The sequence below is a fragment of the Sphingomonas prati genome (genome assembly GCF_014643515.1).
GTDB classification, from domain to species: Bacteria; Pseudomonadota; Alphaproteobacteria; order Sphingomonadales; family Sphingomonadaceae; genus Sphingomonas_R; species Sphingomonas_R prati.
In genome coordinates this window covers 1,018,742-1,074,549 of sequence record NZ_BMJP01000001.1, presented here as the reverse complement: position 1 = coordinate 1,074,549, position 55,808 = coordinate 1,018,742, and the positions used below count along the sequence as shown (strand labels likewise).

Sequence of the window (55,808 nt, the reverse complement as noted above, 5' to 3'; positions counted from 1 at the left end):
GCGGGCGACGCGCCGAACGTGACGCCGGCCTGCACCACGCCCGAGGCGTTAAAGAGCGTCACGGCATCGCCGCCGGTAGACAGGCCGACGCCGCCGCCGGTGTAGGTGCCGAACTGAAGCCCGGCCGGTGCGGTGCCGGCGAACCAGGTGTCGATGAAACTCTGCACCGTCGTGGCGGCGGTCGCGGTTTCGAGGAAGATGACCGATTCACCCGCGGCGATGCTGGTGACGCCGCTCAACGCGACGGCGTTTGCAAAGGCGCGGCTGCTGTCGTCGAATTTCCAGCCTGTGATGTTAACCGCGGCGGTGCCGGTGTTGGTCACTTCGAACCAGTCGGCCTGGACCGGGCTGTTGCCGCTGGACCATGGGGCAACTTCGGTGACGCGCAGCTGGCCGGTCGTGTCGGCGGTCAGATCGAGCGAGAAACGCACGCTGGCGTCCGGCGTCGTGCCGACCGTGACGTCGTCGACATTGACGGTGACGTCGTAACGCGCCTTCACATTGGCATCGAGGTCCTGGCCGGCCTTGAGATAGAGGCCGGTCGCGTCGACTTCGAATGCACCGGCATCGGCGCCGGACAGCGTCAGGCCGTTGGTGCCGAGGCCGTCGTCCGTGACGATGACGGAGGCGATCTTGACGCGGGCGTCGGTGCTCGTCGTGTCGGGCAGGGTGGTGATCTCACCCGTCAGGCCGATCGCGCTGGGTGCGCGGTTGACCGGCGCCGCGACGCCGCCGATCGTGCCGGGCGAACCGGTTTCGGTGGCGTCCCCGGGCGCGACGAACGCGCCGTTGGTGCCCGCGGTGGCGAAGGTCGAGATCGTCGCATGGTTGACCAGCGACGTGCTGTTGACCTGCGCCGCATTGTCGAAAGTGGCGTAGGGGCCGCTGGGCGAGGCGCCGAACGTCACGCTGGCTTTCAGCGTGCCGGCCGCGTCGAACACGTTGGCGGCGTCGCCACCGTTCGACAGGCCGACACCCGCGCCGGTGTAGGTTCCGATCTGGACGCCGGCGGGCACGGTGCCGCCGAACCAGATGTTGGCGAACGTCGCGACCTGCGCGGCGCCACCTTCTAGGAAGATGGCGGATTCGCCGGCGGCGATGGTGGTGACGCCCGACAGTGCGACGGCATTGGTCGAGGAGTAGCTGTTGTCGTCGAACTTCCAGCCGGTGACGTCGATCGCGGTGGAGCCGGTGTTGGTCAGTTCGAACCAGTCCGCGCCGGAGCGGCTGCTGCTGGCCCAGGGTGCGACCTCGGTGATGGCCACGGTGCCGGCGGCGGCCTCGTTGACGACGTTGGTGACGTTCAGCGTGTAGGCGACACTCGCGTCCGGTGTAGCGCCGACCGTCGTGTCGTCGACGTTCACGGCGACCGAGAAGCTGGCCTTCGTCTCGAAATCGAGCGTGGTGCCGCCCTTCAGATACAGCGCGTTGCCGGACAGTTCGAACGCGGCGGCGTCGGCACCGGTGACGGTGAGCTGGTTCGTGCCCTGACCATCGTCGGCGACCGCGATATCGGCGACCTTGATGCGGTCCGCGGTGTTGCTGTTTTCAAGCAGCGCAGCGGTCGGGTTGCTGAGCGTCACGCCGGTGGGGGCGAGGTTCGCGCCGCCGGTCGAGTTGGGCGCGTAGACCCAGAGCTGCGGGTGATCGATGTCGCCGCCGCCTTCTTCGCTGACCAGGTAGATGCGGCCGGCGCTGTCGACGGTGATGCCTTCGACCGTCATGGCGGCAAGGTCGATGCCGCTGGGCGTCGCGGGTGCGACGAGCTGGAGCGAGCTGTAGACGGTGCCGTCGCGTCCGACCTCGACGATCCGGCCCGATTCCTGGCTCAGGACGAGCAGGCGGCTTTCGTCCGCGGTGCCGACGGCGGCGGCATAGTTGGACAGCGCATAGATGTCCGACAGGTCGGTCGTGCCGATGCGGGCCGGATCGAACAGGTTGGTCGAGTTGACCGTGGTCGCCGAGCCGTTGGTTGCGGTGCCGGCCGCGAAGTCGATATTGGTCTGGAAGATGCCGAGCGCATCCTTTTCCTTCACCACGATGTAGCCGCCGGTAAGCGGATCGTAGCTGAGCCCCTCGAGCCCGACATTGCCGATGTCGGTGCCGAGATCGACGGTGCGTGCCGCTTCGCGCGTCAGCGTGGTGCCGGGGGCGTAGGTGAATTCGACGACCTGGCGGGTGCGTTCCTCGGTAAAGACGAACTTGCCGCCGCCGATATAGGTGATGCCTTCGCTGTCGTAGAAGGTCGTGCCTTGCGGGCTGCTGCCCTGTGCGAGGGTCATGGTGTCGATGAACTGGCCGGTCAGGCTGACCTGCGTGACGGAGGTGCCGCCGTCGCCGACGATGAACAGCGTGTTGGTGTCGCGGTTATAGGCGACGCCAGAAGCCTCCTGCGCCAGCAGGTTGCCGGTCGGGGCGGTCGTCCGCGTGGGTTCCGGCAGGTCGTAAGTGGCGACGCGCGTATAGTTTGAAAGGTCCATGGCCACTCATCCCCTGAAGCCCGAGCCCGAGCCCGAACGGGACGCGACCACCACAATGGGGACGACGACGGTCGATCCGTCGGGCCAGCCAGGGCGCGTTTCCAGTTGCGGGATCGGATCGTTTTCTTACCGAACGCAGGGCTAACGCGGCATTGTGAAGACTATGTGACAAAATCGTAATGGTTTTTGCCGGGCTGTTCTTCCGGGCAACGTTACTATTGTCGGACGCGAATGGCTATTACGTTGTCCTATGCCGTGGCCCGGACCGGTCAGCGCATAGCAGTTTCGATGCTGGTGGGCCCGGCAGGATTCGAACCCGCAACCTAGCCGTTATGAGCGGCCGGCTCTACCATTGAGCTACAGGCCCCAGGACACGGCAAATAGCGGAGCGGCCGCCCGTTAGGCAAGCCCGGTTGGCCTTAGATCAATGGAACAACCCGACGGCCCACCCAAGGGCGAGCCAGACCGGGGACGAGACCAGCCCAGCAAACAGGATCGCCATCGGGATCGGGACGGAATCGCGTGCGGCTTGGGGACCAACGTCAGTCTTGAGGATGCCTGTCGTCACTGCAGCCTTCTCCATTTCATTTTTCTGTCTTGGTTCTGTAACGTCTCGGCCTTGCCGAAGGCTTCACGGGTTCGGTAAAAAATTTGCCGGCGGTGGCGGTCAGAGTGTGGACCTTATGGCCGGATGACGGATCGCGGCGACCGCGTTAAGGTGGGCGATGCCGAACAGACAGTCGCCGGGCCTCCCGAACCGCCAGCAAATCCTCGATTTCATCGCGAGCAGCGATACACCCGCGGGCAAGCGCGAGATAGCGCGTGCCTTCGGCCTGCATGCGCAGGACAAGATCCTGCTGAAGGCGCTCCTGAAGGACATGGCGGACGAGGGGCTGATCGACAGCGCCCCGGGCCGCGCGTTCCACAAGATGGGCGGCGTGCCGAAGGTGACGGTGCTGCGGATCGTCGACGTCACCGAGGAAGGTGTGCCGATCGCGGTGCCCGAGAATTGGGACAGCGACCAGCCGCCGCCGCGGTTGCGCGTGGTGGTGCGCGGCAAGCGCGATCCGCTGGGGCCGGGCGACCGCATCCTGTCGCGGACCGAAGAGGCGGGCTCCGGCTGGCTGGCGCACCCGATGAAGAAGCTGGCGCGCGGCGAGGAGCTGGTGCTGGGCGTGTTGCGCCGTGAGGGTGACCGGTTGTGGCTGAAGCCCGTCGACAAGCGCGAGAAGCGCGACTGGTTGGTGTCGGACGCGGGCGAGGCGGATGTCGGCGACCTGGTGCTGGCGGAAAAGGCCGGGCGGCCGCCGCGCATGACCGTGCGCGTGACCGAGCGGCTGGGCGATCCGTTCGCGCCGCGCAGTTTCAGCCTGGTCGCGATCCACAAGTTCGGCATTCCGGATGTCTTCTCGGAAGAGGTGCTGGCCGAGGCGACCGCGGCGGCGAAGCTGCCGCTGGGTGAGGGGCGCGAGGACCTGACGCATCTGCCGATCGTGGCGATCGACCCCAGCGATGCGCGCGACCATGACGATGCGGTGTGGGCGACGCCCGATGAGGACACGGGCAATGCCGGCGGGTACCGTGCGATCGTCGCGATCGCCGACGTGGCCTATTACGTGCGGGCCGGGTCGGAGCTCGACCGGTCGGCGCGCAAGCGTGGCAACAGCGTGTATTTTCCCGACCGGGTGGTGCCGATGCTGCCCGAGATCCTGTCGGCGGATGTCTGTTCGTTGAAGGAGGGCGTCGATCGCGCGGCGTTGGCGTGCCACCTGCGCGTCGGGGCGGACGGGACGTTGAAGGGGTGGCATTTCACGCGCGCCACCGTGCGGATCGCGGCGAACATCGCGTACGAGGATGCGCAGGCGGCGATCGACGGCGAGGCGGGGCGGGTGCCGGCGGAACTGGTCGAGGAAGCGCTGAAGCCGCTCTGGGCGTGCTGGCGGTTGTTCGCGGGGGCGCGGGAACGGCGCGGGCCGCTTGACCTCGACATGCCGGAGCGGCGGGTGGAGCTGGACGAGACGGGGCGGATCGCGTCGGTCGCGCCGCGCGAACGGCTCGATTCGATGCGATTGATCGAGGAATATATGATCGCCGCCAATGTCGCGGCGGCCAAGGCGCTCGAATCGAAGAAGCAGCCGGTGATGTATCGCGATCACGAGCCGCCGAGCCGCGAGAAGCTGGTCGCGTTGAAAGAGTATCTCGAGACGTGCGGCGTGTCGTTCGCGCTGGGGCAGGTGGTGCGACCCGAGACGTTCAACCATCTGCTGGCGCGCGTCGAGGATGCGGCAATGCGACCGCAGATCATGGAGCAGATCCTGCGGTCGCAGACGCAGGCTTATTATGCGCCGGCGAACACCGGGCATTTCGGACTGGCGCTGGGCAGTTATGCGCATTTCACCAGCCCGATCCGGCGTTATGCCGATCTGCTGGTCCATCGGTCGCTGGTCGGGGCGTTCGGGCTGGCGCCGGCGGTCGAACAGACGCGGTTGCCGGCGGCGGATGCCGAGCGGATGCCGGCGCTGGGTGAGGCGATCAGCCGGACCGAGCGGCGCGCGATGGAGGCGGAGCGCGAGACGATCGACCGTTATGTCGCGGCGTATCTGACGCGGTTCGTGGGCGAGGTGGTCGATACGCGCATCACCGGGGTGCGCGCGTTCGGGTTCTTCGCGACGGTGCAGGAGATCGGTGGCGACGGGCTGGTGCCGGTGTCGACGCTGGGGGCGGAGCGGTTCACGTTCGACGAGGCGGCGCAGGCGCTGGTCGGGGACGAGAGCGGCGACCGTTATGTCAGCGGGCAGTTGCTGAAACTGCGGCTGGTGGAGGCGGATCCGATCAGCGGGGCGCTTAGGTTCGAGCCGGTCGAGGGAGCGAACCATCTGCCGCATCGGCGACATGATTCGCGCGATCGGCCGCGGACTGGGAAGCCCGGCCGACCGCGCAATATCCGCCATCACGGGGGGCGCTGAGCCCCCCACAAACGGTCGAGTTCAAGTTCGAAATCGCACCCCGTTCCGGTCCGGAGCGGGGTGTTTTTCGTTGTGTCTCACGTCGCTCAAAATGACCTATTTACAGCAATACACAAAAGCGTAGCCTCATTGTCATCAAGACGTAACATAAAGAGAGGTTGCTATGATTCGTTTGCTCGGTGGAGCCCTTCTGCTCTCCATATCCACGCTCGCATCCGCCGATCCGGTGGCGTTCAAGGCCATTTCGACCGGGGACCTGACCAAGGCCGAACGGACGCTCGCGTCGCAGGTCGCGGCCGGTTCGACCGAGCCGGGCGTGCTGCTGAACCTGGCGCATGTCTATCGCACCACCGCGCGGGCGGCACAGGCGCAGGCGCTGTACCGTCAGGTGCTGGCCGAACCGAACGTCCAGATGGGCAAGCCCGACGGATCGCCGGCCTGGTCGCATGACCTGGCGACGGCGGGACTCGCCCGCGCTTCGCAGTTCGCCGCGCGCTGAGACCCGGCGGGCGCATTCGGGGCATGGGCGCGTCCCATGCTACGAATTGTTAAGCGACGCCCGGCCATGACGGACTCTCCTAATGGTCGGGGTCGCGATGCGCTGGTCCAGTTTCCTGTTCGTGGTCGCTTCATTGCATGCCGTCAGCGTGCGTGCCGAAGTGACCGGCGAGACGGTGGGCGAATGTGTGCCGTTCGCGCGGTTGATGTCGGGCATCCAGCTGTACGGCAATGCCTGGACATGGTGGGCGCAGGCCGACGGGCGCTATGCCCGCGGAACGACGCCGAAGACGGGCGCGGTGCTGGTGTTCCGCCCGTCCGGCGCGATGAAGCTGGGCCATGTCGCGGTGGTGAGTCAGGTGATCGGCCCGCGCGTGGTGATGGTGACGCACAGCAACTGGTCGCGGATCGGCGGCACGCGCGGCCAGGTCGAGCGTGACGTGACGATGACCGACGTGTCGCCTCGTGGTGACTGGAGCCGGGTGCGGGTGTGGTATCACCAGAATGAGGCGCTCGGCGGGTCGAGCTATCCGACCTATGGCTTCATCTATGGTGCGCCGCTAGCGGACGGGATGAAGACCGCGCTGCCGTCGAAGCGGTTGAGCGGGCCTTCGCCGGATATCATCGGGGCGGTGATCGATTCGATTGGGTAGGGTGCTCGATCGCCGGACGTTATATTTGCTTTAGTCTGGGAGGTCAGGCCCCAGCGGGTCGGTCCCGCGTCCTGGATCCCGGATCAAGTCCGGGATGACGGTGAAGAGGTTTGCGCTTCTACTGGCGAAGCCCAACCCTACGTTTTGCGATTAATCGACGCCCAGCCCTATCCGGCTCCACTGGATCGTGGTCCACCAGCTCTTCGGTGACGTCAGACGGGCCGAGCGGTCGGTGGACCAGGGCAGGATCGTGGCGCGGCCGAGGAGGCGGTCCGTGGGAACCATACCGAGGCCGCCGGCGTCCGGGTCGATGCGGCTGTCTATGCTGTCGTCGCGGTTGTCGCCGAGTAGGAAGAGCGTGGCGGGCGGGACGGTGCGGGCGGTGAAGTCGTCCGAGGGGCCGGGGGCGCTGTCGAAGACGGCGTGGCTGGTGCCGTCGGGCATGGTTTCGGTGAAGCGGCGGTAGCGGCATTCGCGGCCTTCGTGCCGGACAACTCGGCAGGGGGTGCCGGGGCGGATCGGGATCAGGACGTCGCCGATCCGGATGCGCGGTAGCGGGCGGCCGTCGAGCGTGACGGTGCCGGCGCGCATCGCGACGCGGTCGCCGGGCAGGCCAATGACGCGCATCACCACGTTGCGACTGCCGTTCGGGCGGACGTCCCGGATCATGACGACATCGCCGCGCACCGGATCGCGCGACCACCAGCGGCCCTTGAACAGCGGCGCACCGCCGATCAGGCCGTAACGCGACCAGCCATAGGGCCATTTCGCGACAAGCAGCGCGTCGCCGGGACGGAGTTGCGGCAGCATCGCGCCGTCGTGGATCCCCATTCCGCCGACCGCGAAGCTGCGCACCAGCCAGCCCGCGACGAACAGGATCGCCACCAGCCGCAGCGTCGCAAAGCGGGAACGGGCGGGGGTGGCGGGCATGTCGGTGGGATGGCGGGTCCGGCCGGTCGGCGTCAAGCGCGGACGGGGTGACGGAGGCCGACCGCGGGAGTAAGACGCCGCCGACAACAGGCGCAGGATTTTGATCATGAACGACGCCACCTCCTCCGGGCCCTGGGACGCCTTGCGCGCGATGCCGGTGCCGACGCTGACCACTTTGTTCGCCGACGAGCCGGATCGGCTGTCGCGGATGGTGATCGAGGAAGCCGGGCTGCGGTTCGATTTCTGCAAGACGCATCTGAACGCGGCGATGCTAGATGCGCTGGCGGAGTTGGCCGAGGCGCAGGGGTTCGCAGCGCGGCGCGACGCGCTGTTTGCCGGCGATGTGGTGAACGAAAGCGAGGGGCGGGCGGCGGAGCATGTCGCGGAGCGCGGGCAGGGCGCGCCCGATGCGGTGGCGGCGGCCCGGATGCTGCATGCCCGGATGCGCGGGCTGATCGACGTGATCGAGGCGGAGGCGGTCGGGCCGTTCCGCCATATCCTGCACATCGGCATCGGCGGGTCGGCGCTGGGGCCGAACCTGCTGATCGACGCGCTGGGCGACGATGCCGAGCGGTACGACGTGGCGGTGGTGTCCAACGTCGACGGGATGGCGCTGGACCGCGTGTTCCGGCGGTTCGATCCGGCGGCGACGCTGATCGTCGTCGCGTCCAAGACGTTCACGACCGCCGAGACGATGCTGAACGCGGAAAGCGCGCTGTCCTGGCTGGCGGGGAACGGGGTCGCCGATCCTTATGGGCAGGTCGTGGCGCTGACCGCTGCGCCCGACCGCGCGGTGGAGTGGGGCGTGGACGAGACGCGGATCCTGCCGTTCGCGGAGAGTGTCGGCGGGCGTTATTCGCTGTGGTCGTCGATCGGGTTTCCGGTCGCGCTGGCGCTCGGCTGGGATGCGTTCGAGACGTTGCTGGAGGGCGCGGCCGCGATGGACCGCCATTTCCGGCTGGCCGCGCCGTTGCAGAATGCGCCGCTGATGGCGGCGTTCGTCGATTGTTATTATGCGGTGGTGCGCGGGGCCGAGACGCGCGCGGTGTTCGCCTATGACGAGCGACTGGCGTTGCTGCCGCCCTATCTCCAGCAGCTTGAGATGGAGTCGAACGGGAAGCGTGTGGGCGTCGATGGCGCCGCGCTGGCGGTGCCGAGCGCGCCGATCACCTGGGGCGGGGTGGGGACGGATGCGCAGCATGCGGTGTTCCAGCTGCTGCACCAGGGGACGCACCTGGTGCCGGTCGAGTTCGTGGCGGTGATCGAACCGGGCGATGCGCTGGACGAGGCGCATCATGAGGCGTTGCTGATCAACTGTTTCGCTCAAGGGGCGGCGCTGATGGCGGGGCAGCCGAACGACGATCCGCAACGTGCCTATCCGGGGGATCGGCCGTCGATGACGATCCTGATCGACCGGCTCGATCCGGCGCGGCTGGGGGCGTTGCTGGCGTTCTACGAACAGCGGACCTTTGCCAATGCGGTGCTGCTCGGGATCAACCCGTTCGATCAGTGGGGGGTGGAGCTGGGCAAGACCATCGCTCGATCGATCGTCGAGGAGGGGACCGAGCGGTTCGATGCTTCAACTAGGGCGTTGATAGCGCGGGTGCGCGGCTGATGCTTTATTAGCCCCTCTCCTTCAGGGGAGGGGTTGGGGTGGGGCCGACCTCTCCCCACTTTGAATGTTCGATATTGGGGAGCTGTAGCCCCCACCCCAACCCAGTTTGCCCATTTGTAAGGTGAAACAGGCCCCCGGCCTGTTTCAGGGATTGCCGGGGGCAATCCCGACCTGACAAATGGGCAAACTCCTGAAGGAGAGGGGCTTTTGCTTAATTTTGGAGTACCGCATGTCCGATTATGACTATGACCTGTTCGTCATCGGCGGCGGTTCCGGGGGCGTGCGGGCGGCGCGGGTTTCGGCGGCGCATGGCGCGCGGGTCGCGCTGGCCGAGGAGTTTCGCGTCGGCGGGACCTGCGTTATCCGCGGGTGCGTGCCGAAGAAGCTGCTGATCTACGGCGCGCATTTCGCCGAGGATCTGGCCGATGCGCGCCATTTCGGGTGGGACGTGCCGGAGACGTCGTTTGACTGGATCCGGTTGCGCGATGCTGTGCTGGCCGATGTCACGCGGCTGGAGGGGCTGTACACCAACACGCTGGAGAATAACGGCGTCACGCTGTTCCACGAGCGTGCGACGGTGACCGGGCCGCATAGCGTGAAGCTGGCGACGGGGCGGGAGATCAGCGTTGGGCATATCCTGATCGCGACGGGTGCGTGGCCCGATACGCCGGAGTTTCCGGGCGCGAAGCATGGCATCACGTCGAACGAGGTGTTCCACCTGGATTCCATCCCGAAGCGGATGGTGATCGCGGGGGCGGGCTATATCGCCAACGAGTTCGCAGGGATCTTCCACCAGTTCGGGTCGCATGTGACGCTGGTGAACCGGTCGGACGTCATCCTGCGCGGTTACGATGCGCAGATCCGCGACCGGCTGCTGCAGATCTCGACCGTGAAGGGCATCGATTTCAAGTTCCACGCGGCGTTCGAGAAGGTGGAGAAGCAGGCGGACGGGTCGCTGCTGATCTTCACTGCGAACCATGATCCGATCGAGGCGGACCTGCTGATGTTCGCGACGGGTCGCCGGCCGAACACGGACGGGCTGGGGCTTGAGGCGGCGGGTGTCACGCTGGGCGGGCGCGGGGCGATCATCGTTGACGAGGACAATCGGTCGAACGTGCCGAGCATCTATGCGGTCGGCGATGTGACCGACCGGGTGCAGCTGACCCCGATCGCAATCCGCGAGGGGCAGGCGTTCGCGGACACGGTGTTCGGCGGCAAGCCGCACCGTGTGGATTATACCAACATCCCGAGCGCGGTGTTCAGCCACCCGCCGATCGCCGCGGTCGGCATGACCGAGGCGGAGGTGCGCAACCGGTACGGTGCGGCGAAGGTCTATACGTCCGATTTCCGCCCGATGAAGAACGTGCTGGCGCAGCGCAACGAGCGGGCGCTGTACAAGATGGTGTGCCATCCGGAGACGCATGTCGTGCTGGGGCTGCACATGATCGGGCCGGATGCGCCGGAGATCCTGCAGGCAGCCGCGGTGGCGGTGAAGGCGGGGCTGAGCAAGGAGGCGTTCGACGACACGGTGGCGCTGCATCCGTCGATGGCCGAGGAACTGGTGCTGTTCAAGTAAGGCGCTTGGCGTTTTGCCCGCGGCCGGACTAGTTGGGCCGACACGATGAAGAGCCCCGCACCGGCGGGATGACGGGGAGCGGCGGCCATGGGCAAGTTTCAGCGGGTCGCAGGTCTGGCCGCTCTTTTAAGCTTCGGACCCGTGCCGGTCGCCGCGGCGGTGCCATCGCCGACGATGGGGTGGGGGAAGCTGACCGGGCGGCCGCATCCGCGTGGGGCAATCCGGATACCGTACGGGGTCGATCCTTTGCAGGTCGGCGACCTGTGGTTGCCGCGTGGGAAGGAGCGCGGGCCGCGGCCGGTGGTGCTGATGATCCATGGTGGTTGCTGGCAGAGTGCGATCGCGAACCGGACGTTGATGGACTGGGCGGCGGCGGACCTTGCGAAGCAGGGCATCGCGGTTTGGAACATCGAATATCGCGGTGCGGATCGGCCGGGTGGCGGGTATCCGGGGACGTTCCAGGATGTGGCGCAGGCGGCAGACATGCTGCGCACGCTGGGGCCGCAATATGGGCTGCGCACCGATCGGATCGTGGCGGTGGGCCATTCGGCGGGCGGGCATCTGGCGCTGTGGCTGGCGGGCCGCGGGCGGTTGCCGCTCAACAGCGCGTTGTGGACCGCCGATCCCATCCGGCTGCATGCCGCGATCGGGCTGGGGGCGCTGCCCGATCTGGAGGCGGCGCGGACCTTGCCGGGGAATGACTGCGGCGTGACGGGCGTGCCGTTGCTGGTCGGCAGTGCAACGCCGGAGCGGCCGAACGTGTTGGGCGATACGTCGGTGACGTCGCTGCTGCCGCTCGGGACCGAGCAGACGCTGGTGACCGGGGTGCATGACCGGATCGCGCCGCCGGTACTGGCGTCGGCCTATGCGGTGAAGGCGCGCGGGGCGGGGGACACGGTCGGGCATGTGTCGATCCCGGAGGCGGGACATGTCGAGCTGATCGCGCCGGGGACGAATGCGTGGCGGATCGAGGTCGGGTTAATCCGGCGCGCACTGGGTTTGGCACGATGAGCCTGCCGCGGAGTCTTGCCGAGGCGGTGGCGGCCGATGCGGCGAGCCCGCTGCAGCCGTTCCGTGCGCGGTTCGCGTTGCCGGAGGGGGTGATCTATCTCGACGGCAATTCGCTGGGTGCCTTGCCGGAGCAGACCGTGGCGCGGACGGCCGATGTCGTGACGCGCGAGTGGGGCGAGCGGCTGATCCGGTCATGGAACGAGGCGGACTGGATCGGTGCGCCGCAGCGCATCGGGGCGAAGATCGCCGATATCGTCGGCGCCGCGCCGGGGTCGGTGATCGTGGCGGACTCGACGTCGGTGAACCTGTTCAAGCTGATCGTCGCGGGGATGCGGGCGCAGCCGGGGCGGACGGAGATCCTGACTGAGCCGGGGAATTTCCCGACCGACCTGCATATCGCCGAGGGGGTGGCTTCGCTCCTGCCCGGGGTCACCGTGCGGACCGTGGAGGCGGGCGAGATTGCCGGGGCGATCGGGCCGCAAACCGCGATCGTGCTGCTGACCCATGTCCATTACAAGCATGGCGCGCGGCATGACATGGCGGCGCTGTCGGCCGCGGCACGGGCGGCGGGGGCGTTGTCGCTGTGGGATCTGAGCCATTCGGTGGGGGCGGTGCCGGTGGCGCTGGACGCCGATGGCGCGGACATGGCGGTCGGGTGCGGGTATAAATATCTGAACGGCGGGCCGGGGGCGCCGGCGTTCCTGTATGTGCGCGAGGCGTTGCAGCGGCGGCTGGACTCGCCGATCACGGGGTGGATGGGGCATGCCGATCCGTTCGCGTTCGGCGATGGCTATGCGCCGGCGGCTGGCGTGTCGCGGTTCCTGGCCGGGACGCCGTCGGTGATCGCGATGCTGGCGTTGGAGAGTGGGGTGGACCTGTTCCTGGACGCGCCGCGCGAGGCGCTGTTCGCGCGTGGGGCGGCGTTGTTCAATCTGTTCGTGGCGCGGATGGCGATGCTGTTGCCGGAGCTGGTGTGCGTGACGCCGCGGGCGGCGGGGGCGCGCGGGAGCCATGTCTCGTTCCGGCATGCGGATGCATTTCCGATCATGCAGGCGCTGATCGAACGGGGGGTGATCGGGGATTACCGCGCGCCCGATATCCTGCGGTTCGGGCTGACGCCGCTTTATGTGGGGCTGGCAGATGTCTGGCGGGCGGTGGACGTGCTGGCCGAGGTTGTTGGAAGCGGGGTTTGGCGGGAGCCGCGGTTCTCTGTCCGGGGGGTGGTGACTTAACGCGCTGCCCGTGGCGTAGCGCGTTCAGAGCGCGCTGTTGCGTCTAGGCCCCGGCCTTCGCCGGGGAACGGGCTGGCGTTGTTGGGTGTGACGCGTCCTTACGCGCCGCGGCGGCGGGGTTTGGGGCGGCCGGTGGTCATGTTGTCGGGCTTGGTGGGGCGGACCCAGCCGGGGGGTGGTTGCATGCGTTGCTGGCTGGTGCCGAGGCCCATGGCGCCGGGCTGCTGTTCGCGCAGGCCGTCGGTTTCGAGCGCGGCGAGTGCGTTGCGGAGCCGCTGCGCTTCCTCGAAATCGAGTGCCGCGGCGGCGGCGTCCATGCGGCGGCGCAGGTCGGCGATGGTGTCGGTCATCGTCCTCTAGCGTTCGTCGCGGAGGAATGGTTCCGCGTCCTCCGGGTCGTCGCGCGGCAGCGGGGTGTCGAACCGGCGGTCCTCCCGTTCGAGCGGTTCACGGTCGCGGTTACGGTCCGGGCCGACGTCGCGGCGCGCGTCCGGATCACCCGAGGGGGCGACCGTCAGGCCGTCGCGGTCGACGCCGATCGTAACGTCGCCGACGGTGATCGGCGGGATGTCGACGTCGAGGCCGGGCAGCACCTCGTCCAGGCGCGGCGCGGCGGGGCGTTTGGCGGCGGCGGGGACGCGCGGTGCGCTGCCGATCGCGCTGGCCATGAAATCGCGCCAGATGCGCGCGGGCAGGCCGCCGCCGGCGACGCCCTTCAGCGGGGTGTTGTCGTCGTTGCCGACCCAGACGCCCGTCACGATATCGCCCGCGAAGCCGATGAAGATCGCATCGCGGTTGTTCTGCGTCGTGCCGGTCTTGCCGAACACCTGCGTACGGAGCGCGGCGTTGCGGCCGGTGCCCTGGTTCACGGTGGCGGACAGCAGGTCGAGCAGCGCGTCGTGGCGCGCCCGGCCGAAGCTGCTCTGCCGGTCCCAGACCTTGTCGAACCAGCTGCGTTCCTCCGCGGGCAGGCCGTGCGGCTTGACCGGATAGGCGTCGTCCGCGACCGCGGCGAAGGCGGAGGTGAGTTCGAGCAGGGTCATGCCCGACGTGCCGAGCGCAAGGCTGGGATCGGAGCGCATCGGGCTGGTGACGCCCAGGTCACGGGCGGCGCGGATCACCTTGTCGCGGCCGACCTGTTCCTGGAGGCGCACGGCGGCGACGTTGCTCGACACGGCGAACGCTTGGCGCAGCGTGATGTCACCGCGATATTTGCGGTCGCTGTTGGCGGGGGACCAGCCCTCCACGGTTATCGGGCGGTCGGACACCATGTCGGACGGCGACATGCCGGCGCGGAGGGCGGCGAGGTAGACGAACAGCTTGAACGTCGATCCCGGCTGGCGGCGGGCCTGCGTCGCGCGGTTGAAGCTGCTGCCCTTGTAGTCGCGGCCGCCGATCATCGCGACGACTTCGCCGTTCGGGCGCATCGCGACGAGGGCGACCTGTGCGCCGCCGAGTGCCGCGCGGTTGACGGCGCGGACGGCGGCCTGCTGCATCCGATCGTCGAGCGTGGTGGCGACCGATTGTTCCGCATAGAGCGTGCCGGCCCGGTCGCGGGCCTGCGGCATCGCCCAGTCGGCGAAGTAGGTGCCGGTGGGGAGCGAGCCGACGGTGCGGACGTGGAGCCGGGCGGGGCGGACGCGGGCGGCGGTGGCGGCGTCGATGAACTTGGCGTCCTCCATCGCGGCGACGACGAGCTTCTGTCGTGCTCGGGCGCCGGCGAGGTTGGAGGTGGGGGCGAGCCGCGAGGGGGCCTTCATCAGGCCGGCGAGCATGGCCGATTCGCCGATGTTGAGCTGTTCCGGACGCTTATCGAAATAGTGGCGGGCGGCGGCGCGCAGGCCGTACACGTTGTCGCCGAAATAGACGTTCGAGAGGTAGCGCGAGAGGATGTCGTCCTTCGTCAGCCAGGCTTCGAGCCAGAAGGCGATCATGACCTCGCGCAGCTTGCGGCCAGCGGTGCGGTCCGAATCGAGGAACGCGACCTTGGCGAGCTGTTGCGTGATCGTGCTGCCGCCTTCGCGGACGCCGCCGGCGCGGACATTGGCCCAGGCCGCGCGGGCGATCCCCTGCGGATCGATGCCGAGATGCGAGCGGAAGCGGCGGTCCTCGATCGCCATGAACGCCTCGCCGACATGGTCGGGGAGTTTTGTCACGTCGACGGGCTTGTCGATCACCGCGCCGCGCCGGGCGATCGCGCGGCCGCCGGCGGAGAGGAGGGTGACGCTGGGCGGGGCGATCGGGCGGAGCGACTTGGACAGCGGCGCGGTGATCGCGAGCCAGGCGATCATGACGAGGAACAGCAGGAAGCCGCCGCCGACGATGCGCCGCCAGCCGAGCCAGCGCGGCCAGCGACGGCGGCGCGGCAGGATGGGCGTCAGGACATGGGTGGTGGGATCGTAGCTCGGATGCTGCCCGCCGCTCTGCGCGCCCGAATGCGGACCGGGGCTGCCGTGCCAGCCGGTGCCGGGGCCAGAGCCGGGGCGGGGGGCATCATCGGGATCGAGCGGGGTCAGGTCCATCCCGGTGTCCTATATGGACAGGACGCCGGCGATGCGAGGGGCTTTGTCGTGCCCCGGACCGAAGTCCGGGGCTGATCGGGTCAGCGAACGCGCGGGCCGCCGAACGGCAACGGTGGCGGCGGGCGGCGATCGCGACGCGGCAACTGCGCCTGGTAGGCGACCGAGCAATGGTCGAGGCAATAGGGGAAACCCGGGTTGATCGGCTTGCCGCAGAAGTGGAAGTCCGGCTCGCCCGGGTGGCCGATCGGCCATTTGCAGATCTTGTCGCTGAGATCGAGCAGCCCGGTCTTGCCGGCGATGTCGGACGACGGCTTGGCGGGCACGAGGCGGCGCGGCGGGGCAGGCGTGGCGGGCGGCTGCTGATCGCCGGGGCCCTGGCGCAGGAAGCCGCCCGGGCCGACCGAGCGGATCACCGGCTGCGGTGCGGCGACCGGCATGGTGGAGATCGCGGTTTCGATCTCGCGCACCGTCGACCGGACGGGTGCTGCGTCGGTGTCCGTCTCGGTGTCCGCGTCATCCTCGTCGAACGGCGCGGGTTCGTCGGCGGGCTTGGCGGCGGCCGGGGTCGGCGCGGCGGGGGTCGGTGCGACCGCCGGTGCGGCGCGAACCGGAGCTGCGACCGGGGCCGGTGCGGCCGGGGGCGCGACCGGTGCAGCAACCGGGGCCGGTGCGACGGGGGCTGCAGCGGCCGGGGCGGCGGGTGCGGCCGAGCTGGCGGCACCGGCGGAACGCACGGGCGACGGGCGCGACTGGAGACCCAGGCGATGCGCCTTGCCGATCACGGCGTTGCGGCTGACCCCGCCCAGTTCCTCGGCGATCTGGCTGGCGGTGTTGCCGGCTTCCCACAGCTTTCGGAGCTGCTCGATGCGCTCGTCGGTCCAGCTCATGGTCGTACGCTCCTTGCGGGGGGCCTGGTCCGGCGCTAGGCAACAGCCCATGACACCGACGACCGAACAGCCCCCAAAGATGACTTTGTCCCCACCGGGCGTGCCCGTGATCCCGTTCGTCAACTGGGGGGGAATGACAGCGCTCTATGTGAAGGAGGTGCGCCGTTTCTTCAAGGTGCAACTGCAGACCATCTGGGCGCCGGCGATCACGACATTGTTGTTCCTGGTGATTTTCACGGTCGCGCTCGGCGGTGGGGAGCGCACCGTGCTCGGCCGGCCGTTCGCGACGTTCGTGGCGCCGGGCCTGATCGTGATGGGCATGATGCAGAATGCGTTCGCCAATGCGAGCTTCTCGCTGCTGGTCGGCAAGATGCAGGGGACGATCGTTGACTATCTGATGCCGCCGCTGTCGACGGGTGAGCTGGTGGCCGGGCTGGTCGGGGCGGCGGTGACGCGCGCGATCCTGGTCGGGTTTGCGGTCTGGCTGGCGATGGCGTTCTGGCCGGGCGTGCAGATCGTGCCGCATCACCCGCTGGCGGTGATCTGGTTCGGGTTGCTCGGTGCGTCGATGCTGGGGTTCCTGGGGCTGCTGACGTCGATCTGGGCGGACAAGTTCGATCATGCCGCGGCGGTGACCAATTTCGTGGTGGCGCCGCTGTCGCTCCTGTCGGGGACATTCTACTCGATCGAGAGCCTGCACGGCGTGTTCCAGACGCTGAGCCATTTGAACCCGTTCTTCTACGTCATTTCCGGCTTCCGCTACGGCTTCATCGGAACGACCGATTCGCCGGTGCTGCTCGGCGGGCTGGTGCTGCTGGGCGTGAACGTCGCGCTGGGTGCGCTGTGTTACACGCTCATCCGCAAGGGGTGGCGGCTGAAGAGCTGACCGGGGCTCGCGTCGAACGAGCGGGCCGGCCTTCGGATCGTTCCGAGCATTCCAGGCCGGATCGACATCCGAATGAATATGCCGGTTCCTCCACCTGCGCGGGGGGAATGGCGACGTCACATTAGCGGTCGGATGATGGACGTCGATCCTTGTGAGTGGCGCATGCCGGCGATGGACGGTGGCTAAATAATGACTTTGTTTCGGGGCTAATGTGCGCCAATCTATGACCGAATAAGTTCGAGGTCATGGCATGCCGATCGGACGTATCGCGACTCTGGTCCTTGGTTGCACCGCGTGGCTGGCTCCCGCGGCCTCGGGGCTTTGCCAGACGCCGGTCCCGCCCCGCGCCGGGCCCATGACGGATACGTCGCCGATCATCGTCACCGCACCTGAGCGGTCAGCGCCTCTGGAAAAGGCGAGTGCGTGGCAGAAGGCCGAGAGCGACAACGTCATCGTCTATTCCGATGGCGACACGAAACAGTTGGCGCGGGTCACGCGGAACCTCGAAAAGCTCCACACCCTGCTCGCCAGGCTTTATCGTTCGCCCGGTCGTGCCGAAGAGCCCGCCCCCTTGGTCGTCGTGTTGTTCGGTTCGAGCGGCGCAATGCGGGACCTGGGCCTTCGTACCGTCGACTATGGTGACGGACCCTATGGGCGGTCGTTCATGTCGCAGCGATATTATGATCCGCGTCCGGACGGCAGCATCCTGGCGCTGAGCCGGGCCGATCAGATCATCGAGATGAACACGAACAAGGCACGAAGCGCCGATTGCGAAGATTTTGCCCATCTCGGCGCGGACTGCGTCGGTATGAAGCCGGTCTACCACCCATCGCTGGTTCGATCGTGGGAGGCGCTGCTCTATGGTGCCTATGCGCAGCATCTGCTTCTGAATTACGCGCCGGGCGCTTATCCAAGATGGTATATGGACGGGATCGGGGCGCTCTTTTCGACCGTCGTCTTCAGAAGCGATGGATCGATCGACTATGGCCGCCCACCCCCGGGGGGTTACGGTCTGGTCTTTCGATCCTATGGTCTGCTCGACACAGCAAATGTGCTGAACGGGGATTACCTGCACAACGCATCCAAGCGCATGACCTGGACCCCGTACCATGCGGCGTTCCTGACGCATTATTTCGTCCTGGCTGACATCAAGGCCGAGGTGCGCGCGCAGTTCGCAGCGTATATGGCTGCGGTCGCCCGGGGGGAGCCGCTGGCAAAGGCGGTGGAAGCCTTCGGGACGATGACGAAACTCCGTTACGACGTCCTGAGCTATATCGGGCGCAACAAGCCTTATGCGAGAACGGCAACGGGCAAAGCCGAACCGGCGCCGGTGATAACGCCGCTTTCCGAAGCGTCGGCGGCGGCCTTGATGGCGCGGCTTGTCTCGACCCCCGCACCACGCATGGATCGGTGAGGCCCGACCGGCGGCCGGCGATGCTCGTCTGAGACTGCAAGCCGGACGGGTACTCCCACCGAACCCGCTTCCACCCGTCGCTCTGCCCCGTTATAGCGATTCGCAGGCGGCCGCGTCATCGGCCGCCTTTTTGCGTTTCCGGAGCCGTTTCCAGTACCGACAGGAGTTGCCGTCATGCCGATCACCCCGCTGATGCCCGTCTACCCACGGTGCGGCGTGCGACCGGTGCGCGGCGAAGGCTGCTACCTGATCGGCGAGGACGGCACGCGCTATCTCGATTTCGCGAGCGGGATCGCGGTGAACCTTCTGGGGCATGGCCATCCGCATCTGACCGCCAAGCTGCAGGAGCAGGTCGCGACGCTGATGCACGTGTCGAACCTGTACGGCAGTCCGCAGGGCGAGCAGCTGGCGCAGCGGCTGATCGACGTGACGTTCGCGGACACGGTGTTCTTCACCAATTCGGGTGCCGAGGCGGTGGAGTGCGCGATCAAGACCGCGCGTCGCTATCACTTCGTCAACGGCAACCCGGAACGTACGACGCTGATCACGTTCCAGAACGCGTTCCACGGTCGGACGCTGGGCACGATCTCGGCGACGGATCAGGACAAGATGCGCGGCGGGTTCGAGCCGCTGCTGCCGGGCTTCGCCTATGCGCCGTTCGACGATCTGGCGGCGGCCGAGGCGCTGGTGGACGAGACGACCGCCGGCTTCCTGGTCGAGCCGATCCAGGGCGAGGGCGGCATCCGCCCGGCGTCGCGCGCCTTCCTGCACGGGCTGCGCCGGATCTGCGACGAGCGCGGGCTGATGCTGGTGCTGGACGAGGTGCAGTGCGGGGTCGCCCGGACGGGCGCCATGTACGCGCATGAGCTGTATGACGTGCGGCCGGACATCGTCGCGACCGCCAAGGGGATCGGCGGCGGGTTCCCGCTGGGCGCGTGCCTGGCGACGGAGGAGGCCGCCAAGGGCATGGTCGCCGGCACGCACGGGTCGACCTATGGCGGCAATCCGCTAGCGATGGCGGCAGGCAATGCGGTGCTGGACGTGATCCTGGAACCGGGTTTCCTGGAACAGGTGCAGGCGAGCGGCGAGCGGCTGCGGCAGGCGCTGGAGCAGATGATCCCGAACCACGATACGCTGTTCGACAGCGTGCGCGGGACGGGGCTGATGCTCGGCCTGAAGATGAAGACCGACAGCCGGCGGTTCGTGGCGCATCTGCGCGATCATCATCATGTGCTGACCGTGGCGGCGGGTGAGAATGTGGTGCGCGTGCTGCCGCCGCTGATCATCGAGCAGAGCCATATCGACGAGTTCGTCGCGACGGTATCGGAGGCGGCGCGCCTCTACGTGCCGCCGGCCGACGAGTGATCGCGACAGCGTGACAGACGCGTCCGGCGTGCGAGCGCCGGACGCAGCCATCTTTTCCTACCCGTCCGGGCATGATCGAACCGGGCGGCGCGTGGGTGGAGCGACCGATATGACCATGACGACCGACCGCAATTTCATCGACCTGGTCGACGCCGGCCCCGACGGGATCGCCGCGATGCTGGCCGACGCGCTGGACCGCAAGGCGGCGCGCGCGGGCTGGCCACGCGGACGTGTCGATGCCGATGCGCCGCTGGCCGGCTATACGCTGGCGATGATCTTCGAAAAGAATTCGACGCGGACGCGCGTGTCGTTCGACATGGCCATGCGCCAGCTGGGCGGCACGACGATCGTGATGGATGCCGGCACGATGCAGCTGGGCCGCGGCGAGAGCGTGGCCGATACCGCGCGCGTGCTGAGCCGGTATGTCGACGCAATCATGATCCGCACCGACGATCACGAGAAGGTGCAGGAGATGGCGGAGCACGCGACGGTGCCGGTCATCAACGGGCTGACCGATTTCAGCCATCCGTGCCAGATCATGGCTGACATGCTGACCGTGCTCGACCGAACCGGGAAGTTGGCGGGGACGGTGTGGACCTGGCTGGGCGACGGCAACAACGTGCTCCATTCGATCGTGGAGGCGGGCAGCCTCATGAAGTTCGACGTGCGGGCGGCGTGTCCCGAGGGCTATGATCCGTCGCCGGTGGTGGTGGCGAATGCCTGGACGCGGGGGAGCCGCTTTGCGGTCTCGCGCGATGCGGCCGAGGCGGCGGCGGGGGCCGACGTGATCGTGACCGATACGTGGATCTCGATGGGGCAGGACCATGTCGAGGAGAAGCTGGCGGCCATGATGCCGTATCAGGTGACCGAGGCGCTGATGGCGCGTGCGGCGCCCGACGCGGTGTTCCTCCACTGCCTGCCCGCGCACCGCGGCGAGGAGGTGGTCGACGCGGTGATCGACGGGCCGCAGTCCGCGATCTGGGACGAGGCGGAGAATCGGCTGCATGCGCAGAAGTCGGTGCTGCTATGGTGTTTCGGGCGGTTGTAGAGTCCCTCGCTTAGCCTCTTCCTGGGAGGAGAGGGGCTTTAGAAGATGCGCCTGGTCTCCTATCTCGGCGAAAACAGCAGATAGGAATACAACTCTTGGCCAGCACGTATGACGGGCCGACCCCGCCGCCGACCGAACATCTGGACCAGGCGCTGGGGTTCATGATCCCGGGGCGGCATGCGCGCGGGCGGGTGGTGCGGATCGGGCCGGCGCTCGACTCGATCCTCAGCCGTCACGCCTATCCCCCTGCGATCGAACGGGTCCTGGCGGAGGCGCTGACGCTGACCGCGTTGCTCGGGTCGTTGCTGAAGGATGCGGCGGGGCAGTTGACGTTGCAGGCGCAGACCGAGGGCGGGGTGATCGACCTGCTGGTGTGCGATTACCGGGCGGGCGTGATGCGCGGCTATGTGCGGCACGATGCGGAGCGGCTGGCGGAGATGCCGGTCGATCCGTCGTTGTTCGCGCTGTTCGGGCCGGGATATCTGGCGATCACGTTCGATCAGGTGACGTCGGGCGAGCGCTATCAGGGGATCGTGCCGCTGGAGGGCGCGTCGCTGGCCGAGGCGGCGGAGCGTTATTTCGCGCAGTCGGAGCAGATCCCGAGCCTGGTGCGGCTGAGCATCGTCGGCAATGCGCGCGACGGGCATGTCGCGGGCGGGCTGATGATCCAGCATCTGCCCGAGGGCGAGGAAGGGCGCGACCGCATCCATACGCGGCTCGACCATCCGGAGTGGGACCATGTCGCGGTGCTGGCATCGACGGCGAAGCCGGAGGAGTTGTCCGATCCGACGTTGCCGCTGACCGATATCGTGTGGCGGCTGTTCCACGAGGAGGACGAGGTCCGCGTATTGCCGCCGGCGACGCTGACGCGGGGATGCCGGTGCAATCCGGATCATTTCCGCGATGTGCTCGCACGGTTTCCGGAGGACGAGCGGATCGGGATGGCGGACGATGCGGGCGTGATCGAGGTCGCGTGCGAATTCTGTTCGAGCAAGTACGGGATCACGTTGGAGAGCCTGGCGGCGGTCGAGGTCGATGGGGGTACCACCTGAGACGGGGCGAGTCCCGCGGCTCTGGTGCCTGAGCAGTTCGCGTATGACGGGAGCTGATCTTGGGGGTCGATTTGTTTCGTTCTGGGATTTGACTGGTATTCGGACGGCCGCCGTTCACCGGACGTAAAGCGGCGCCGTCGTAAGGGAATGATGTCGTGTCGGGCACGACTTCCTAAGACGGTCCGGTTGGATCGGCCTGGGCCGCTTCGCGCGATCGGAGCGGCCCTTTCTTATTGCGCGGTTCCGCCCGCAGGAATAGCGCGGCGCGCATGGAAGACAGCATGATTCATGACAGCGCAGCCGTGGTGCTGCTGTCCGGTGGCCTCGATTCGATGGTAGTCGCCGGGCTTGTGCGCGAACGCGGGCACCGCCTGTTCGCGTTGACGATCGACTATAACCAGCGCCATCGGGTCGAGCTGGACGCCGCCGCGCGGGTCGCGTCCGCGCTGGGGGCGGAGCGGCACGTTGTGCTGTCGATCGACCTGACGCGATTCGGCGGGTCCGCGCTGACCGCCGATATCGCGGTGCCGAAGGAGGGCGTGCAGCCCGGGATTCCGGTCACGTACGTGCCGGCGCGCAACACGATCTTCCTGTCCCTGGCATTGGGCTGGGCCGAGGCGGTGGGGGCACGCGACCTGTTCCTGGGGATCAACGCGCTCGATTATTCGGGCTATCCCGATTGCCGGCCGGAGTTCGTCGACGCGTTCGAGGCGATGGCCAACGTCGCGACCAAGGCGGGCGTCGAGGGCGACCGGTTCCATGTCCACGCGCCGTTGCTGGCGCTGGGCAAGGCGGACATCGCGCGCGAGGCGGACCGGCTGGGGCTGGACGCGGGGATGAGCTGGTCGTGCTACGATCCGACGCCGGCGGGCCTGCATTGCGGGCGGTGCGACAGCTGCCGGCTGCGGTCCAAGGGGTTCGCGGACGCGGGGCTGCCCGATCCGACGCGCTATGCGGCGGCGCCGGAATGAGCAGCTACGCCGTCAAGGAGATGTTCCTGACGTTGCAGGGCGAAGGGTTGCAGGCGGGGCGGCGCGCGGTGTTCCTGCGCTTTGCCGGGTGCAATCTTTGGTCGGGGCGAGAGCAGGATCGCGAGACCGCGCAATGCCGGTTCTGCGACACGGACTTCGTGGGCACGGACGGTGACGGTGGCGGCAAGTTCGCGGACGCCGACACGCTCGCGGCCTCGGCGCGCGGATTCTGGGATACCGAGATGGCGGACCCGGTCGAGCCGGCGTTCATCGTGATCACCGGCGGGGAGCCGATGCTGCAGATCGACGCGGCGCTGGTCGATGCGCTGCATGCGCAGGGGTTCGAGATCGCGGTGGAGAGCAACGGGACGCTGCCCGCGGTGGCGGGGATCGACTGGCTGTGCATCAGCCCGAAGCAAGGGACGACGATCGTCCAGCAGAGCGGCGACGAGCTGAAGCTGGTGTGGCCGCAGCCCGGGACCGATTATGTCGCGATGGAGTCGTGGCAGTTCACGCACCGGCTGATCCAGCCGATGGACGGTCCGACGGTGCAGGACAATGTCGCCGCGGCGATCGATTTCGTGATGTCTCGCCCGAAATGGCGGCTGTCGACGCAGGTGCACAAGAGTTTGGGGCTGCGGTAGCGGGCGGTCGCGACCTGTCGGTTTTCCGGCGGGCGTAGATACCACTCGAAAGACATGCAGCGTTCCACCGCGAAGGCGGGGGTCGAGTTCGACGCTACGATCTGGATCCCCGCCTTGCGGGGATACGTGAGGGCGGAGTTGTGATTAACATCCAACTGTTCCCCGGCGCAGACCGGGGCCTTGAGGCGAGGTTGCGTCTAGGCCCCGGCGTGCGCCGGGGGACGGACAGCTCGATTGTAGCAGCGCGACCCTAGCTACCGCCGGATGTCGCCTGGGATCAGACCCCGCTAGGCGGCACCGTGCCGTCGGCGGGGCGGCCGGCGGCGGCGAGGGTCATGTTCCAGGTCACGACGCACTTTTTCACGAGCACGTCCTTCTTGTTCCAGCATTTCGGGTCGAGCGGCGGGGTCGGCAGGCTGGCGAAATTCGTGCGGCGAATCACGAACATGGCGTCGCCCATCGGGACCAAGCTGTTGCGGAACTCACGCATACGGAGTTCGGCGGTTTGGTGCAGGTCGCCACGCTTCCGGCCGATCGCATCTCGGCCGATGGCGGCCGCCGTCTCGCAGAAGCCGAGCTGCGCATGGAGGGTCGAGAAGCCGTTGTAGGTGCGGGTCGTGTACTGATCGAGCGCGACCTGCCAGCCCTTCGGATCGGTCCGCCGGAAATATTTTTCGATCGTCGTGTACGCGTCGGTCAGTTCGGCATCATGCTGTTTGAGGAGCGTGTTGTAGTTCTTCACCGCAGCGAGCGGGGGCGCGAACTGGCACTGCAGCGCGGCGACGTTGAGGCCGGCACGCATGTTCCACAGAAGATGCGCGCTCAGTTCCTTGTCGGTTGCGCCCGGCAACGGCAGGCCGATGCCCGGTTCGCCGCCGCGGACGGGCGTGCCGCTGAAATTCGGGGGTATCCAGAACAGGTAGGAGGCGGCGGCCGGAGCGGTCGCGACGACCACGCTGGAGAGTGCGACGAAACCGGCAACAACACGCCGGCAAACCATAGGCAAGATCATGACTGAACCCCAACGCTGAGGCGCCTAGGATTACGCACTTTCACGCCGTCCCACAAAGGGTTTCGACGGTCGCTTGGTCGCAGTCCGCGTGGCGACTGGCGTAGATCGGCTATTCGGGCCGATCGCAGGACGGGGCCGTAGCGGAAACGCGGAGATTTTCATGAAAAAGGCCGCCCGGTTTCCCGGACGGCCTTTCGCAGAATTCGTTCGAAGAGAACGAATTACATGCCGTTGGACATGTTGCCCATCGCCATGTTGCCGCCCATGTCGTTGGACATGCCCATGTCGTTCGACATGTTGCCGCCCATCATGCCGTTGTCCATCGCCATGTTGTCGGTGGCGCCGTCAACGGCGGTCACGTCGTTCATGGTGCCGTCCATCGGCTCCATCGAGTTCATTTCGGTCATGTTCGTGTCGGCCGTGTTTGCAGTCTCGCTGCCGCCGCAAGCGGAGACGAGCAGTGCTGCGCCCATGATCATCGAACCGGTCATCAGCTTGGAAAAGTTACGCATGTCGGGACTCCCTAGATAATCCGATCTGGTTTGGGTCTAGCCCTTCATACCCAAATCGCTTCCGTCATTAGCCTTTCTGCGAGGACCGCTCAAGGGCCGTGCGGACAAGTCCGTAGAGACCCCAGAAATCCCGGCATTTCAGCTTTCAACGCTTCGTCAAACGCGCGCATCGCGAAAGGTTTCCCTAAGTCCGCCAAACTTGTGACTGCGAAGTCGGGAAGGCCGCAGGGTACGATCCCGCCGAAGTGCGACAGATCGGGCGCGATGTTGACCGCGAATCCGTGAAAGCTGACCCAGCGGCGGACGCGCACGCCGATCGCGCCGACCTTCGCCTCCCGCCCGTGCGCGTCGGTCCAGATGCCAATCCGACCGGGTTCGCGCCGGGCGGGGACGCCGAGCGCTGCCAGCGTATCGATGACCCAGCCTTCGAGCCCGTGGACATAGGCCCGCACGTCGCGCCCGCGCGCCGCCAGATCGAGCAGGACGTAGCCGATCCGCTGGCCCGGGCCGTGATAGGTATATTTCCCGCCGCGACCAGCGGGGTAGACCGGAAAGCGGTTCGGGCTGAGCAGCTCGTCCACCACCGCACTGGTTCCGGCGGTGTAGAGCGGCGGATGTTCGAGCAGCCAGATGAGTTCGGCGGCGGTGCCGGCGCGGATCGCCTCGGCGCGCGACTCCATTTCGGCCAGCGCCTCCGGATAGGGGACGAGGCCGGGCGAGACCCGCCATTCGATCGCGGTGTCGGCCGGACTGGCCGGGGGAAGGGGGGTCGGGTCCGTCATGGCGCCGATCTGATCGTTCGGCCGCCCGGTTGCAAGCCGCCCGCCCGACCGAAGGGGCGTCGCGACCGGTCCCGGTCCATTGCGCGGCGGCGGTTGCGGTGGGATAGGCGCGGTGGCGGCCCTTTTTCGCTGCGCGCCAGAGGACTTCGATGTCAGAGATCCCACGTTTCGCCCTTGCCGACATTGCCGACCAGACGCGCGCCTTCGTGAAACGCGAGGCGGGTTTGCTGATGCCGCTGGCGTTCGCCACGACGGGGCTCGGCACGTTGCTGTGGGACCTGGCGGTGCCGACCACACCCGTCTCGCAACGCATGCAGCCGGGGACGTGGATGCTGGTGCTGATCCCGGTGACCTTGCTGTTCCTGGTCGGCAACGTGGCGACCGCGGCGCTGGTGATCCGCGCGGGGACGAGCGTGCGCGAGGCGTTGCGGGCGGGGTTCGACCGGCTGGGCAATGCGCTGCTCGTGCTGCTGATGTTCATGGGGGTGGCGCTGGGGCTGACCGTGATCATGAGCATCGTGGCGATGGCGATTGGGACGCTGGTCGGCGCGGCGCCGCAACAGGCGGCGAACCTGGGGCTGTTCCTGCTGATGCCGCCGTTGCTGTACGTCGCGGTCCGGCTGCTGACCCTGTGGCCGGCGCTGGCGGCGCGGGCGGCGGGGCCGGCGCCGGTTCAGACGGTAAAAGCGGCGTTCGCCAGCACGCGCGGCCTGTTCGGCCGGCTGGCGGCGGTGACGGTGCTGTATGCGTTGGCCTATCTTGCAATCATGAGCGCGATCCAGTTCGGGCTGGGATCAGTGCTGGTGCTGATCGGCCGTGCGACGGGCCAGGTGGCGCCAATGGCGGTCGTGCTGTCAGTGATCACAGCGATGGCCGGTGCGGCGGTGCAGGCGGTGTGGGGCGTGTTCGCGGCGTTCCTCTACCGCGCGACGGCGGCGGAGAGCAGCGGGATCTGAGGCGCGGCGTCGGCGGGGAGCAGCCCCGAGACGCGCGGATCGGGGAAGGTTTCCAGCGTGCGGGCGATCGCGACGAAGCCATGTGCTCGGTAGAAGCCGAGCGCGCGCGGATGATCGAGCGTGCAGGTGTGGACGAGCATCCGCCGAGTATCGGCGCGCCAGCCGAGCGCCAGCGCATGCGCCATCAGCCAGCGGCCATGCCCGCGCCCGGCGAGTTCGGGGATAAGCCCAAAATAGGCGATGCGGCAGGTGCCGGACAGGCTGTGGTCGAGTTCGAGCATGCCGACTTCGATCCCGGCCGGGTCGACCACGGCGTGGACGCTGACCTGCGGGTCGGTGAGGATCGCGGTCAGGCGCGCGTCGTCCATCGCCAGGCGCGAGTACCAGAGCCAGGGGGTGCCGACGCGGGCGAACAGCGTGCGGTAGGCGGCCGGGCCGGGTGTCCGCCAGTGGGTGAGGCGGAGGGGCGCTGACGGGAGCGGACGGGCCGGGGGGCGGCGGGTCATCTCCAGCGTGGTGACGACCGTGGCGACGTCGGTTGGGGCGACGGGGGTGAGGCTCATCGTGGGGTGGCCGCTCTCGTTCCCCGGCGGAGGGCGGGGGCTGGGTAAAGCGGTTGCACCAAGGCCCCGGCCTGCGCCGGGGAACGGTTCCTGGCCGTGGTCATGCCCAGGTCGCGGTCGGGGGCAGGCTCATCAGGATTGCGTCGATGTTGCCGCCGGTCTTGAGGCCGAACAACGTGCCGCGATCGTGGACGAGGTTGAATTCGACGTAGCGGCCGCGGAAGGCGAGCATGGCGTCGCGGTCGGCTTCCGTCGCGGGCGTGGCCATCCGGCCGCGGACGATGCGTGGGAAGATGTCGAGAAACGCCTCGCCCACGTCGCGGACGAAAGCGAAATCGTCGGCAAAGTCGTGCTCGAGATGATCGAAGAAGATGCCGCCGACGCCGCGGTGGACCTTGCGGTGCGGGATGTAGAAATACTCGTCCGCCCATTGCTTGAAGCGTGGGTAGTAGGCCGGGTCGTGCGCGTCGCAGGCCGCCTGCATCCGGGCGTGGAACGCCGCGGTGTCGTCTTCATAAGCGATGGCGGGGTTGAGGTCCGCGCCGCCGCCGAACCAGCGTTTCGTGGTGGTGAGGAAGCGGCAGTTCATGTGGACGGCGGGCGCGTGCGGGTTGGCCATGTGCGCGACCAGGCTGATGCCCGTGGCGAAGAAGGCCGGATTTTCGGCCGCGCCGTGGATCGATGCAGCGAATTGCGGTTCGAACGCGCCGCCGACGGTCGAGACGTTGACCCCGACTTTCTCGAACACGCGGCCCTTCATCAGGCCGCGGACGCCGCCGCCGCCGCCGGCCGGTTCGCGGTCCCACGGCGCATAGTCGAACGCCGCGTCGCTGCCGATCTCGCGCTCGATCGCCTCGAACGCGGCGCAGATCCGGTCGCGCAGCGATTCGAACCAGTCGCGCGCGGCCTGCTGTTCCGGGTCGAGATGGATCATGACTCGTCTTCCATGGCTGTTCCCGCATCGCCCGGCCAACCCGCGGTCTGGCGCAGCGCCTCGGCCAGCGCGATGCCCGCCGCGACCGCGACATTCAAGGACCGGTAGCCGGGCCGCATCGGAATCCGGACGCGCAGCTCGGCCGCGTCGTGGACATGGGGCGGGACGCCGGAGCCCTCCGCGCCCATCACCAGGATGTCGTCGGGCGTGAACTGCGCCGCGTCCAGCCGGGTGCCGCCGGTGGTGGTGAGCAGCACGAGGCGGCTCGTTCCGCTTCGTTGGAACGCGTCGAAGTCGGCGTGCCGGCGGATCTCCACTGCGTCGGCATAGTCCATGCCGGCGCGTCTCAGCGCACGGTCGCCGAACGCGAAACCGCAGGGTTCGACGATGTCGACCGCGACGCCCGTGCAGGCTGCAAGCCGGAGAATGGTGCCGACATTTCCGGCGATATCGGGTTGGTGAAGGCAGATGCGCATAGCCGCATCCCTATGCGAACGTGTCGCAACTGTCATGTCGCCGCCATAAGCACTTGGCAACGCCCACGGCGCGCGGCTATCAATCACCGGTCGCAGGCCATGTCCGTGCGGCAAAGCGACGCGTTGGCGACGCCCGATGGGCGGAACCACGACGGCGTAAACAGGGCGAAGGGTCGAGGGTTCCAGCGGATGGCGAATGTCGAAGTGGTCGATCAGGCCGGAGTGACCGAGAAGGTCGAGGGGGTCGGCGTCCGTCGCCGCGACTGGTTGAACATCGCCGCTGTCAGCGTGGCCGGAGTCGGCGGCCTGACCGTGCTGATCCCGCTGATCAACCAGATGAACCCCTCCGCCGACGTGCTGGCGCTGGCATCGATTGAAGTCGACATTTCGAAGATCACGCCCGGCATGGGCATCAAGACATCGTGGCGCAAGCAGCCGGTGTTCATCCGCAACCTGACGCCGAAGGAGATCGCGGAGGCGAATGCGGTCGACGTGTCGTCGCTGCGCGATCCCGCGACGCTGGCCGAGCGGACCAAGCCCGGCAAGGAGAACTGGCTGATCACGCTAGCGGTCTGCACGCATCTGGGCTGCGTGCCGCTGGGCGTGACCGAGGGCGAGAATCGCGGCTCCTATGGCGGGTATTTCTGCCCGTGCCACGGATCGTCCTACGACACCGCCGCGCGGATCCGGTCGGGTCCGGCCCCGCTGAACCTGAATGTGCCGGAGTATAAATTTAACTCCGACACCGTCGTCCAGATCGGTTGAGGAAACACAGATGAGCTTTCCCTGGGCCGCCCATTATGCGCCGAAAAGCGTGTTCACGCAGTGGATCGACGAGCGGTTGCCGCTGCCTCGCCTGGTCTACAACGCGGTCGGCGCCGGTTATCCGGTGCCGCGCAACCTCAACTATTTCTGGAACTTCGGCGTGCTCGCGGGTGCGGCGCTGGGCTTGCAGATCATCACCGGGATCATCCTGGCGATGCATTATGCCGCCAACGGCGCGATCGCGTTCGACAGCGTCGAACATATCATGCGCGACGTGAATTCGGGCTGGCTGCTGCGTTATGCGCATGCCAACGGCGCGTCGTTCTTCTTCATCGTGGTCTACATGCATATCGGCCGCGGGCTGTACTACGGCTCGTACAAGGCCCCGCGCGAGATGATCTGGCTGCTCGGCGTCGTCATCTTCCTGCTGATGATGGCGACCGCGTTCATGGGCTATGTCCTGCCCTGGGGGCAGATGTCGTTCTGGGGCGCGCAGGTGATCACCGGCTTCTTCTCGGCGATCCCGCTGGTCGGCGAGCCGATCCGCGAGTGGCTGCTCGGCGGTTATGCGCCGGACAATGCGGCGCTCAATCGGTTCTTCTCGCTCCACTATCTGCTGCCGTTCGTGATCGCGGGCGTCATCATCCTGCACATCTGGGCGTTGCACATTCCGGGGTCGAACAACCCGACCGGCGTGGATGTGAAGGGGCCGCAGGATACGGTGCCGTTCCACCCCTACTACACCGCCAAGGACGGGTTCGGGCTGGGCGTGTTCCTGATCGCCTTCTCGCTGTTCGTGTTTTTCATGCCGAACGCGCTGGGGCATCCCGACAATTATATCCCGGCCAACCCGCTGTCGACGCCGGCCCACATCGTGCCCGAATGGTATTTCCTGCCATTCTACGCGATCCTGAAGTCGTTCACCGTCAACTTCCTGTGGATCCCCGCCAAGCTGTGGGGCGTGATGGCGATGTTCGGATCGATCCTGCTGCTGTTCGTGCTGCCGTGGCTCGACACGTCGCCGGTCCGGTCGTCCAACTACCGCCCGCTGTACAAGTGGTTCTTCTTCGCGCTGATCATCGACGTGCTGGTGCTCGGCTGGCTGGGTCAGGCCCCGGCGGAGGAGCCCTATGTGCGGCTGAGCCAGTTCTGTGCGGCCTATTATTTCGCGCACTTCCTGATCATCCTGCCGATCGTGTCCAAGATCGAGCGGCCCAAGCCGTTGCCGATGTCGATCTCGGCATCCGTGCTGCACGGCGAGGCGCAGGAGTCGGCGCCGTTCGGTGCAGGTGGCGTTGCCACCGTGCCCGCGCGCGCGTCCTGAACCCCAAGGGAGTCGTATTAGATGGTTCGCATCATTGCCTTCCTTGCAGGGCTCGTATTCGTCATGGCGCTCGTCGTCGCCATGCTCATCCCGCGCCAGCCGGCGGTCGAGAATACCGCGCATCATTTCCATGTGGAGCCGCAGGAAGTCGCGTTCGCCAGTGACGGTGCGTTCGGTCGGTTCGACCGGCAGCAGTTGCAGCGCGGGTTCCAGGTGTACAAGGAAGTGTGCGCCGCCTGCCATTCGCTGCGCCATGTGGCGTTCCGCGACCTGACCGAGCTTGGCTTCACCGCGCCGGAAGTGAAGGCGATCGCCAAGAACTGGGCGATCGAGGTGCCGTCGGTGAACCCGGACACGGGCGAGCCGGCGACGCGCAAGGCGATCCCGTCCGACATGTTCCCGAGCCCGTACGCCAACGAAGTCGCCGCGCGGGCCGCGAACAACAATGCGCTGCCGCCGGACCTGTCGCTGATGACGAAGGCGCGCGAGGGGCATGCGGAGTATGTCCACGGCCTGCTGACCGGGTACCGCAAGGCGCCGGCCGACCTGCCGGCCGAAGCACGGCCGGGCCCGGGGCTGTACTACAATCCGGTCTATGCGAACCTGAACATCGCGATGCCGCCGCCGCTGGTGGCGGAAGGCCAGGTGTCCTACGCGGACGGCACCAAGCCGACGGTGGACCAGATGGCGCAGGACGTATCTGCGTTCCTGATTTGGACCGCGGAACCTAAGCTGGAGAACCGCAAGCGCACGGGCGTTGCGGTCATCCTGTTCCTGCTGCTGGCGACGACGCTGGCATACTTCGCGTACCAGAATATTTGGGCGGACAAGAAGGCAAAGCCGCTGCCGCAGGCTTGATCGCTGTTTCTGCCAGACGAAGGGGGCGGCTCGGCGACGGGCCGCCCCTTTCGTTTCAGCGCGCGGCGTAGCGGACCGTGGCGCGTGGTTGGCGGAGCGGGCGCGGCGCGTCGCCGTCGATGAGTGCGACCTTCAGCACGACGGTCCGCGTGGCGGCATCGGCCGGCATCGGCGCCAGGCGAAGCTGCGCCGCGCGCGAGAGCAGGGCAACATCCGCCGTGCGGCTGCCACTACTCTGGACGATATGCGTGTCCGATAGCGTGCCGTCGGGGCCGACGGTCGCGGAGACCACGGCGTCGTTGCGTGCGAAGCGGCGGGCGTTGTCTGGAACCTTGACCATCGCGGCGTCGAGGCGCTGCGCGGCGTCGGCCTGCCACGCGGCGAGCGTGGTCGCCGGGGCGGCGGAAGCCTGCGCCGGGGCGATCGCGCCGCTGATGCAGAGGCCGGAAAAGAGGATCGCGCCGGCGGCGGAAACGGCAATACGCTGAGCGTCGGAGCGGTCGAAATTGAACATGGCGGTGGTCCCTTGGCTGTCGGCCGGTAGCCGGTGCCACGTCGATCGCGGCAACATCAGGGTGGTTGCAGGGACCGTGCCAAGTGTTGGAACTGGCTGTTCCGGTCGGAATTATCGATGACGAGTGCGCCATCGCGATAGAGTTCGTCCCGAGAGTTGGGGATTTATTCGATTACGCAGGCATTCGTGCGAAGCCGGCAGCCATCGGTAAGTCGGATAAGCTTCAGAGCGCTTGATCCTCCACGTGAGGCGGGGTTGCGCGTCAGAAGCGGGATCGCGGACCAGGTCCCGGATGTCGGCGCGTTTATGGCGAGTCGCGCGTCCGCGCGCCGGGGTTTTCTAGCGTGCGGGTACTCAGGCCTCCGCTGCGGTTGGGCGGCGGCGGAAGAGGGCGGTGGGGATGAACGTCAGGACGGGGACGTCGTCCTGGTTCAGGACTGTGACGCGGGTGCGGACGGTGCCGCGGTCAGGGCGGGTGCGGGAAGGGGTGACCGTCACGATTTCCGTTTCGCAGCGCAGGATGTCGCCGGGGTGGACCGGGCGGAGCCAGCGCAGTTCGTCGATGCCCGCCGCACCCAGGCTGCCGCCGACATCGCCGTCGTTGCCCATGTTCGCGACGATCATCGCCATCGTCATGGCGGTGCTGTGCCATCCGCTGGCGGCGAGCCGGCTGAAATGGGTTTCGGCGGCGGCTTCGTCGGAGAGGTGGAAGGGTTGCGGGTCGTACTTGCGGGCGAAGTCGAGCACCTCGTCGCGGTCGACGACGTAGCGGCCGAACGCGGCTGTCTGCCCGACTTCGAAATCCTCGAACCACGCCATGTCCGTCTCCTGCGATCACCCGGCTTACGCGGGCCTTGAACCGATGATGGCGGAGACGTCGGTTGTGGTCCAGTCTGCGTAGGGGACGGTGAGATGCATACGCCGCGACGTTTTGGCGGGGGGTGAACGTCGGTCGGTGGAAGCACACCGGCTTGGCCTCGTATGGCGCGGTTCGCCCGGGTAGAGCATCATGCTCGATGCCGGGGGTGCGACTTTGCGATCAACCGGGGCAGCGTTCCGTGGGAAGCTGCGTGGGGACGATCAGGACGATCGGACGGCAGGGGTAGCGGGGGCGGTATGGCAGAGGTGGCGGTGGAACTGGTGAGCCGTGTGGTTCGGTCCCCGGTCGGGGCATTGACGCTGATCGCGAGCGATGCCGGGTTGGCGGCCGTCCTGTGGCCGGACGACGATCCGCGCCGGGTGCGGTTGGTAGCTGCATCCGAGACGGTCCCGCATCCTCTGCTCGACAGGGCCGAGGCGCAGCTCGAGGACTATTTCGCGGGGCGGGCGACGGGGTTCGACGTGCCGCTCGACCTGCGTGGGACGGCGTTTCAGCGGGAGGTCTGGGCGGCGTTGCGGACGATCCCGTACGGCAAGACGCGGAGCTATGTCGCGATCGCGCGGCAGATCGGGCGGCCGGACGCGTCGCGGGCGGTGGGGGCGGCGAACGGGCGCAATCCGGTTTCGATCATCGTGCCGTGCCACCGGGTGGTGGGGTCGGCGGGGGCTTTGACGGGGTTTGCGGGTGGGATGGCGGTGAAGGCGCGGTTGTTGCGGCTGGAAAGTGGGCGGGGGGATTTGTTCGACTAGGTTTGGGGGGGTGGGGCCTCGGGGGACCCGATTTCCCTGATGAGCCGTGCTCTTCCGTTTGGCTCAAGCGTGCGGGGAGGCCAGCGCAGCGTTCTCGACAAGCTCGAACCAAACGAGGTGGGGGCGTGGTTCAGCCGTAAGTGATCGCGGGAGTGAGGGCGAAGATCGTCTCCCCGCCCCTCAGATCAGACGTTGAAGCGGAACAGCAGGATGTCGCCGTCTGCGACGACATATTCCTTGCCTTCGGAGCGCAGCTTGCCGGCATCGCGGGCCGCGGCTTCACCGCCCAAGGCGACATAGTCGTCATAGGCCATCGTTTCGGCGCGGATGAAGCCGCGTTCGAAATCGGTGTGGATCGCGCCGGCGGCCTGGGGGGCCTTCGAGCCGCGTTCGATCGTCCAGGCGCGGGCTTCCTTCGGGCCGACGGTGAAGAAGGTGAGGAGGTGGAGCAGGTCGTAGCCGGCCCGGATGACGCGGGCGAGGCCGGTTTCGGTGAGGCCGAGGTCGGACAGGAACTCGACGCGGTCGGCGGGGGCCATGGTGGCGATCTCCGCCTCGATCGCGGCGGAGACGACAACGGACTTGGCACCTTCGGCGGCGGCCTTCACCGCGACGCGGGCGCTGAGTTCGTTGCCGTCGGCGGCGGCGGCTTCATCGACGTTGCAGACGTAGAGGACGGGTTTCGAGGTGAGCAGCTGCGCCTGTGCGAAGACGCGGGCTTCGTCCTCGTCCTTCGGTACGGTCAGGCGGGCGGGCTTGCCCTCGCGCAGCAGGTCGAGCGCCTGGCCGAGCACCGAAGCCGCGACCTTGGCTTCCTTGTCGCCCTGCGTCGCCTTCTTCTGCGCGGCGGGGACGCGCTTTTCCAGGCTTTCGAGGTCGGAGAGCATCAGTTCGGTCTCGACCGTCTCGGCGTCGGCGATCGGATCGACCTTGCCCTCGACATGCGTGACGTCGCCATCCTCGAAACAGCGCAGGACGTGGACGATCGCGTCGACTTCGCGGATGTTGGCGAGGAACTGGTTGCCGAGCCCTTCGCCCTTCGACGCGCCGCGGACGAGGCCGGCGATGTCGACGAAGCCGAGCTGCGTTTCGATGATCTTGGCCGACCCGCCGATCTTGGCGATCGTATCGAGCCGCGGGTCAGGCACCGCGACCTGGCCGACATTGGGTTCGATCGTGCAGAACGGATAATTCGCCGCCTGCGCCGCCGCGGTTTCGGTCAGCGCGTTGAAAAGGGTGGACTTGCCGACGTTCGGAAGGCCCACGATGCCGCAGCGGAAACCCATAAGATGTTCGTCCTGTACGCGTTCGGATCCGCCGGCGTGACGCCGCGGTTTGCGGGGCGAATAGCCCGGACGGCGCGCGGACGCCAGCCGGGACGGGCGGAACCGGTAACGGGCGCGCGGTGTTGGGTAGCCATCAAGATCGACAGTTAAGGTAAACGATATGAAGCGCATGATGATGATTGCCGGCGCGATGATGCTGGCGACGAGCGGTATGACGGTGGCCCAGACGATGAGCCCGACCGACGTCGGCGTCCAGCTGATGACCGGCACGTCGGCCACCGATTATGTGAAGCTGGCCGCAGACGGCGACATGTACGAGATCGCATCGAGCAAGCTGGCGATGTCGAAGGCGCAGCGCCCCGACGTGAAGGCGTTTGCGCGCGAGATGGTTGCGGATCACACCGCGACCACGAAGACGCTGATGGCGGCGCTGAAGAACCCGGACCGCACGATCGCGAAGCCCGGCACGCGGATGTCGACCGGCAACGAGGCGAAGATCGCGCTGCTGAAGAAGGCACCGAAGGCGAGCTTCGACGACCTGTACCTGCAGCAGCAGATGCAGGCGCATCAGACGGCATGGGCGCTGCATGGCGGTTACGCGACCGACGGCACCGATCCGGCGCTGAAGCAGGTTGCTAGCACCGCGGTGCCGGTGATCGAGCGTCACCTGATGCATGTGAAGCAGATGACGACGACGGCGATGTCCGGCATGTGATCCGGCGGGCGGCGGGGTGTCGTCCCGCTGCCGGTAGGATAGGTGTTTCGGCTTCGGTCGGAACGAGAGAGGCCGGCCGCGGGAAACCGTGGGCCGGCTTTTTCTTGTCCGATTGGTCTGGGTCTGGTGATCGATACGGGGGACGGAGATTGCCCCCGACGTGCGCACGAGCCGCGAAGGTGCGCCGCGGAGAAACTTGTGGACCAGGCGACGCTAAGTGCCTCATGCTCCTTCAAAACAGGGGGGGTAGCATGATGGGTATGCGGGTTTGGGGCGGCGTGGTGGCGATCGCGTGTCTGGCGGTACCGGCCGTTGCGGCGGATGTCGGGAAGCAGGCGGCAATCGAGCGTGCGCTGGCCCGTGGGAAGAGCATCTACGCCTATGATCAGGCAGCGTGGGTGACCACGGATGCGATGATTGCCGCGATTCCCGAGGCACGGAAAAGCGAGGTTCGTGGCTGGGTGGTGGCACCTGCGGCGAAAGGGCGGCTTGCCGTGACCTATTACGGGCTGACGGGCTCGAAGCCCTACGCGGTCTTTACCGCCGATACGAACGGGCGGTCGGTCGACAACAAGCGGGTGTGGACGGCGGGCGAGGCGCGTGATCTGACACCCGAGCTGGCTGCACAGATCCGTGTACGGGAGCAGATGACGCGGCTGACCCTGCGGTCTTGTACCCCGGGGCCACTGAATAGCGTGATCCTGCCGCCGGAAACCAGCGGGGGGCCGTATATCGGCTATCTGCTGTCGGGAGCGACGGATCCGGCGGGCTATCCGGCCGGCGGGCATTACCGGATCGAGGTTTCGCAGGCCGGCGAGGTCGTGGCGCAGCGGCCGTTTACGAAGAGCTGCATCGCGTTGGGCGGCCGTGGGCCGGATGGCGCGAGGCCCGCCGCCTTGGTGGTCAGCCATATCCTGGATCCCGTGCCGACCGAGATCCATGTGTTCGTGTCGCTCGCGACCAAGCTGCCGCTGTATGTGGTGACCGGGCCGGATGCGACGTGGAAGGTCACGGGTACGGCGATCGAGCGGGTGAAGATGCCCGGCTAAAATGTCAGACCAGGCGGCGCGAGACTTCGTTCATGAAGCGGACGTCGTCGCGGGCGGCGAGGAGCGGGGCCTCGGCGGCGATCGCGCCGAGCATGGCGGCGAGCGGGTCCAGCTCGGACTTCGCGTAGTTGCCGAGGACGTGGCCCGTCACGCGGTCCTTGTGGCCGGGATGGTCGATGCCGATCCTGACGCGGCGGAAGGCGTTGCCGATATGCGCGTCGGCGGAGCGCAGGCCGTTGTGGCCGGCATTGCCGCCGCCGGTCTTCACCTTCACCTTGAACGCGGCGAGATCGAGTTCGTCGTGGAAGATGGTGAGCGCATCCTCGCCGAACTTGTAGAAGCGAAGCGCCTCGCCGATCGAGCGGCCGCTTTCGTTCATGAAGGTGGCGGGTTTGAGCAGCAGGACCTTGTCCGGGCCAATGCGGCCGGGGGCGAGCCAGCCCTGAAACTGTTTTTTCCACGGGCCGAAGCCATGGACCTCGGCGATCGCATCGACCGCCATGAAGCCGACATTGTGCCGGTGGAGCGCATATTCCGCGCCGGGATTACCCAGGCCGACCCAGATCTGCATGTGCTGGCGTCCTGTTCGGGTGGGCTGACGTTTGGGTGCCGAGGGGCCGCTTTGCGTTGCCCGTCTTTAAAGGATCGCCGCCACCGACGCCCCCCTGGGACGTCGGTGGCGGCGGACCGAAGCTGTCCCGCCCCCATGAGGGGAGCGGGAGGGGCCTCAGTCTTCCTTCTCTGCGGCGGCTTCCGCCTCGGCAGCGGCCGACTGCTCGGCGGCGAGCGCCTCGTCGGCGGCTTCGTCTTCGGCGTTCGGGATCGTCGGGGCGGCCATCGTCGCGATCGTGAAATCGCGGTCGGTGATCGCCGGGGTGACGCCGTTCGGCAGCGTGACGTTGCTGATGTGGATCGAGTCGCCGACTTCGACGCCGGCCAGCGAGATCGTGATCTCGCCCGGGATCTCGGACGCGTCGCAGACCAGGTCGACTTCATGCTGGACGATGTTCAGCACGCCGCCGCGCTTGATGCCCTTCGACTCTTCCTGATCGACGAACACGACAGGCACCGAGACGGTGATCGTGGCATGTTCGGAAATGCGCAGGAAATCGACGTGCATCGGCCGGTCGGTGACCGGGTGGAAGTGCACATCCTTGGGGATCGTGCGGATCGCGGCGCCGGCAACGCCGTCGACCATGATGACCGAATTCATGAAATGCCCGGTGTTGAGCATCTTCATCAGGGCCTTTTCCTCGACGTGGATCGAGAGGGCTTCCTGCTTGTTGCCGTAGATCACGGCGGGTACGCGGCCTTCACGACGCATGGCTCGGGAGGCTCCCTTGCCAGCCCGATCGCGCGTCTCGGCCGACAGTGTGAGCTGATCGCTCATAATATGTCTCCAGACATTGATGTTGACCCCACGCCGCGCCTCCAGGGATGACCATGGCAGGGATTGGCGCGCGTAGCGGGAATTGCGCGAAAAAGCAATTGGTGGCCGGGCTCCCTCCACCCATCGGGGGGAAGGCTGGGGTGGGGGGCTTAGGCCGGACGGACCATCACCCCAAGCCACGCCCCCCACCCCGACCCTCCCCCCGGTGGGGGGATGGAGGTATCTGGCCGCTTGCCTTGACGCTTTGCCTGTCGCTGACGCAAGGGTTTCGGCACATTAGTGAAAGTCCGAAGGCCTCCCATGCCCGACCTCAAGCCGCTCAGTTTTCAGGGCCTGATCCTGACACTCCACGACTATTGGAGCCGCCACGGCTGCGTCATTCTGCAGCCTTACGACATGGAAATGGGGGCGGGGACGTTCCACCCGGCGACGACGTTGCGCGCGCTGGGGCCGAAACCGTGGAAGGCCGCCTATGTCCAGCCGTCGCGGCGGCCGACGGACGGGCGGTACGGGGAAAATCCGAACCGGCTGGGGCATTATTACCAGTATCAGGTGATCCTGAAGCCGAGTCCGGACGACCTGCAGGACCTCTATCTCGGGTCGCTGGCGAAGATCGGGATCGATTTCACCGCGCACGATATCCGGTTCGTCGAGGACGATTGGGAGAGCCCGACGCTGGGCGCGTGGGGGCTGGGCTGGGAGGTCTGGTGCGACGGGATGGAAGTGACGCAGTTCACCTATTTCCAGCAAGTCGGCGGCTATGACTGCAAGCCGGTGGCGGGCGAGCTGACCTACGGGCTGGAGCGGCTGGCGATGTACATCCAGGGCGTCGACAATGTGTACGACCTGGCGTTCAACGACGACGGCGTGACCTATGGCGACGTGTTCCTCGAGAACGAGAAGCAGTTTTCGAAGTATAATTTCGAGGCGGCCAACACCGAGACGCTGTTCAAGCAGTTCACTCTGGCCGCGGACGAGGCGCGTGCGCTGATCGAGGCGAAGCTGCCGTTGCCGGCGTACGACCAGGCGATCAAGGCGAGCCATATCTTCAACACGTTACAGGCGCGCGGGGTCATCTCGGTGGCGGAGCGCGCGGCCTATATGGGCCGGGTGCGCGATCTGGCGAAGGGCAGTTGCCAGGCGTGGATGGCGCATAATGGCTGGGACGATGACAGCTTGAAGTCGGCCGCTACGGCTCGGGATGCGAACTGATGGCTGATTTTCTGCTCGAGCTCCTGTCCGAGGAAATTCCTGCGCGGATGCAGGAGAAGGCGTGCGCGGATCTGGCGCGGCTGTTCGCGGCCGAGCTGGCGAAGGCCGGGCTGGCGGCCGACGCGGTCGAAACCTACGCAACGCCGCGGCGGCTGGCGCTGATCGCACGCGGTCTGCCGCTGGCGACGGAGCCGGTGGCGGAGGAGGTGAAAGGTCCGCGTGCCGATGCGCCGCCGCAGGCGCTGGCCGGCTTCCTGGGCAAGACCGGGCTGACGCGCGAGCAGCTGGTCGAGCGGGCGGATGCCAAGGGCAACATCATCCTGTTCGCGGTGACCGAGAAGCCGGGGCGGGCGACCGCGGCGGTGCTGGCCGAGGCGGTGCCGGCGATCATCCGCGGGTTCCCGTGGCCGAAATCGATGCGCTGGGGGGCGGAGTCCGCCAGCACCGCGTCGCTGCGCTGGGTCCGGCCGCTGAAGGGGATCGTGGCGCTGCTCGACGAGATGGTCGTGCCGATCGAGATCGCCGGCATCGTGTCGGGTGCGGCCACGGTGGGCCACCGGTTCCACCATCCCGAGCCGATCACGATCGGGTCGGCGGACGATTATGCGTTCAAGCTGCGCACCGCGCACGTGATCCTGGACCCGGCCGAACGGCGCGCGATCATTCGCGACGGGGCTGCATCGGTTGCGGCTGCCGCTGGATTGACGGTGGTGCCGGACGAGGGGCTGGTCGCGGAGAATGCGGGGCTGACGGAGTGGCCGGTGCCGTTGCTGGGTGCGTTCGACCCGGCGTTTCTGTCGGTGCCGCGCGAGGTGATCCAGCTGACCATGCGGACCAACCAGAAGTATTTCGCGCTGGTGGATGGCGCGGGGGCGCTGGCGCCGAACTTCGTCTGCACGGCGAACATCATGGCGCGCGACGGCGGCGTGGGTGTCGTTGCGGGCAATGCGAAGGTGCTGGCGGCGCGGTTGTCGGATGCGAAGTTTTTCTGGGAACAGGATCTGAAGGTAAAGTTGGCGGAGAGCGCCGCGAAGCTGGACCAGATCGTGTTTCACGAGAAGCTCGGGACGGTGGCGGACAAGGTCAACCGGGTCGCGAAGCTGGCGCGGTGGTTGGTGGAGGAGGGGATTGTTTCTTCTTCCCCCTCTCCCCTGCGGGGAGAGGGCCGGGGAGAGGGGAGCAACCTCGCCACCGGCGCGACGCCTGACGGAGAGGTCGCTCCCCTCTCCCAACCCTCTCCCCGGGGGGGAGAGGGCTTTGCCCGCGACGAGCTTGCGCAGATGGCCGAGACCGCGGCGCGGCTGTGCAAGGCGGACCTCGTCACCGGCATGGTCGGCGAGTTCCCCGAATTGCAGGGCATCATGGGCGGCTATTATGCCCGCGCGGAAGGCTATCCCGACGCGGTCGCCGACGCGATCCGCGACCATTACAAGCCGGTCGGTCAGGGCGACGACGTGCCGACCGCTCCGGTAACGGTGGCGGTTTCGTTGGCGGATAAGCTGGATACGATCGCGGGATTCTTTGTAGAGGAGATGCCGCCAAGTGGATCTAGGGACCCTTACGCTCTGCGTCGTGCGGCTCTCGGTATAGTGCGAACGATCATTTTGAACCGGATGGAACTGCCGCTTTTAATCGCCACATTTGTTGCGGCAGCAAACGTTACATTTCGGAATCAGGTCAGCCCGTTTGATCGCATTCTTCCTACGATTGGCGAGCTTCAAAAGCTCAAGGCAACTGTTGGATGGAAGCAGATATTTGATCAGTTGATAGTGGCGGCGACCAACCAAGCGAATGCGGATGCCGAACTTTTCACGATTAAGGCTAAAGCTACAGCCATAGACCTTCTCGATTTTTTTGCGGACCGTCTTAAGGTTCAGCAGAAAGAAGCGGGTGTTCGTCACGACCTGATCGACGCGGTGTTCGCACTCGGCGGTGAGGAGGATCTCGTTCGGCTGTTGGCGCGGGTGCAGGCGTTGCAGGCGTTTGTGGAGACGCCGGAGGGGATCAACCTGTTGGCGGGGTATAAGCGGGCGGCCAATATTTTGAAGAAGGAGGCTCCGGCGGAGTCTGCGGGGGCTGAGTATGTGATGGAGCCGGCGGAGGCGGAGCTAGTGGCGGCGCTGGATGCTGTGGAGCCGGCGGCGGAGGCTGCGGTGGCGGCCGAGGACTTTGCGGGGGCTATGGCGGCGCTTAGTCGTTTGCGGGGGCCGATCGATGCGTTTTTCGAGGGTGTGACCGTGAACGATGCTGATGCGGGGAAGCGGGCGGCTCGGTTGGCTTTGTTGGGGCGGATTCGGGCGGCTGTGCACCGGGTGGCGGATTTTTCGAGGATCGAGGGGTAGGGTTGGTGTTCCCCCGCGGAGGCGGGGGTCCAGTTCTGGGTTTTGGTCTTGGGGCTGGGTGGGTTGATACTCGTCTGTCGGTATTCGACGCTTAGCTGGGCCCCCGCATCCGCGGGGGCACGGCGTGTTTCGGTTTGCTGTTGTTCCCCGGCGTAGGCCGGGGCCTTGGTGGGGATGTTTCACCTGGGCCCCGGCCTACGCGGGAGAACTGTTTGCGGCTTGGTGCAGCCGTTTCGCCTAGGCCCCGGCCTTCGCCGGGGAGCTGTTGGGAGTCGGGGCTCGGGCTGGACCAGTCCTTGTCCAGCGTTGTCAGGGTTGTCCTTCTACGGTCCGGGTCGCCAAGTGGGGGCCATTGTTGATCGCTTGAAGGAATGCCCATGGCCACCGATCCTACCGCCGCGGCGCCGCGCTATGTCTATCGTTTCGGCGGGGGGGTGTCCGACGGGGGCAAGGGCGACAAGAACCTGCTTGGCGGCAAGGGTGCGAACCTGGCGGAGATGGCGTCGATCGGCCTGCCGGTGCCGCCGGGGTTCACGATCTCGACCGACATGTGCGTGCGTTATTATGACGAGGGCGAGCAGTTTCCGCAGTCGTTGCGCGACGAGGTGGCCGCAGGGCTGACCCATATCGAGGGGATCACGGGCAAGGCGTTCGGCGATGCGGCCGATCCGTTGCTGGTGTCCGTGCGGTCCGGCGCGCGGGCGTCGATGCCGGGGATGATGGACACGGTGCTGAACCTGGGCCTGAACGACGAGACGGTCGAGGGGCTGGCCGCGGTGTCGGAGGATCCGCGGTTTGCGTGGGACAGCTACCGCCGTTTCATCCAGATGTATTCGGACGTCGTGCTGGAGCTGGATCACGGCGCGTTCGAGGAGGCGCTTGAGATCGCCAAGGAGGATCGCGGCTATACGCTCGATACGCAGCTGAGTGCCGAGGACTGGCAGGCGCTGGTCAAGGAGTACAAGGCGATCGTGCTCGACCAGTGGAAGAAGCCGTTCCCGCAGGACGTGCACGAGCAGCTGTGGGGTGCGGTCGGCGCGGTGTTCGGTTCGTGGCAGTCGGAGCGTGCCAAGGTGTATCGTCGGCTGAACGACATCCCGGCCGCATGGGGCACCGCGGTGAACGTGCAGGCGATGGTGTTCGGCAACATGGGCGATACGTCGGCGACCGGCGTGGCGTTCACGCGCGATCCGTCGAAGGGCGACCGGGCCTATTACGGTGAGTTCCTGATCAACGCGCAGGGCGAGGATGTCGTCGCGGGCATCCGCACGCCGCAATATCTGACGCTGGCGGCGCGAGAGGCGGCGGGTGCGCGCGCGGCATCGATGGAAGAGGCGATGCCCGAGGTCTATGCCGAGCTGGCCAAGGTGTTCGACCTGCTCGAGACGCATTACCGCGACATGCAGGACATCGAGTTCACGGTGGAACGCGGGCATCTGTGGATGCTGCAGACCCGCGCGGGCAAGCGGACCGCGAAGGCGGCGCTGAAGATCGCGGTGGACATGGCGGCCGAGGGGCTGATTTCGGAAGAGGAGGCGGTCGACCGCGTCGATCCGGCGGCACTCGACCAGCTGCTCCACCCGACGCTCGATCCGGCGGCGCCGCGCGACGTGATCGCCAAGGGGCTGCCCGCATCGCCGGGTGCGGCATCGGGCATGGTCGTGTTCGACGCCGATACGGCGGAGAAGCGGTCCGAGCAGGGTGAGTCCGTCATTCTGGTGCGCGTCGAGACGAGCCCGGAGGATATCCACGGGATGCATGCGGCCAAGGGCATCCTGACCGCGCGCGGCGGGATGACCAGCCATGCGGCGGTCGTGGCGCGCGGCATGGGGCGGCCGTGCGTGTCGGGCGTCGGCACGCTGAACATCGACGCCAAGGCGAAGGTGATGAAGGTCGGCGGGCGCGAGGTGCGCGAGGGCGACATCCTGACGATCGACGGATCGACCGGCGAGGTGATGCTGGGCGAGGTGCCGACGGTGCAGCCCGAGCTGTCGGGCGATTTCGCCGCGCTGATGGTGTGGGCCGACAAGGTCCGCCGGCTGAAGGTGCGGACCAATGCCGAGACGCCGAACGATTGCCGCACCGCGCGGGAATTCGGCGCGGAGGGCATCGGGCTGTGCCGGACGGAGCATATGTTCTTCGACGCGGCGCGGATCACCGCGGTGCGCCAGATGATCCTGGCGGAGGACGAGGCGGGCCGGCGGAAGGCGCTGGCGCTGCTGCTGCCCGAGCAGCGGTCCGATTTCGCGGAGATCTTCGAGATCATGGCGGGCCTGCCGGTTACCATTCGCTTGCTCGATCCGCCGCTTCACGAATTCCTGCCGCATGCGGAGGAGGAGTTCGTCGAGGTGGCCAAGGCGACCGGGCTGAGCCTGGAGGCGTTAAAGCGGCGGTCGACCGAGCTGCACGAGTTCAACCCGATGCTGGGCCATCGCGGGTGCCGGCTGGGTGTGACCTATCCGGAGATCTACGAGATGCAGGCGCGGGCGATCTTCGAGGCGGCGGTCGACGTGGCGGAGCGGACCGGTGCCGCGCCGATCCCCGAGGTGATGGTGCCGCTGGTCGGCACGGCGCGGGAGCTGGAGCTGATGAAGGCGGTGATCGACAAGGCGGCGGCGGCTGTGTTCGCCGACAAGGGCCGGACGGTCGAGTATCTGGTCGGCACGATGATCGAGGTGCCGCGCGCCGCGATCAAGGCGGGCGAGATCGCCGAGTTCGGCGAGTTCTTCAGCTTCGGCACGAACGACCTGACGCAGATGACGCTGGGCGTCAGCCGCGACGATGCGAGCCGGTTCCTGTCGGTCTATGTCGACCAGGGGATCTACGCCAAGGACCCGTTCGTCAGCCTGGACGTGGAGGGTGTCGGCGAGCTGATCGCGCTGGCGGCGGAGCGCGGGCGTGCGGCGCGGCCGGACATCAAGCTGGGCATCTGCGGCGAACATGGTGGCGACCCGGCGAGCATCGCGTTCTGCGAAAAGACCGGGTTAGATTATGTTTCGGCGTCGCCGTACCGGGTGCCGATTGCGCGGTTGGCGGCGGCGCAGGCGGCTTTGCGCGCCCGGTAAGTTGGCTCCCTCCCCCAACCGGGGGGAGAGCTGGGGTGGGGGGTGTTTCTGGGTGGAGCGCCTTTGGGTTGGTCTTCCTCGACCGAAGCCCCGCCGCCCAACCCTCCCCCCGGTTGGGGGAGGGCTATAGATCTTGTCCTTACGAGAAGGTGCGGCGGTGGTCGTCGTGGCGGCCGGTGTCGAGCAGTTCGGCTTGTTCGCGCCAGCGTTCGCGGGCGATGACGCCGGGGGTGGCGCCCAGCTTGTTTTCGAGGGCGGCTTCGTCCGCCGCGCTCATCCGGACGATGTCGCGGTAGCTGTGGACGCCGAGGTCCTTCAACCGCGCTTCGTCACCGCGACCGACGCCGCGGATCAGCGACAGGTCGTCGCGCTGGCCAGCGCCAGCAGCGCCGAGGCCGCCCGCCACGCCTAGACCGGTCCCGTTCGCGATCCCGCTGTGGTTGGACCGTTCGAATTGGGCGATGCGATCGTTCGCGGCCGCGAGGCGCGCGTCGTGCGCGGTGCGTGCGGCGGCATGGTCGGCGCGTTCGGCCTCATAAGCACGGCGCCACTTGGCGCCGCCGGAGCGGGAGGCGAGCCCGAGCAGCCAGCCCAGCACCAGTACGAGCAGCAGGATCGCCCATTGGTTCGTCGTGAAAGCCGGCATCTTCAACCTCCCTTTTCTGTGCGGCACAAACACCGCGGCGCGGCCAGTCGTTCCGCCCGGGTTACGAGCGGTCGGTGAGGCGCGCAACCAGACGCCGGCTTACTTGATCAGGTTATCCGAAATCGAGCAGGCGGCGGGGCCGAGGATGACGATGAACAGCACGGGTAGGATGAACAGGATCAGCGGCACCGTCATGATCGCGGGCAGGCGCGCGGCCTTTTCCTCTGCGCGCATCATGCGTTCGTTGCGGAATTCGGCGGACAGGACGCGGAGCGCGGAGGCAAGCGGGGTGCCGTATTTCTCGGTCTGGATCATGGTGGTAACGACGCCGCGGACCGCATCGAGCGCGACGCGCTGCGCCAGGTTTTCGAACGCGGAGCGGCGATCTGTCAAAAAACTGAGCTCGATCGCGGTGAGCGCGAATTCGTCGCCGAGTTCGGGATAGGCCTTGCCCAGTTCGCGCGCGACGCGGTTGAACGCGGCATCGACGGTCAGGCCCGCCTCGGCACAGATGACGAGCAGGTCGAGCGCATCGGGGAGGCCCTTCTGGATCTCCTTTGACCGTTTTGAAATCTTGTTCTGCACGAACAGGTCGGGCGCCTTGTAGCTCGTGATCAGCGCGACGGCGAAGAGCGCGAACTTCTTGAACGAGCCCCATTCCGGAAACCCGTCGAGGCCGTAGATGTAAAAGGCCGCGCCGCCGCCGATGACGATCGGCAGGACCAGCCGGCCGAAGATGACAGCGATCGCGGCGTCCTTCGACCGGATGCCGGCCTGCACCAGCTTGCGTTGCGCATCCTCGAGCTGCGATTCTTGCAACACTTTGAGCGAGGCGAGCAGCGTCCGCATGCGATCGGTCGCATGGCTCGCGCTTTTGAGCTTTGCGCGGCGTGATGTGGACGCGGTGATGCCGGCCTTCAGCTGTTCGCGCCGTTCGTTGAGCGCCTTGACGCGTTTCGCCATCGGATCGCGCACGCTGAGCGCGGTGTAGATCGCGTAGACTAGGCACAAGGTGGCGAAGGCGGAGAGGAGCGTGGCGGCCCAGAGGACGTCGATCCCCATGAGCGTCGGGCCGGTGGTCTGCATGATCGTCCGTCCCCGCTCAGATTTCGAAGTTGATCATCTGCGCCATGATGTAGGCGCCGATCGACATCCAGACGATGCCGCCGCCGCCGGCGATCATCAGCCGTGGGTCCGTGAAGAATTTCAGCATGTAGCCGGAATTGACCATGTAGATCATGCCGAACACGACGAACGGCAGCGAGCCGAGGATGTAAGCCGACGCGCGCGATTCGGACGCCATCGCCTTGATCTTCAGCTTCATCTGGCTGCGCTTGCGCAGGACATCGGCCAGGTTGCTGAGCGTTTCGGCGAGGTTGCCACCGGTTTCGCGCTGGATCGCCAGCGTGATGACGAAGAACTGGAATTCCGGCGTGCCGAGCCGATCAGCCGTTTCCTGGAGCGCCGCCTCCATGCTGCGGCCGATCTTCATCTTGTCGGCGACGCGGCGGAACTCGATGCCGACCGGGCCCGGGACCTCCGACCCCACGACGCCCAGTGTTTCCGAGATGGGCAGGCCGGAACGCAGGCCGCGGACCAGGAGCTCGATGGCATCCGGGAACTTGGCGGTGAACGCCTTGATCCGCCGCGCGGTGACGATGCCGACGAACTTGTACGGCAGGCCGATGCCGGCGAACAACCCGACCGACAGAGCGAGCAGGAACGGCGCCCCGCGCAACAGCAGCAGGATGAAAACCCCAAGGCCGATCGCGATCGATACGATCGCATATTTGCCGATCGTCCAGTCCTTGCCGGTCGCCTCCAGCTTGCGCGCGATCGATTCCGGGTTGGGCAGGAGGCGCGTGAAATAGCTGTCGAGCCGGGTCTCGCGCTGTTGCAGCACGCGGCGCATCTGCGCCTCGACGATGTTGCCTTCGGCGTGGCGCAGCTTGACCGCGCCGATGCGGCGGTTCTGCGCCTTCACCGCGGACGGGCCGGAGAAGGCCGCGACCAGCATGATGCCGGCCGACAGCAACGCGCCCAGCAGGACGAGCATCGGCATCATCGGCATGGACGAAATCCTCCGCCGGAACCGGGCGCGTGGAGGGCGACCGGAGGCATCAGCCCTTGACCGGCTTCAGCTTGCGCACGGGCAGCATGGACTTGAGGTCGCCGAACTTGCCCAGCAGCGAGCGGGCCGCCGCGGGGCCGCCAATCAACGGCGCGTCGGCCGTCTCCATCATGCGCGCCGCAATGTCCTGAAGTTGCACGGCGAGCTTGGTGCCTTTGGCGACCTCCGCCAGTGGCTTGCCGAGCTTTGCCGCCTGTGCGGCAAGTTTCGGATCGAACGGCAGCACGACGTCGATCTTGCGTTCGATCGAGCTTTCGAAATCGCTGCGGCTGACCTCGGTCGGGCCGGTCGTGGGCACGCGGTTCGCGACGACGATGACGCGCGATTGCGGGGCGGACGATTTCAGCCACGACAAGATGCGGATCGTGTCGCGGGTGGCGGCGAGCGTGAGATCCGCGACGACGACCGTGGTGTGGGCATCGTGCATCAGCAGCGGATGTTCGACTAGCACGTGGCGCGGCAGATCGATGACGGTGCATTCATAGGCACCCTTCATCTCCTCCTGCAGCTGGAAATAGGCGCCGCCGCCATTGGCGAGCGGGCTGGTGATCGGCGCCTCCGCGGACAGGACGGACAGCCGCTGGTTCGCCTTCACCATCGCGCGTTCCAGAAATAGCCCATCGATCCGGCCCGGATTCTCGATCGCGTCGGTGAGGCCGCGGCCGGGTTCCAGATCCAGCGCCAGTGCGCCGGTGCCGAAATGCACGTCGAGGTCGAGCAGGGCGGTGGTGCGGCCATGCTTTTCGCCGAACAGCCAGGCGCAGGATGTCGCCACGGTCGATGCACCGACGCCGCCGCGGACGCCGATGACGGCACACATTAGGTGCATCCGGTCCGTCGCCGGGTCGGCATGACGCGGTCCGGACACGACCATCTGCGCGTGGGTGAAGGCGTCGCGCACCTGATCGGTCGAGAATGGTTTGAGGAGGTAATCCTGGATCCCGGAGGCGACGAGATCGCGGTACAGCCGGACGTCGTTGACCATGCCGGCGGCGATCACGATCGTGCCGGGTTCGCAGACCTCCGCCAGCGCATTGATGTCGTTGAGCGGATCACCGCTTTCCGACATGTCGACGAACAGGATGTTGGGGCTGGCGGAAACCGACAGCGACTGGACCGCGGCGCGCAGGCCGCCGAGGAAGATCTTTTCCGTCGGCCAGCCGAGTTCGGCCGCGACGGGTTTCAGGACGTCGGCGGTCGCCTGGTCGCAGACATAGGCCGCGAACGGTTCCTTGAGGACGCTGCTGCGGATCTGGAAGGGGGCGTTCATTACTGGCCACCTCCCTTGGTGCTTTCGGTCTTGATCGTGCCACCGGCACCGGTCGGGACGAGGTCGTTATAGGCTTTCAGCGCGCGGGTGTTCGCGGTCGTGCTGCGTGCGGCGGGGCCCTTGCGGCCGGTGATCAAGTCCTGCGGGTCGGCGATCATCGCGGCCAGGTTGCTGTTCGTGGCGCACCCGAAATTGCGATCGGTGGACCCGTCGTCATAGGCCTGCGACGCGCGGGACCAGTTCGGGCAGTTGGGCACGAAGGCCGTGCTGCGGCTGACGATCACGCGGACCATGCCGTCGGCGACCGCGCCTTCAGTAACGGGTGGGGTTTCGCCGACGAGCAGCCCGTAGTGCGCGGTGACGCGGGCGACCGCATCCTGCGCGAGGCGGCCGCCGCGCGCACCGTTATCGACGGTGATGCGGTCGCCGTAACCGATCTTCAGCGCGTCGAACCAGCCGGTCAGGCGGCGATCCTCGCCATCGGCCAGACCGTCATATCCCGTGCGGACGTCGAGCGCGTAATCCTGCCGTGCGACGAGCGGTTGATTGATCGATTCCATGCCGCGCGTGACGGAGCGGGCGGCGGGGCCGCAACCGGTGAGGAGAAGGCCGCCGGCCATGACGGCGGTGATGAGGGGACGTATCGGGCGCATCGGAGCGGCTTCCTTTTCGTCGGTCGTCAGAATGAGAAGCCGGGAGCGGCGACGGGCGGCGTAGTGCCGGGCGGGACGGCAGCGGTGCCACCGCGCGCGGCCGGCGCGACGGTCATCGGCCGGACCGGCACGGACGGCACCGCGCGTGGGACGAGACGGGGGCTGTTGCTGCCCTCCGCCAGTTGTCCGCCCAGAATGCGGGCGGCGTCGTTCGGCGAACGATAGCCGTCGGTGGGCAGCACGATGCGGTTGGCATCGGTCGGCTTCACCAGATACGGCGTCACGACGATCACCAGCTCGGTTTCCTTGCGCTGGAAACTGTTTGACCGGAACAGCGCGCCGATGACGGGCAGGTCGCCCAGGAACGGCGCCTTGGTGATCGCGTTGTTCTGGTTGTTCGACAGCAGGCCGCCGATCACCATCGATTCACCCGAGCCCAGTTCCAACGTGGTTTCGGTGCGGCTGGTGCTGATCCCCGGGATCGTATAGCCGCCGAGCGAGACCGAACCGGCGCTGGTCAGCTGCGACACCTCCGGCCGGACGCGCATCGAGATGCGGCCGTCGGACAGCACGAACGGCGTGAACGACAGGCTGACGCCATATTGCTTATATTCGACCGAGACGGCACCGAGCCCCTGGCTGATCGGGATTGGGATTTCGCCGCCGGCCAGGAAGCTGGCGGTTTCGCCCGACAGCGCGGTCAGGTTCGGGTTCGCCAGCGTCGTGACGAAGCCATTTTGTTCGGCGAGGTCGAGGGCCGAAATGATGTCCAACCCGAACAGCTTGCCAGCGAAACTCAGCGTCGATCCGATGCTGCCGCGCGTGACCTTCCCCGTATCGACGTCGATGCTGCCGCCCTGCGCGATGCCGAAGTTGAAGCCGCTCGTGCTGTCGCTGGTCAGCAGGTTCACGCCGACATTCTTCAGGAACGACCGGCTGACCTCCGCGATCCGGACCTGGAGGTTTACCTGGAGCGGGGTTGCGGTTTTGAGCCGGCTGACGATCTGCGTCGTGGCGCCGGAGAAGGCCTGGACCAGGCGCGTCGCCTCCCCTACGTCGTCGGGCGTCGCGACCGTGCCGGTCAGCAGGACCATGCCGTTGATCGACGTTGCCACGATCGCCGCATCGGGCAGCGCCAGTTGCAGCATCTGATCGAGGTTGGTGATGTTCTGCCCCACGCGTACGGTGGCGGACCACACGACGGCGCCGGACTTGTCGGTGGCCGAAACGGTGGTTTCGCCAGGGCCCTTGCCGAAGACGTAGAGCTGGTTTGCGGACCGGACCTGTACGTCGGCGATCTTTTCGTCCGCGACGAACAGATCGGACATGGCGCGGGGCAGGCGGATCATCTGACCGCGGCCGACCGACAGCTGCAACACGCGAGTGCCGATCTCGGACTGCGCAGGCGCAGTCCGCGTGGCGGCGGAGACCGGCAGCGGGGTGGCGAGCGCGATGGCGGCGGCGAGGCCCGCCGCGACCGTCAGGCCGATCGCGCCGTTGCGGGACGCGGTGAAATCGGGGCGCATCTTATTTCCCTCCTGCGGGAACGACGGTGATGGCGTTGCCGCGCGCGACGCGCACCATGGGGCCACCGGAGATGATCGGTGCGTCGCCCGTCGGGGCAGCGGCAACCATGACGGGCATCGACATGCCTGCCCCGGACGGTCCCGACCGGGGCGCGGGGCGCGGCACGGTCGAACGCTGGAACCGCGAGACGTCAGCACCGGTCGAATAGCTGGAGTCGCCCTCCTGCGGGCGGCTCGCGACCTCCAGCAGCATGCGGCGTTCCGCCTTCGGATCGGCGGAGTCGGGCACGTTGACCTCGCCCGCGGCGATGGCGCGTTCCAGTTCGGCGGTGTTGTCCGCGATCGAGCGGAGCGACAGCGACATCGTGCCGACCGTCTGCGCGACGGCCAGCTTCTCCGCGATCTTCGGCGTGGCTTCGACCGTGACGCTGGAGAAGGTGGACACGACCGACTTGCCTTCCTCGTTCACGGTGTTGTCGGTGCGCTGGTCGGTGGCGAGCACGCGGACGTTGCGCAGGATGGTTTCGGCGGCCTTCAACGGCTCGCCCTCGCCGCCGGCGACCGACTGCGTCAGGACCACGTCGACGCGGTCGCCCGGGAAGACGAAGCCGGCGACGCCCGCCGCGCTGTCGATCGCCAGCGTGACGGCGCGCATGCCCGGGCCGAGTGCCGCCGCCAGGAAGCCGCGATCGCCGGGCTTCACCAGCGACCCCTGCGTCACCGGCTGTCCGGCAGTGATTTCCGACCGGACGACGGTGCCCTGAAGCGCGGCGACATCGGTCTCGCCCTTCAGGAAGTAGGCTTTCTCGATCAGGTCCTTCGGCCATGCGGTGTAGCGGAAGCTTTCCGGGCCGATGATGGTGCCGACGGGCAGCGCGCGGGTCGCGACCAGGACTTCGGGCCCGACCGGCACGGCTTCGACGTTGGCGGCCTGTGCGCTGGGCGCGCCGCCGCCGGAGATCATCGACCGGACGGCAAAGGCGGAGATGCCTGCCATCAGCAATGCCCCGGTGAGCAGGCCAAGCTTCTTACCATCCATGTCGTCAACAGCCTCCTGAGCGGGTTAACCAACCCGACGTCCTTAATGGGCGAGGGTGCTTAAGATATCGTTTGCGATGATGCAGAGCGTCGCGGCGGCGATGGCGACGCCGTACGGCACCTCCGGCTGGCCCGGCTTTTTCGCCATGCGGTGGGCGAACAGCACGACGAGCGTCAGCACGCCGCCGATCAGCGCCATCAAGATCAGCATGGGCATGATCGCGCCGAACGGCAGCCAAAGGCCGACCGCGGCGACCAGCTTCACATCGCCGCCGCCCATCGCGCCGAGCGCGAAGAAGCCGGCGAAGACCGCGAACAGTGCGACCCCGACGGCGAGGTGCATCGCCATGTTCGGCCAGGGATCGACGCCGGTCGTCCACCACCAGAGCGGCGCGGCCAGCGCGATGGCGGCGTTGAGCGTGTTCGGGATGGTGCGCGTGCGGATGTCGCCCCACGCGGCGTAGAGCAGCGCGCCCGCGAACATGGTCAGCAGCAGGGCGGGCGATGTCGGCATGACCAAGGCCACTAGACGGACTTGCTTAGCAAACCGTAACGGGGCCCATGCCGACGCCGCCCTTCGATCGCCGCACGATCCCGCCGGGACTGTCTTTTGCGCCGTGGACCGCGCCGGACGGCTGGGTGCTGCGGCGCCTCCACTGGCCCGCGCCGGCGAACCGGGCGTGTCGCGGGCGGATGCTGTTCCAGACCGGGCGGGGGGATTTCGCGGAGAAATATCTCGAGACGATGGCGCACTGGCATGCGCGCGGGTGGGACATATCGGGGTTCGACTGGCGCGGGCAGGGTGGGTCGCAGCGGGCGGACGGCGAGGAGGCCGGTCTTGGCGCGATGCTGGACGATCTGCGCGCGTTCGCGGCGGAGTGGCGGCGGGCGGACGGAATGCGTCACGTCGCGGTCGGGCATTCGATGGGCGGGCACCTGTTGCTACGGTTGCTGGCGGAGGGTTTCGAGGTCGATCGGGCGGTGCTGGTCGCGCCGATGCTGGGGTTGAAGGCGGGCGGTCTGCCGGCGTCTGTGGCCGGCGCGATCGCGCGGACCGCCGTGACGCTGGGGCTGGGCGATCGGCTGATCGCGGCGCGGTCGGCGGGGACGATCGGGCGGCAGGGTCGGCTGACCGGCGATGGCGAACGCTATGCCGACGAGGCGCATTGGGTCGGGCTGTACCCGGCGTACCGCGTGCTGCCGCCGCGCTGGCGCTGGCTGGCGGAGGCTTATGCTTCGATCGCGCGGCTGGAGGCGGCGGGTGTGCTGGAGGCTGTTTGGGTGCCGACCCTTTTGATCGGGGCGGAGCGCGACCAGCTGGTCGATGCGCGGGCGATTCGAGCGGCGGCGGCGCGGATGCCGGCGGCGAGCCTAATGATGCGGGGCGATGCGGCGCACGAACTGCTGCGCGAGGTGGATGCAGTGCGCGACGCGGTGCTGGCGCGGATCGATGCGCATCTAGACGATCCGACATGATCCATGACGTCGCGATCGTGGGGGCCGGGATCGCGGGGGCGAGCCTGGCGAGCGAACTGGTCGGCGCGGGGCGGATCGTGCTGATCGAGGCGGAGTCGCAGCCGGGCTATCATGCCACGGGGCGGTCGGCGGCGTTCTGGACCGAGAGCTATGGTGGGCCGGCGGTGCAGCCGCTGACGACCGCGTCGCACGACTGGCTGGCGGCGGGCGGGTTCCTGACGCTGCGCGGGGCGGTGCATCTGGCCGGGCCGGGCGATGTGGGGCTGCTCGATGCAATGCTGGCGACGTTCGGGGATCGGGTCGGGCTGGACCGGCTGGACCGGGATGCGCTGGAGGGGCTGATCCCCGGACTTCGCGCGGGGCATGACCGGGCGTTGCTGGAGGCGAGCACATGCGACATCGATGTCGCGGCGCTGCATGCGGATTATCTGGCGCGCGGACGGCGGGGCGGGGTGGACCTGCTGTGCCATGCGCAGATCGTGGCGGCGGCGCGGCGGGGCGGGGTCTGGGATATCGCGTTGGCGGACGGGCGGCGGGTCGCCGCGCGGGTGCTAGTGAACGCGGCGGGGGCGTGGGCGGGGGCGGTCGCGGCGCTGGCGGGGGCGTCGCCGATCGCGATCGCGCCGTTGCGGCGGACGATGGTGCAGCTGGCGGTGTCGCCTGCGCCCGCGCCGACGCTGCCGCTGGTGATCGATATTGCCGGGCGGTTCTATCTGAAACCGGATGTGGGCGGGCGGTTGTGGCTGTCGCCACATGACGAGACGCCGACCCCGGCGGGCGATGTGGCGGCGGACGAGCTGGACGTCGCGGTGGCGATCGACCGGCTGGAGTGGGCCGTCGATTGGACGGTCGTGGCGCGCGAGCGGGCCTGGGCGGGGTTGCGGAGTTTCGCGCCGGATCGGGCGCCGGTTTATGGGTTTGATGCGCGGGCACCGGGGTTCTTCTGGTTCGCGGCGCAGGGCGGTTTCGGGATCCAGACTGCGCCTGCGGCGGCGATGGTTGGGGCTGCCTTGTTGACGGGTGGGGTATTGCCGGGGGCGGTGGCTGGAGTGGATGCGGAGCGCTATGCGCCTGGGCGGTTTGGGTGATGCTTCGGGCGTTGGCTTCTCGGCTACGCTCGAAGGGGCCCTCGACTTCGCTCGGGATGGGCGGTGTTTTTGATTGTTAGTCCCCACCTCCGTTCGGTTCGAGCTTGTCGAGAACTGCGCGAGTTCTCGACAGGCTCGAACCGAACGGGGTGGGGTGGGTTCTCGACAGGCTTGAACCGAACGGATTTTGGGGCAAGGGGGGGAGTGGTCCCCTACCGCCGTGCCGCCATCGCTGCGGTCGAGGCCAGCACGTCGGCGCGTTCGTTGTCGGGGTGGCCGGCGTGGCCCTTGACCCATTTCCATTCGATGCGGTGGCGGGCGGAGGCGGCGATGAGGTCCTGCCAGAGGTCGGCATTCTTGACGGGTTGGCGAGCCGACGTCTTCCAGCCGTTCTTCTGCCAGCCCTTGATCCACTTGGTCAGGCCATCCATCACGTAGCGGCTGTCGGTAGAGAGGACGACGTGGCACGGGCGGGTCAGCGCCTCCAGCCCGCGGATCGCGGCCATCAGTTCCATGCGGTTGTTGGTCGTCAGCGGCTCGCCGCCGGACAGCTCCTTTTCCTTGGCGCCGGCGCGGATCAGGACGCCCCAGCCGCCGGGGCCGGGGTTGCCCTTGCAGGCGCCGTCGGTGGCGACCTCGACGGTGGTGAGGGCTGCGTCGTCGGTCGTCATAGCGGGAAGAGTTCTTTCATCGGGCGGTCGCGATAGGCGTCCATGCGGCGGACGAAGGCGGCGGGATCCTTGCGCGTGACCAGCGCATCGGCCGGCGTGTTGAGCCAGTCCCACGCGCGGGTGAGCGCGAAGCGGAGCGATGCGCCGCGCGCCAGGACGGGGAGCGCGGCGCGTT

Annotated in this window: 52 protein-coding genes and 1 tRNA gene (2 of these 53 running past the window's edge); 26 read left to right on the top strand and 27 right to left on the bottom strand. The window is 67.4% G+C overall.

The window, feature by feature from the left end; all coding sequences use genetic code 11:
• On the bottom strand, positions 1-2,480 hold the 5' portion of the coding sequence (locus tag IEX50_RS04890) for an SdiA-regulated domain-containing protein (protein ID WP_157175380.1). Its footprint begins 958 nt before the window's first position; only the first 2,480 of its 3,438 coding nucleotides appear in the window; it begins with the start codon at positions 2,478-2,480; its stop codon lies off the left edge, out of view.
• Positions 2,481-2,772: 292 nt separating this feature from the next.
• Positions 2,773-2,847: transfer RNA gene (locus IEX50_RS04885), tRNA-Ile, on the bottom strand.
• Between the two features lie 358 nt (positions 2,848-3,205).
• On the opposite strand from IEX50_RS04885, the gene IEX50_RS04880 reads away from it, so the two are divergent.
• The 3 genes from IEX50_RS04880 to IEX50_RS04870 all read left to right on the top strand — a co-directional run bounded on the left by IEX50_RS04880 (position 3,206) and on the right by IEX50_RS04870 (position 6,597).
• Positions 3,206-5,446 carry a ribonuclease R family protein gene (locus tag IEX50_RS04880; protein ID WP_157175381.1) on the top strand — a complete coding sequence of 747 codons (2,241 nt, stop codon included), beginning with the start codon at positions 3,206-3,208 and terminating at the stop codon, positions 5,444-5,446.
• 163 nt (positions 5,447-5,609) lie between these two features.
• Positions 5,610-5,945 (top strand): tetratricopeptide repeat protein, encoded by a 336-nt coding sequence (locus IEX50_RS04875; RefSeq protein ID WP_157175382.1) that lies wholly within the window; start codon positions 5,610-5,612, stop codon positions 5,943-5,945.
• 97 nt (positions 5,946-6,042) lie between these two features.
• Positions 6,043-6,597 (top strand): CHAP domain-containing protein, encoded by a 555-nt coding sequence (locus IEX50_RS04870; protein ID WP_157175383.1) that lies wholly within the window; start codon positions 6,043-6,045, stop codon positions 6,595-6,597.
• Positions 6,598-6,747: 150 nt separating this feature from the next.
• Here IEX50_RS04870 and lepB read toward each other — a convergent pair whose 3' ends face one another.
• Positions 6,748-7,563 carry a signal peptidase I gene (gene lepB / locus IEX50_RS04865; RefSeq protein WP_188699419.1) on the bottom strand — a complete coding sequence of 272 codons (816 nt, stop codon included), beginning with the start codon at positions 7,561-7,563 and terminating at the stop codon, positions 6,748-6,750.
• A gap of 70 nt (positions 7,564-7,633) precedes the next feature.
• Here lepB and pgi point away from each other — a divergent pair, with 70 nt between their 5' ends.
• The 4 genes from pgi (at position 7,634) to kynU (ending at position 12,961) form a co-directional block, all read left to right on the top strand.
• Positions 7,634-9,142 carry a glucose-6-phosphate isomerase gene (gene pgi / locus IEX50_RS04860; RefSeq protein WP_157175385.1) on the top strand — a complete coding sequence of 503 codons (1,509 nt, stop codon included), beginning with the start codon at positions 7,634-7,636 and terminating at the stop codon, positions 9,140-9,142.
• A gap of 229 nt (positions 9,143-9,371) precedes the next feature.
• The gene (gene gorA, locus IEX50_RS04855) at positions 9,372-10,718 is read left to right on the top strand and encodes a glutathione-disulfide reductase (RefSeq protein ID WP_157175386.1); all 1,347 of its coding nucleotides are present in this window, start codon (positions 9,372-9,374) and stop codon (positions 10,716-10,718) included.
• An 87-nt stretch (positions 10,719-10,805) separates the two neighbouring features.
• Entirely contained in the window at positions 10,806-11,729 is a 924-nt protein-coding gene (locus IEX50_RS04850; protein WP_229673655.1) for an alpha/beta hydrolase, read from the top strand.
• Positions 11,726-12,961, top strand: a complete 1,236-nt coding sequence (gene kynU / locus IEX50_RS04845; RefSeq protein ID WP_157175387.1) for a kynureninase — start codon at positions 11,726-11,728, stop codon at positions 12,959-12,961. Before IEX50_RS04850 ends, kynU begins: the two co-directional genes overlap by 4 nt.
• A 98-nt stretch (positions 12,962-13,059) precedes the next feature.
• Here the strand turns inward: kynU and IEX50_RS04840 are convergent, their stop codons facing one another.
• From IEX50_RS04840 to IEX50_RS04830, 3 genes are all read right to left on the bottom strand, one after another.
• Positions 13,060-13,311: a UvrB/UvrC motif-containing protein gene (locus tag IEX50_RS04840; protein WP_157175388.1), complete on the bottom strand. Its 252-nt coding sequence runs from the start codon at positions 13,309-13,311 to the stop codon at positions 13,060-13,062.
• A 6-nt stretch (positions 13,312-13,317) separates the two neighbouring features.
• Positions 13,318-15,483 (bottom strand): transglycosylase domain-containing protein, encoded by a 2,166-nt coding sequence (locus tag IEX50_RS04835; RefSeq protein ID WP_157175389.1) that lies wholly within the window; start codon positions 15,481-15,483, stop codon positions 13,318-13,320.
• A gap of 80 nt (positions 15,484-15,563) precedes the next feature.
• On the bottom strand, positions 15,564-16,370 hold the full coding sequence (locus tag IEX50_RS04830) for a GcrA family cell cycle regulator (protein WP_157175390.1): 807 nt from the start codon (positions 16,368-16,370) through the stop codon (positions 15,564-15,566).
• Positions 16,371-16,419: 49 nt separating this feature from the next.
• Here IEX50_RS04830 and IEX50_RS04825 point away from each other — a divergent pair, with 49 nt between their 5' ends.
• From IEX50_RS04825 to queE, 7 genes are all read left to right on the top strand, one after another.
• Entirely contained in the window at positions 16,420-17,256 is an 837-nt protein-coding gene (locus tag IEX50_RS04825) for an ABC transporter permease (RefSeq protein ID WP_157175391.1), read from the top strand.
• A gap of 355 nt (positions 17,257-17,611) precedes the next feature.
• Positions 17,612-18,670, top strand: a complete 1,059-nt coding sequence (locus IEX50_RS04820; protein ID WP_157175392.1) for a hypothetical protein — start codon at positions 17,612-17,614, stop codon at positions 18,668-18,670.
• Between the two features lie 174 nt (positions 18,671-18,844).
• Positions 18,845-20,035: an aspartate aminotransferase family protein gene (locus tag IEX50_RS04815; RefSeq protein ID WP_157175393.1), complete on the top strand. Its 1,191-nt coding sequence runs from the start codon at positions 18,845-18,847 to the stop codon at positions 20,033-20,035.
• 115 nt (positions 20,036-20,150) lie between these two features.
• A complete protein-coding gene (gene argF, locus IEX50_RS04810) occupies positions 20,151-21,083 on the top strand; it encodes an ornithine carbamoyltransferase (RefSeq protein ID WP_157175866.1) in 933 nt (310 codons plus the stop codon).
• Between the two features lie 95 nt (positions 21,084-21,178).
• Positions 21,179-22,135, top strand: coding sequence for an Hsp33 family molecular chaperone HslO (gene hslO / locus IEX50_RS04805; protein ID WP_260160377.1), 957 nt, complete (start codon positions 21,179-21,181; stop codon positions 22,133-22,135).
• Between the two features lie 281 nt (positions 22,136-22,416).
• The gene (gene queC, locus IEX50_RS04800; protein ID WP_157175394.1) at positions 22,417-23,106 is read left to right on the top strand and encodes a 7-cyano-7-deazaguanine synthase QueC; all 690 of its coding nucleotides are present in this window, start codon (positions 22,417-22,419) and stop codon (positions 23,104-23,106) included.
• Positions 23,103-23,750 carry a 7-carboxy-7-deazaguanine synthase gene (queE, locus tag IEX50_RS04795; RefSeq protein WP_157175395.1) on the top strand — a complete coding sequence of 216 codons (648 nt, stop codon included), beginning with the start codon at positions 23,103-23,105 and terminating at the stop codon, positions 23,748-23,750. Before queC ends, queE begins: the two co-directional genes overlap by 4 nt.
• Positions 23,751-24,027: 277 nt before the next feature.
• Here the strand turns inward: queE and IEX50_RS04790 are convergent, their stop codons facing one another.
• The 3 genes from IEX50_RS04790 to lipB form a co-directional block, all read right to left on the bottom strand.
• On the bottom strand, positions 24,028-24,762 hold the full coding sequence (locus IEX50_RS04790) for a hypothetical protein (RefSeq protein ID WP_229673653.1): 735 nt from the start codon (positions 24,760-24,762) through the stop codon (positions 24,028-24,030).
• Positions 24,763-24,983: 221 nt separating this feature from the next.
• The gene (locus IEX50_RS04785) at positions 24,984-25,274 is read right to left on the bottom strand and encodes a hypothetical protein (RefSeq protein WP_157175396.1); all 291 of its coding nucleotides are present in this window, start codon (positions 25,272-25,274) and stop codon (positions 24,984-24,986) included.
• 89 nt (positions 25,275-25,363) lie between these two features.
• Positions 25,364-26,056: a lipoyl(octanoyl) transferase LipB gene (gene lipB / locus IEX50_RS04780; RefSeq protein ID WP_157175397.1), complete on the bottom strand. Its 693-nt coding sequence runs from the start codon at positions 26,054-26,056 to the stop codon at positions 25,364-25,366.
• Positions 26,057-26,205: 149 nt separating this feature from the next.
• On the opposite strand from lipB, the gene IEX50_RS04775 reads away from it, so the two are divergent.
• Positions 26,206-27,012, top strand: coding sequence for a hypothetical protein (locus tag IEX50_RS04775; protein WP_157175398.1), 807 nt, complete (start codon positions 26,206-26,208; stop codon positions 27,010-27,012).
• On the opposite strand, the gene IEX50_RS04770 is transcribed toward IEX50_RS04775, so the two are convergent.
• From IEX50_RS04770 to IEX50_RS04760, 3 genes are all read right to left on the bottom strand, one after another.
• Positions 26,976-27,575: a GNAT family N-acetyltransferase gene (locus IEX50_RS04770; protein WP_157175399.1), complete on the bottom strand. Its 600-nt coding sequence runs from the start codon at positions 27,573-27,575 to the stop codon at positions 26,976-26,978. The two genes, IEX50_RS04775 and IEX50_RS04770, sit on opposite strands and share 37 nt — an antisense overlap.
• 100 nt (positions 27,576-27,675) lie before the next feature.
• Positions 27,676-28,509: an oxygen-dependent coproporphyrinogen oxidase gene (gene hemF, locus IEX50_RS04765; RefSeq protein WP_157175400.1), complete on the bottom strand. Its 834-nt coding sequence runs from the start codon at positions 28,507-28,509 to the stop codon at positions 27,676-27,678.
• A complete protein-coding gene (locus IEX50_RS04760) occupies positions 28,506-28,985 on the bottom strand; it encodes a tRNA (cytidine(34)-2'-O)-methyltransferase (protein WP_157175401.1) in 480 nt (159 codons plus the stop codon). The genes hemF and IEX50_RS04760 overlap by 4 nt, the downstream gene beginning before the upstream one ends.
• 189 nt (positions 28,986-29,174) lie before the next feature.
• Between IEX50_RS04760 and petA the strand changes: the two genes are divergently transcribed.
• The 3 genes from petA to IEX50_RS04745 are packed head-to-tail and all read left to right on the top strand — an operon-like array spanning position 29,175 to position 31,932.
• On the top strand, positions 29,175-29,750 hold the full coding sequence (petA, locus tag IEX50_RS04755; RefSeq protein ID WP_157175402.1) for a ubiquinol-cytochrome c reductase iron-sulfur subunit: 576 nt from the start codon (positions 29,175-29,177) through the stop codon (positions 29,748-29,750).
• Between the two features lie 10 nt (positions 29,751-29,760).
• Positions 29,761-31,074 (top strand): cytochrome b, encoded by a 1,314-nt coding sequence (locus tag IEX50_RS04750; protein ID WP_157175403.1) that lies wholly within the window; start codon positions 29,761-29,763, stop codon positions 31,072-31,074.
• 21 nt (positions 31,075-31,095) lie between these two features.
• The gene (locus IEX50_RS04745) at positions 31,096-31,932 is read left to right on the top strand and encodes a cytochrome c1 (protein ID WP_157175404.1); all 837 of its coding nucleotides are present in this window, start codon (positions 31,096-31,098) and stop codon (positions 31,930-31,932) included.
• A 55-nt stretch (positions 31,933-31,987) separates the two neighbouring features.
• On the opposite strand, the gene IEX50_RS04740 is transcribed toward IEX50_RS04745, so the two are convergent.
• Both IEX50_RS04740 and IEX50_RS04735 read right to left on the bottom strand, forming a co-directional pair.
• Entirely contained in the window at positions 31,988-32,446 is a 459-nt protein-coding gene (locus IEX50_RS04740) for a TonB family protein (protein WP_157175405.1), read from the bottom strand.
• Between the two features lie 354 nt (positions 32,447-32,800).
• On the bottom strand, positions 32,801-33,265 hold the full coding sequence (locus IEX50_RS04735; RefSeq protein ID WP_157175406.1) for a MaoC family dehydratase: 465 nt from the start codon (positions 33,263-33,265) through the stop codon (positions 32,801-32,803).
• 297 nt (positions 33,266-33,562) lie between these two features.
• Here IEX50_RS04735 and IEX50_RS04730 point away from each other — a divergent pair, with 297 nt between their 5' ends.
• Complete coding sequence (locus IEX50_RS04730) at positions 33,563-34,075, top strand: methylated-DNA--[protein]-cysteine S-methyltransferase (RefSeq protein ID WP_157175407.1); 513 nt, start codon at positions 33,563-33,565, stop codon at positions 34,073-34,075.
• Positions 34,076-34,260: 185 nt separating this feature from the next.
• Here IEX50_RS04730 and ychF read toward each other — a convergent pair whose 3' ends face one another.
• A complete protein-coding gene (gene ychF / locus IEX50_RS04725) occupies positions 34,261-35,361 on the bottom strand; it encodes a redox-regulated ATPase YchF (RefSeq protein WP_157175408.1) in 1,101 nt (366 codons plus the stop codon).
• 160 nt (positions 35,362-35,521) lie between these two features.
• Between ychF and IEX50_RS04720 the strand changes: the two genes are divergently transcribed.
• Both IEX50_RS04720 and IEX50_RS04715 read left to right on the top strand, forming a co-directional pair.
• Positions 35,522-36,076: a DUF4142 domain-containing protein gene (locus tag IEX50_RS04720; RefSeq protein WP_157175409.1), complete on the top strand. Its 555-nt coding sequence runs from the start codon at positions 35,522-35,524 to the stop codon at positions 36,074-36,076.
• A 254-nt stretch (positions 36,077-36,330) separates the two neighbouring features.
• Positions 36,331-37,125: a hypothetical protein gene (locus IEX50_RS04715; RefSeq protein ID WP_184075012.1), complete on the top strand. Its 795-nt coding sequence runs from the start codon at positions 36,331-36,333 to the stop codon at positions 37,123-37,125.
• A 4-nt stretch (positions 37,126-37,129) separates the two neighbouring features.
• Here IEX50_RS04715 and pth read toward each other — a convergent pair whose 3' ends face one another.
• Positions 37,130-37,696: an aminoacyl-tRNA hydrolase gene (pth, locus tag IEX50_RS04710; RefSeq protein WP_157175411.1), complete on the bottom strand. Its 567-nt coding sequence runs from the start codon at positions 37,694-37,696 to the stop codon at positions 37,130-37,132.
• Positions 37,697-37,852: 156 nt separating this feature from the next.
• On the bottom strand, positions 37,853-38,515 hold the full coding sequence (locus IEX50_RS04705; RefSeq protein ID WP_157175412.1) for a 50S ribosomal protein L25/general stress protein Ctc: 663 nt from the start codon (positions 38,513-38,515) through the stop codon (positions 37,853-37,855).
• Positions 38,516-38,815: 300 nt separating this feature from the next.
• Between IEX50_RS04705 and IEX50_RS04700 the strand changes: the two genes are divergently transcribed.
• From IEX50_RS04700 to ppdK, 3 genes are all read left to right on the top strand, one after another.
• The gene (locus IEX50_RS04700; RefSeq protein ID WP_157175413.1) at positions 38,816-39,727 is read left to right on the top strand and encodes a glycine--tRNA ligase subunit alpha; all 912 of its coding nucleotides are present in this window, start codon (positions 38,816-38,818) and stop codon (positions 39,725-39,727) included.
• The gene (gene glyS / locus IEX50_RS04695) at positions 39,727-42,069 is read left to right on the top strand and encodes a glycine--tRNA ligase subunit beta (RefSeq protein ID WP_188699417.1); all 2,343 of its coding nucleotides are present in this window, start codon (positions 39,727-39,729) and stop codon (positions 42,067-42,069) included. The genes IEX50_RS04700 and glyS overlap by 1 nt, the downstream gene beginning before the upstream one ends.
• Before the next feature lie 377 nt (positions 42,070-42,446).
• On the top strand, positions 42,447-45,134 hold the full coding sequence (gene ppdK, locus IEX50_RS04690) for a pyruvate, phosphate dikinase (protein WP_157175416.1): 2,688 nt from the start codon (positions 42,447-42,449) through the stop codon (positions 45,132-45,134).
• A gap of 139 nt (positions 45,135-45,273) precedes the next feature.
• Here the strand turns inward: ppdK and IEX50_RS04685 are convergent, their stop codons facing one another.
• The 8 genes from IEX50_RS04685 to IEX50_RS04650 all read right to left on the bottom strand — a co-directional run bounded on the left by IEX50_RS04685 (position 45,274) and on the right by IEX50_RS04650 (position 52,912).
• Positions 45,274-45,780, bottom strand: a complete 507-nt coding sequence (locus tag IEX50_RS04685; RefSeq protein ID WP_157175417.1) for a helix-hairpin-helix domain-containing protein — start codon at positions 45,778-45,780, stop codon at positions 45,274-45,276.
• A gap of 99 nt (positions 45,781-45,879) precedes the next feature.
• Positions 45,880-46,866 (bottom strand): type II secretion system F family protein, encoded by a 987-nt coding sequence (locus tag IEX50_RS04680; RefSeq protein WP_157175418.1) that lies wholly within the window; start codon positions 46,864-46,866, stop codon positions 45,880-45,882.
• 16 nt (positions 46,867-46,882) lie between these two features.
• Positions 46,883-47,851 carry a type II secretion system F family protein gene (locus IEX50_RS04675; RefSeq protein ID WP_157175419.1) on the bottom strand — a complete coding sequence of 323 codons (969 nt, stop codon included), beginning with the start codon at positions 47,849-47,851 and terminating at the stop codon, positions 46,883-46,885.
• A gap of 49 nt (positions 47,852-47,900) precedes the next feature.
• Positions 47,901-49,181 carry a P-loop NTPase family protein gene (locus IEX50_RS04670; RefSeq protein ID WP_157175420.1) on the bottom strand — a complete coding sequence of 427 codons (1,281 nt, stop codon included), beginning with the start codon at positions 49,179-49,181 and terminating at the stop codon, positions 47,901-47,903.
• On the bottom strand, positions 49,181-49,834 hold the full coding sequence (locus tag IEX50_RS04665) for a CpaD family pilus assembly protein (RefSeq protein WP_157175421.1): 654 nt from the start codon (positions 49,832-49,834) through the stop codon (positions 49,181-49,183). Before IEX50_RS04665 ends, IEX50_RS04670 begins: the two co-directional genes overlap by 1 nt.
• 26 nt (positions 49,835-49,860) lie before the next feature.
• Entirely contained in the window at positions 49,861-51,360 is a 1,500-nt protein-coding gene (locus tag IEX50_RS04660) for a type II and III secretion system protein family protein (RefSeq protein WP_157175422.1), read from the bottom strand.
• Between the two features lies 1 nt (position 51,361).
• Positions 51,362-52,399: a Flp pilus assembly protein CpaB gene (cpaB, locus tag IEX50_RS04655; RefSeq protein ID WP_157175423.1), complete on the bottom strand. Its 1,038-nt coding sequence runs from the start codon at positions 52,397-52,399 to the stop codon at positions 51,362-51,364.
• Between the two features lie 42 nt (positions 52,400-52,441).
• Positions 52,442-52,912 (bottom strand): A24 family peptidase, encoded by a 471-nt coding sequence (locus IEX50_RS04650; RefSeq protein WP_157175424.1) that lies wholly within the window; start codon positions 52,910-52,912, stop codon positions 52,442-52,444.
• 47 nt (positions 52,913-52,959) lie between these two features.
• Between IEX50_RS04650 and IEX50_RS04645 the strand changes: the two genes are divergently transcribed.
• Positions 52,960-53,874 carry an alpha/beta hydrolase gene (locus IEX50_RS04645; protein WP_157175425.1) on the top strand — a complete coding sequence of 305 codons (915 nt, stop codon included), beginning with the start codon at positions 52,960-52,962 and terminating at the stop codon, positions 53,872-53,874.
• Positions 53,871-54,962 (top strand): NAD(P)/FAD-dependent oxidoreductase, encoded by a 1,092-nt coding sequence (locus tag IEX50_RS04640; protein ID WP_157175426.1) that lies wholly within the window; start codon positions 53,871-53,873, stop codon positions 54,960-54,962. The genes IEX50_RS04645 and IEX50_RS04640 overlap by 4 nt, the downstream gene beginning before the upstream one ends.
• A gap of 212 nt (positions 54,963-55,174) precedes the next feature.
• Here the strand turns inward: IEX50_RS04640 and rnhA are convergent, their stop codons facing one another.
• On the bottom strand, positions 55,175-55,633 hold the full coding sequence (gene rnhA / locus IEX50_RS04635; RefSeq protein ID WP_157175427.1) for a ribonuclease HI: 459 nt from the start codon (positions 55,631-55,633) through the stop codon (positions 55,175-55,177).
• A protein-coding gene (gene thrB / locus IEX50_RS04630) for a homoserine kinase (RefSeq protein WP_157175428.1) crosses the window boundary here: on the bottom strand, positions 55,630-55,808 show its end. The gene runs 784 nt beyond the window's last position; only the last 179 of its 963 coding nucleotides appear in the window; its start codon lies off the right edge, out of view — the gene reads right to left on this strand; its stop codon occupies positions 55,630-55,632. Before thrB ends, rnhA begins: the two co-directional genes overlap by 4 nt.

Bases quoted from the DNA above. Each gene is read 5' to 3' on its own strand.
- pgi (WP_157175385.1), top strand. From the start codon at position 7,634: ATGAACGACGCCACCTCCTCCGGGCCCTGGGACGCCTTGCGCGCGATG.
- IEX50_RS04685 (WP_157175417.1), bottom strand. From the start codon at position 45,780: ATGCCGGCTTTCACGACGAACCAATGGGCGATCCTGCTGCTCGTACTG.
- IEX50_RS04660 (WP_157175422.1), bottom strand. From the start codon at position 51,360: ATGCGCCCCGATTTCACCGCGTCCCGCAACGGCGCGATCGGCCTGACG.
- IEX50_RS04715 (WP_184075012.1), top strand. From the start codon at position 36,331: ATGGGTATGCGGGTTTGGGGCGGCGTGGTGGCGATCGCGTGTCTGGCG.
- IEX50_RS04790 (WP_229673653.1), bottom strand. From the start codon at position 24,762: ATGATCTTGCCTATGGTTTGCCGGCGTGTTGTTGCCGGTTTCGTCGCA.
- IEX50_RS04675 (WP_157175419.1), bottom strand. From the start codon at position 47,851: ATGCCGATGATGCCGATGCTCGTCCTGCTGGGCGCGTTGCTGTCGGCC.
- ppdK (WP_157175416.1), top strand. From the start codon at position 42,447: ATGGCCACCGATCCTACCGCCGCGGCGCCGCGCTATGTCTATCGTTTC.
- IEX50_RS04735 (WP_157175406.1), bottom strand. From the start codon at position 33,265: ATGGCGTGGTTCGAGGATTTCGAAGTCGGGCAGACAGCCGCGTTCGGC.
- IEX50_RS04830 (WP_157175390.1), bottom strand. From the start codon at position 16,370: ATGAGCTGGACCGACGAGCGCATCGAGCAGCTCCGAAAGCTGTGGGAA.
- IEX50_RS04760 (WP_157175401.1), bottom strand. From the start codon at position 28,985: ATGCGCATCTGCCTTCACCAACCCGATATCGCCGGAAATGTCGGCACC.
- IEX50_RS04745 (WP_157175404.1), top strand. From the start codon at position 31,096: ATGGTTCGCATCATTGCCTTCCTTGCAGGGCTCGTATTCGTCATGGCG.
- queE (WP_157175395.1), top strand. From the start codon at position 23,103: ATGAGCAGCTACGCCGTCAAGGAGATGTTCCTGACGTTGCAGGGCGAA.
- IEX50_RS04825 (WP_157175391.1), top strand. From the start codon at position 16,420: ATGACACCGACGACCGAACAGCCCCCAAAGATGACTTTGTCCCCACCG.
- rnhA (WP_157175427.1), bottom strand. From the start codon at position 55,633: ATGACGACCGACGACGCAGCCCTCACCACCGTCGAGGTCGCCACCGAC.
- IEX50_RS04670 (WP_157175420.1), bottom strand. From the start codon at position 49,181: ATGAACGCCCCCTTCCAGATCCGCAGCAGCGTCCTCAAGGAACCGTTC.
- ychF (WP_157175408.1), bottom strand. From the start codon at position 35,361: ATGGGTTTCCGCTGCGGCATCGTGGGCCTTCCGAACGTCGGCAAGTCC.
- glyS (WP_188699417.1), top strand. From the start codon at position 39,727: ATGGCTGATTTTCTGCTCGAGCTCCTGTCCGAGGAAATTCCTGCGCGG.
- IEX50_RS04875 (WP_157175382.1), top strand. From the start codon at position 5,610: ATGATTCGTTTGCTCGGTGGAGCCCTTCTGCTCTCCATATCCACGCTC.
- IEX50_RS04700 (WP_157175413.1), top strand. From the start codon at position 38,816: ATGCCCGACCTCAAGCCGCTCAGTTTTCAGGGCCTGATCCTGACACTC.
- cpaB (WP_157175423.1), bottom strand. From the start codon at position 52,399: ATGGATGGTAAGAAGCTTGGCCTGCTCACCGGGGCATTGCTGATGGCA.
- kynU (WP_157175387.1), top strand. From the start codon at position 11,726: ATGAGCCTGCCGCGGAGTCTTGCCGAGGCGGTGGCGGCCGATGCGGCG.
- IEX50_RS04785 (WP_157175396.1), bottom strand. From the start codon at position 25,274: ATGCGTAACTTTTCCAAGCTGATGACCGGTTCGATGATCATGGGCGCA.
- gorA (WP_157175386.1), top strand. From the start codon at position 9,372: ATGTCCGATTATGACTATGACCTGTTCGTCATCGGCGGCGGTTCCGGG.
- IEX50_RS04870 (WP_157175383.1), top strand. From the start codon at position 6,043: ATGCGCTGGTCCAGTTTCCTGTTCGTGGTCGCTTCATTGCATGCCGTC.
- IEX50_RS04665 (WP_157175421.1), bottom strand. From the start codon at position 49,834: ATGCGCCCGATACGTCCCCTCATCACCGCCGTCATGGCCGGCGGCCTT.
- IEX50_RS04680 (WP_157175418.1), bottom strand. From the start codon at position 46,866: ATGCAGACCACCGGCCCGACGCTCATGGGGATCGACGTCCTCTGGGCC.
- IEX50_RS04705 (WP_157175412.1), bottom strand. From the start codon at position 38,515: ATGAGCGATCAGCTCACACTGTCGGCCGAGACGCGCGATCGGGCTGGC.
- pth (WP_157175411.1), bottom strand. From the start codon at position 37,696: ATGCAGATCTGGGTCGGCCTGGGTAATCCCGGCGCGGAATATGCGCTC.
- IEX50_RS04820 (WP_157175392.1), top strand. From the start codon at position 17,612: ATGACGGATACGTCGCCGATCATCGTCACCGCACCTGAGCGGTCAGCG.
- IEX50_RS04840 (WP_157175388.1), bottom strand. From the start codon at position 13,311: ATGACCGACACCATCGCCGACCTGCGCCGCCGCATGGACGCCGCCGCC.
- IEX50_RS04815 (WP_157175393.1), top strand. From the start codon at position 18,845: ATGCCGATCACCCCGCTGATGCCCGTCTACCCACGGTGCGGCGTGCGA.
- queC (WP_157175394.1), top strand. From the start codon at position 22,417: ATGATTCATGACAGCGCAGCCGTGGTGCTGCTGTCCGGTGGCCTCGAT.
- IEX50_RS04645 (WP_157175425.1), top strand. From the start codon at position 52,960: ATGCCGACGCCGCCCTTCGATCGCCGCACGATCCCGCCGGGACTGTCT.
- IEX50_RS04650 (WP_157175424.1), bottom strand. From the start codon at position 52,912: ATGCCGACATCGCCCGCCCTGCTGCTGACCATGTTCGCGGGCGCGCTG.
- IEX50_RS04730 (WP_157175407.1), top strand. From the start codon at position 33,563: ATGGCAGAGGTGGCGGTGGAACTGGTGAGCCGTGTGGTTCGGTCCCCG.
- lipB (WP_157175397.1), bottom strand. From the start codon at position 26,056: ATGACGGACCCGACCCCCCTTCCCCCGGCCAGTCCGGCCGACACCGCG.
- IEX50_RS04835 (WP_157175389.1), bottom strand. From the start codon at position 15,483: ATGGACCTGACCCCGCTCGATCCCGATGATGCCCCCCGCCCCGGCTCT.
- IEX50_RS04740 (WP_157175405.1), bottom strand. From the start codon at position 32,446: ATGTTCAATTTCGACCGCTCCGACGCTCAGCGTATTGCCGTTTCCGCC.
- petA (WP_157175402.1), top strand. From the start codon at position 29,175: ATGGCGAATGTCGAAGTGGTCGATCAGGCCGGAGTGACCGAGAAGGTC.
- IEX50_RS04750 (WP_157175403.1), top strand. From the start codon at position 29,761: ATGAGCTTTCCCTGGGCCGCCCATTATGCGCCGAAAAGCGTGTTCACG.
- hemF (WP_157175400.1), bottom strand. From the start codon at position 28,509: ATGATCCATCTCGACCCGGAACAGCAGGCCGCGCGCGACTGGTTCGAA.
- IEX50_RS04850 (WP_229673655.1), top strand. From the start codon at position 10,806: ATGGGCAAGTTTCAGCGGGTCGCAGGTCTGGCCGCTCTTTTAAGCTTC.
- IEX50_RS04770 (WP_157175399.1), bottom strand. From the start codon at position 27,575: ATGAGCCTCACCCCCGTCGCCCCAACCGACGTCGCCACGGTCGTCACC.
- IEX50_RS04720 (WP_157175409.1), top strand. From the start codon at position 35,522: ATGAAGCGCATGATGATGATTGCCGGCGCGATGATGCTGGCGACGAGC.
- argF (WP_157175866.1), top strand. From the start codon at position 20,151: ATGACGACCGACCGCAATTTCATCGACCTGGTCGACGCCGGCCCCGAC.
- IEX50_RS04775 (WP_157175398.1), top strand. From the start codon at position 26,206: ATGTCAGAGATCCCACGTTTCGCCCTTGCCGACATTGCCGACCAGACG.
- IEX50_RS04880 (WP_157175381.1), top strand. From the start codon at position 3,206: ATGCCGAACAGACAGTCGCCGGGCCTCCCGAACCGCCAGCAAATCCTC.
- IEX50_RS04640 (WP_157175426.1), top strand. From the start codon at position 53,871: ATGATCCATGACGTCGCGATCGTGGGGGCCGGGATCGCGGGGGCGAGC.